52 protein-coding genes (2 of these 52 only partly in view) are annotated in these 56,313 nt (G+C 70.4%); 16 read left to right on the forward strand and 36 right to left on the reverse strand.

Annotated features, from left to right (window positions below; all coding sequences use genetic code 11):
• The 5 genes from selD to L107_RS02100 form a co-directional block, all read right to left on the reverse strand.
• Nucleotides 1–893: the 5' portion of a selenide, water dikinase SelD gene (selD, locus tag L107_RS02080; protein WP_159816228.1), read on the reverse strand. It extends 1,237 nt beyond the left edge of the window; only the first 893 of its 2,130 coding nucleotides appear in the window; its start codon is at nt 891–893; its stop codon lies beyond the left edge, outside the window.
• Nucleotides 890–2,602 (reverse strand): sulfate permease, encoded by a 1,713-nt coding sequence (gene sulP / locus L107_RS02085; protein ID WP_159816229.1) that lies wholly within the window; start codon nt 2,600–2,602, stop codon nt 890–892. Before sulP ends, selD begins: the two co-directional genes overlap by 4 nt.
• A gap of 19 nt (nt 2,603–2,621) precedes the next feature.
• Nucleotides 2,622–2,957, reverse strand: a complete 336-nt coding sequence (locus tag L107_RS02090; RefSeq protein WP_159816230.1) for a hypothetical protein — start codon at nt 2,955–2,957, stop codon at nt 2,622–2,624.
• Nucleotides 2,958–3,035: 78 nt separating this feature from the next.
• Nucleotides 3,036–4,859, reverse strand: coding sequence for a glycoside hydrolase family protein (locus L107_RS02095; RefSeq protein ID WP_159816231.1), 1,824 nt, complete (start codon nt 4,857–4,859; stop codon nt 3,036–3,038).
• Nucleotides 4,859–6,202: a hypothetical protein gene (locus L107_RS02100; RefSeq protein ID WP_159816232.1), complete on the reverse strand. Its 1,344-nt coding sequence runs from the start codon at nt 6,200–6,202 to the stop codon at nt 4,859–4,861. Before L107_RS02100 ends, L107_RS02095 begins: the two co-directional genes overlap by 1 nt.
• Nucleotides 6,203–6,549: 347 nt before the next feature.
• Between L107_RS02100 and katG the strand changes: the two genes are divergently transcribed.
• Entirely contained in the window at nt 6,550–8,772 is a 2,223-nt protein-coding gene (katG, locus tag L107_RS02105; protein ID WP_159816233.1) for a catalase/peroxidase HPI, read from the forward strand.
• A gap of 5 nt (nt 8,773–8,777) precedes the next feature.
• Nucleotides 8,778–9,749, forward strand: a complete 972-nt coding sequence (locus L107_RS02110; RefSeq protein ID WP_159816234.1) for a hypothetical protein — start codon at nt 8,778–8,780, stop codon at nt 9,747–9,749.
• On the opposite strand, the gene L107_RS02115 is transcribed toward L107_RS02110, so the two are convergent.
• Genes L107_RS02115 through L107_RS02125 form a run of 3 tightly spaced genes read right to left on the reverse strand, consistent with a single transcriptional unit; the run spans nt 9,737 to nt 11,619 of the window.
• The gene (locus L107_RS02115) at nt 9,737–10,051 is read right to left on the reverse strand and encodes a DUF1971 domain-containing protein (protein WP_159816235.1); all 315 of its coding nucleotides are present in this window, start codon (nt 10,049–10,051) and stop codon (nt 9,737–9,739) included. The genes L107_RS02110 and L107_RS02115 overlap by 13 nt on opposite strands.
• On the reverse strand, nt 10,041–11,276 hold the full coding sequence (locus L107_RS16865; RefSeq protein ID WP_159816236.1) for an RNA polymerase sigma factor: 1,236 nt from the start codon (nt 11,274–11,276) through the stop codon (nt 10,041–10,043). The genes L107_RS02115 and L107_RS16865 overlap by 11 nt, the downstream gene beginning before the upstream one ends.
• 1 nt (nt 11,277) lies before the next feature.
• The gene (locus L107_RS02125; RefSeq protein WP_159816237.1) at nt 11,278–11,619 is read right to left on the reverse strand and encodes a YciI family protein; all 342 of its coding nucleotides are present in this window, start codon (nt 11,617–11,619) and stop codon (nt 11,278–11,280) included.
• A 126-nt stretch (nt 11,620–11,745) separates the two neighbouring features.
• On the opposite strand from L107_RS02125, the gene grxC reads away from it, so the two are divergent.
• On the forward strand, nt 11,746–12,012 hold the full coding sequence (grxC, locus tag L107_RS02130; RefSeq protein ID WP_015110116.1) for a glutaredoxin 3: 267 nt from the start codon (nt 11,746–11,748) through the stop codon (nt 12,010–12,012).
• Here the strand turns inward: grxC and L107_RS02135 are convergent.
• The gene (locus tag L107_RS02135) at nt 12,009–12,458 is read right to left on the reverse strand and encodes a VOC family protein (protein WP_159816238.1); all 450 of its coding nucleotides are present in this window, start codon (nt 12,456–12,458) and stop codon (nt 12,009–12,011) included. The two genes, grxC and L107_RS02135, sit on opposite strands and share 4 nt — an antisense overlap.
• Before the next feature lie 113 nt (nt 12,459–12,571).
• Between L107_RS02135 and L107_RS02140 the strand changes: the two genes are divergently transcribed.
• The gene (locus L107_RS02140) at nt 12,572–14,839 is read left to right on the forward strand and encodes an FdhF/YdeP family oxidoreductase (protein ID WP_159816239.1); all 2,268 of its coding nucleotides are present in this window, start codon (nt 12,572–12,574) and stop codon (nt 14,837–14,839) included.
• Entirely contained in the window at nt 14,829–17,627 is a 2,799-nt protein-coding gene (locus L107_RS02145; RefSeq protein WP_236550448.1) for a glucosidase, read from the forward strand. The genes L107_RS02140 and L107_RS02145 overlap by 11 nt, the downstream gene beginning before the upstream one ends.
• Here the strand turns inward: L107_RS02145 and L107_RS02150 are convergent.
• From L107_RS02150 to L107_RS02165, 4 genes are read right to left on the reverse strand one after another with little or no spacing between them, the layout of a single operon-like run.
• The gene (locus tag L107_RS02150) at nt 17,612–18,688 is read right to left on the reverse strand and encodes a GTP 3',8-cyclase MoaA (protein ID WP_159816240.1); all 1,077 of its coding nucleotides are present in this window, start codon (nt 18,686–18,688) and stop codon (nt 17,612–17,614) included. The two genes, L107_RS02145 and L107_RS02150, sit on opposite strands and share 16 nt — an antisense overlap.
• Nucleotides 18,689–18,698: 10 nt before the next feature.
• Complete coding sequence (locus L107_RS02155) at nt 18,699–19,292, reverse strand: molybdenum cofactor guanylyltransferase (RefSeq protein ID WP_159816241.1); 594 nt, start codon at nt 19,290–19,292, stop codon at nt 18,699–18,701.
• Nucleotides 19,289–19,777 (reverse strand): nitrate reductase associated protein, encoded by a 489-nt coding sequence (locus L107_RS02160; protein ID WP_159816242.1) that lies wholly within the window; start codon nt 19,775–19,777, stop codon nt 19,289–19,291. The genes L107_RS02155 and L107_RS02160 overlap by 4 nt, the downstream gene beginning before the upstream one ends.
• Nucleotides 19,778–19,834: 57 nt before the next feature.
• Nucleotides 19,835–20,728: a CsgG/HfaB family protein gene (locus tag L107_RS02165; protein WP_159816243.1), complete on the reverse strand. Its 894-nt coding sequence runs from the start codon at nt 20,726–20,728 to the stop codon at nt 19,835–19,837.
• Nucleotides 20,729–21,019: 291 nt separating this feature from the next.
• Between L107_RS02165 and L107_RS02170 the strand changes: the two genes are divergently transcribed.
• Nucleotides 21,020–21,496 (forward strand): hypothetical protein, encoded by a 477-nt coding sequence (locus L107_RS02170; protein ID WP_015110109.1) that lies wholly within the window; start codon nt 21,020–21,022, stop codon nt 21,494–21,496.
• Nucleotides 21,497–21,505: 9 nt separating this feature from the next.
• Here the strand turns inward: L107_RS02170 and L107_RS02175 are convergent, their stop codons facing one another.
• The 6 genes from L107_RS02175 to L107_RS02200 all read right to left on the reverse strand — a co-directional run bounded on the left by L107_RS02175 (nt 21,506) and on the right by L107_RS02200 (nt 31,844).
• On the reverse strand, nt 21,506–23,641 hold the full coding sequence (locus tag L107_RS02175; RefSeq protein ID WP_159816244.1) for a bifunctional diguanylate cyclase/phosphodiesterase: 2,136 nt from the start codon (nt 23,639–23,641) through the stop codon (nt 21,506–21,508).
• 235 nt (nt 23,642–23,876) lie between these two features.
• Nucleotides 23,877–25,970: a transglutaminase family protein gene (locus tag L107_RS02180; protein WP_159816245.1), complete on the reverse strand. Its 2,094-nt coding sequence runs from the start codon at nt 25,968–25,970 to the stop codon at nt 23,877–23,879.
• A gap of 30 nt (nt 25,971–26,000) precedes the next feature.
• The gene (locus L107_RS02185) at nt 26,001–28,427 is read right to left on the reverse strand and encodes a glycogen/starch/alpha-glucan phosphorylase (protein ID WP_159816246.1); all 2,427 of its coding nucleotides are present in this window, start codon (nt 28,425–28,427) and stop codon (nt 26,001–26,003) included.
• 119 nt (nt 28,428–28,546) lie between these two features.
• The gene (locus tag L107_RS02190; RefSeq protein ID WP_159816247.1) at nt 28,547–29,446 is read right to left on the reverse strand and encodes a transglutaminase family protein; all 900 of its coding nucleotides are present in this window, start codon (nt 29,444–29,446) and stop codon (nt 28,547–28,549) included.
• Nucleotides 29,431–30,411: an alpha-E domain-containing protein gene (locus tag L107_RS02195; protein WP_159816248.1), complete on the reverse strand. Its 981-nt coding sequence runs from the start codon at nt 30,409–30,411 to the stop codon at nt 29,431–29,433. The genes L107_RS02190 and L107_RS02195 overlap by 16 nt, the downstream gene beginning before the upstream one ends.
• The gene (locus tag L107_RS02200; RefSeq protein ID WP_159816249.1) at nt 30,405–31,844 is read right to left on the reverse strand and encodes a circularly permuted type 2 ATP-grasp protein; all 1,440 of its coding nucleotides are present in this window, start codon (nt 31,842–31,844) and stop codon (nt 30,405–30,407) included. The genes L107_RS02195 and L107_RS02200 overlap by 7 nt, the downstream gene beginning before the upstream one ends.
• Nucleotides 31,845–32,059: 215 nt before the next feature.
• On the opposite strand from L107_RS02200, the gene L107_RS02205 reads away from it, so the two are divergent.
• Nucleotides 32,060–32,545, forward strand: a complete 486-nt coding sequence (locus L107_RS02205) for a PilZ domain-containing protein (protein WP_159816250.1) — start codon at nt 32,060–32,062, stop codon at nt 32,543–32,545.
• A gap of 58 nt (nt 32,546–32,603) precedes the next feature.
• On the opposite strand, the gene ureC is transcribed toward L107_RS02205, so the two are convergent.
• The 9 genes from ureC to L107_RS02250 form a co-directional block, all read right to left on the reverse strand.
• A complete protein-coding gene (gene ureC / locus L107_RS02210; protein ID WP_159816251.1) occupies nt 32,604–34,328 on the reverse strand; it encodes an urease subunit alpha in 1,725 nt (574 codons plus the stop codon).
• Between the two features lie 6 nt (nt 34,329–34,334).
• On the reverse strand, nt 34,335–34,652 hold the full coding sequence (locus tag L107_RS02215; protein WP_159816252.1) for an urease subunit beta: 318 nt from the start codon (nt 34,650–34,652) through the stop codon (nt 34,335–34,337).
• Nucleotides 34,653–34,661: 9 nt separating this feature from the next.
• A complete protein-coding gene (locus tag L107_RS02220; RefSeq protein ID WP_015110097.1) occupies nt 34,662–34,964 on the reverse strand; it encodes an urease subunit gamma in 303 nt (100 codons plus the stop codon).
• A 78-nt stretch (nt 34,965–35,042) separates the two neighbouring features.
• Complete coding sequence (locus L107_RS02225) at nt 35,043–36,593, reverse strand: serine hydrolase (RefSeq protein ID WP_236550449.1); 1,551 nt, start codon at nt 36,591–36,593, stop codon at nt 35,043–35,045.
• Between the two features lie 86 nt (nt 36,594–36,679).
• Entirely contained in the window at nt 36,680–38,479 is a 1,800-nt protein-coding gene (locus tag L107_RS02230; protein ID WP_159816254.1) for a DUF2207 domain-containing protein, read from the reverse strand.
• A complete protein-coding gene (locus tag L107_RS02235; RefSeq protein WP_159816255.1) occupies nt 38,472–39,023 on the reverse strand; it encodes a LemA family protein in 552 nt (183 codons plus the stop codon). The genes L107_RS02230 and L107_RS02235 overlap by 8 nt, the downstream gene beginning before the upstream one ends.
• Before the next feature lie 85 nt (nt 39,024–39,108).
• A complete protein-coding gene (locus tag L107_RS02240; protein WP_159816256.1) occupies nt 39,109–39,885 on the reverse strand; it encodes a sulfite exporter TauE/SafE family protein in 777 nt (258 codons plus the stop codon).
• Between the two features lie 33 nt (nt 39,886–39,918).
• On the reverse strand, nt 39,919–40,602 hold the full coding sequence (locus L107_RS02245) for a Coq4 family protein (protein WP_159816257.1): 684 nt from the start codon (nt 40,600–40,602) through the stop codon (nt 39,919–39,921).
• 59 nt (nt 40,603–40,661) lie between these two features.
• Complete coding sequence (locus tag L107_RS02250; protein WP_159816258.1) at nt 40,662–41,576, reverse strand: urease accessory protein UreD; 915 nt, start codon at nt 41,574–41,576, stop codon at nt 40,662–40,664.
• Between the two features lie 104 nt (nt 41,577–41,680).
• Between L107_RS02250 and ureE the strand changes: the two genes are divergently transcribed.
• The 3 genes from ureE to L107_RS02265 are packed head-to-tail and all read left to right on the forward strand — an operon-like array spanning nt 41,681 to nt 43,937.
• The gene (gene ureE, locus L107_RS02255; RefSeq protein WP_159816259.1) at nt 41,681–42,244 is read left to right on the forward strand and encodes an urease accessory protein UreE; all 564 of its coding nucleotides are present in this window, start codon (nt 41,681–41,683) and stop codon (nt 42,242–42,244) included.
• Nucleotides 42,241–42,924 carry an urease accessory protein UreF gene (locus tag L107_RS02260; RefSeq protein ID WP_159816260.1) on the forward strand — a complete coding sequence of 228 codons (684 nt, stop codon included), beginning with the start codon at nt 42,241–42,243 and terminating at the stop codon, nt 42,922–42,924. Before ureE ends, L107_RS02260 begins: the two co-directional genes overlap by 4 nt.
• The gene (locus L107_RS02265) at nt 42,924–43,937 is read left to right on the forward strand and encodes an ABC transporter substrate-binding protein (protein WP_159816261.1); all 1,014 of its coding nucleotides are present in this window, start codon (nt 42,924–42,926) and stop codon (nt 43,935–43,937) included. Before L107_RS02260 ends, L107_RS02265 begins: the two co-directional genes overlap by 1 nt.
• Nucleotides 43,938–43,961: 24 nt before the next feature.
• On the opposite strand, the gene L107_RS02270 is transcribed toward L107_RS02265, so the two are convergent.
• A complete protein-coding gene (locus tag L107_RS02270; protein WP_159816262.1) occupies nt 43,962–44,843 on the reverse strand; it encodes an MlaD family protein in 882 nt (293 codons plus the stop codon).
• Nucleotides 44,844–44,845: 2 nt separating this feature from the next.
• Entirely contained in the window at nt 44,846–45,451 is a 606-nt protein-coding gene (locus tag L107_RS02275) for a hypothetical protein (RefSeq protein ID WP_159816263.1), read from the reverse strand.
• A 65-nt stretch (nt 45,452–45,516) separates the two neighbouring features.
• Here L107_RS02275 and ureG point away from each other — a divergent pair, with 65 nt between their 5' ends.
• The 6 genes from ureG to urtE all read left to right on the forward strand — a co-directional run bounded on the left by ureG (nt 45,517) and on the right by urtE (nt 51,690).
• A complete protein-coding gene (gene ureG, locus L107_RS02280; RefSeq protein ID WP_015110084.1) occupies nt 45,517–46,131 on the forward strand; it encodes an urease accessory protein UreG in 615 nt (204 codons plus the stop codon).
• Between the two features lie 222 nt (nt 46,132–46,353).
• On the forward strand, nt 46,354–47,649 hold the full coding sequence (urtA, locus tag L107_RS02285; RefSeq protein WP_159816264.1) for an urea ABC transporter substrate-binding protein: 1,296 nt from the start codon (nt 46,354–46,356) through the stop codon (nt 47,647–47,649).
• A gap of 142 nt (nt 47,650–47,791) precedes the next feature.
• Nucleotides 47,792–48,949 (forward strand): urea ABC transporter permease subunit UrtB, encoded by a 1,158-nt coding sequence (locus L107_RS02290; RefSeq protein ID WP_159816265.1) that lies wholly within the window; start codon nt 47,792–47,794, stop codon nt 48,947–48,949.
• A 60-nt stretch (nt 48,950–49,009) separates the two neighbouring features.
• Complete coding sequence (urtC, locus tag L107_RS02295) at nt 49,010–50,116, forward strand: urea ABC transporter permease subunit UrtC (RefSeq protein WP_159816266.1); 1,107 nt, start codon at nt 49,010–49,012, stop codon at nt 50,114–50,116.
• 70 nt (nt 50,117–50,186) lie between these two features.
• Nucleotides 50,187–50,933 carry an urea ABC transporter ATP-binding protein UrtD gene (gene urtD, locus L107_RS02300; RefSeq protein ID WP_106219600.1) on the forward strand — a complete coding sequence of 249 codons (747 nt, stop codon included), beginning with the start codon at nt 50,187–50,189 and terminating at the stop codon, nt 50,931–50,933.
• A gap of 31 nt (nt 50,934–50,964) precedes the next feature.
• Entirely contained in the window at nt 50,965–51,690 is a 726-nt protein-coding gene (urtE, locus tag L107_RS02305; RefSeq protein WP_106219601.1) for an urea ABC transporter ATP-binding subunit UrtE, read from the forward strand.
• Nucleotides 51,691–51,769: 79 nt separating this feature from the next.
• On the opposite strand, the gene L107_RS02310 is transcribed toward urtE, so the two are convergent.
• The 6 genes from L107_RS02310 to queC form a co-directional block, all read right to left on the reverse strand.
• Entirely contained in the window at nt 51,770–52,042 is a 273-nt protein-coding gene (locus tag L107_RS02310; RefSeq protein ID WP_106219602.1) for an FmdB family zinc ribbon protein, read from the reverse strand.
• Between the two features lie 136 nt (nt 52,043–52,178).
• Nucleotides 52,179–53,384 carry a formamidase gene (gene fmdA / locus L107_RS02315; protein WP_159816267.1) on the reverse strand — a complete coding sequence of 402 codons (1,206 nt, stop codon included), beginning with the start codon at nt 53,382–53,384 and terminating at the stop codon, nt 52,179–52,181.
• 165 nt (nt 53,385–53,549) lie between these two features.
• Nucleotides 53,550–53,999: a hypothetical protein gene (locus tag L107_RS02320; protein WP_236550450.1), complete on the reverse strand. Its 450-nt coding sequence runs from the start codon at nt 53,997–53,999 to the stop codon at nt 53,550–53,552.
• 86 nt (nt 54,000–54,085) lie between these two features.
• Nucleotides 54,086–54,952, reverse strand: a complete 867-nt coding sequence (locus L107_RS02325) for an aminotransferase class IV (RefSeq protein WP_159816268.1) — start codon at nt 54,950–54,952, stop codon at nt 54,086–54,088.
• Entirely contained in the window at nt 54,949–56,265 is a 1,317-nt protein-coding gene (locus L107_RS02330) for an anthranilate synthase component I family protein (protein WP_159816269.1), read from the reverse strand. Before L107_RS02330 ends, L107_RS02325 begins: the two co-directional genes overlap by 4 nt.
• A protein-coding gene (queC, locus tag L107_RS02335; protein WP_159816314.1) for a 7-cyano-7-deazaguanine synthase QueC crosses the window boundary here: on the reverse strand, nt 56,262–56,313 show its end. The gene runs 671 nt beyond the window's last position; the window shows 52 of its 723 coding nt (coding positions 672–723); its start codon lies beyond the right edge, outside the window; its stop codon occupies nt 56,262–56,264. The genes L107_RS02330 and queC overlap by 4 nt, the downstream gene beginning before the upstream one ends.

Here is a 56,313-nt window from a genome sequence, read left to right on the forward strand (position 1 = left end):
CGCCAGGGCCGCAGCGGCCGGGCGGGCTCGGCCAGGCTGCGGCGCAGGTTTTCCGCCAGCACCGGGGCCGCCCGCACCGCCCACACCCCCGAGGGGGGCCGGGGGTCGGCGGCGATCCGGCCGCAATCGCCGCTGGCGAACAGGGCCGGATGGCCGATCACCGCCAGGCTGGATTCGGTCAGCACCCGGCCGCTTTCGGGGTCCACCGGCAGGCCCGCGGTCGCCAGCCAGGCGGGGGCGCGGCTGCCGGTGCAGGCCAGATCGGCGCGGGCATCGTCCGGTGCCCGCCGCTGGATCGGGATGGCGGCCTGGGCCAGCAGCCGTTCCCCGGCCCGGTTCGCCGCCGCCGAGCCCAGACGCAAGCACTCCCCTTGCAGCAGCAGCTCGCAGGCCAGCCCCCGGGCCCGGAAGGCCAGGGCCAGCTCCACGGCCGCGGCCCCGCCGCCCCGGATCCGCAGCGGCTCACCGGCCTGGCGCCGCCCTGCCCAGGCCAGGAAGGGCTCCAGCGGCTTGACGGCCATCGCCTCCCCCACCACCGCGGTGACGGCGCCCAGATCGAGGCTGAGGCGGTCGAAGCGCAGGGGCGGACGGCCCGCCAGCCGCAGCTCCCACGCCGCCGGGTCCAGCCCGGTGATCTCCGCCTGCACGAAGGTCACACCCGCCAGGGTGCAGAGGCGGCGCAGGTCGATGGCGGCGACCTCCGGGGGCTCCAGACCCGCCACCACGGCGGGCAGCAGGCCCGAATAGAGGGCGGTGCCGTGGCGGCTCACCAGGGGGATGCGGGGGTGGGGCGGGCGGAGGCGCGGGCGCATCAGCCAGCGGCGCAGCACCAGCACGTGGCTATGGCCGCCGCCCGCCAGGAGCAGCTGGTGGCGCTCGGGGGCGGCGTTCATGGGCCGGGCAGCGGCGCCCCGCCCGTGCGGGCCTGGAAGGCCGCGATCGCCGTGGGCAGGGTGGGGAAGAACAGCCGCGGGCCGATCCGCTCCACCAGCCCGGCGCGCTCCAGCTGGCCGTAGAGATCCTGCTTGACCCGCACCATGGCGAAGGTGATGCCCCGGGCGGTCAGCTCCCGCTGCAGTTCCTCGAGCACGTCGGCCGCCGTGATGTCGATCTCCACGATGGCCTCGGCGTTGAGCACGAACCAGGCCACCGGCTGGGCCTCGGCGGCGATCGTCTCCAGCACCCGCTGGCGGAAGTGCTCGGCGTTGGCGAAGCACAGCGGGGCATCGAAACGGAACAGCACCAGGCCCGGGATCGTGCGCGCCCCCTCCCAGTCGCGCACGTCATGGAGGCCCGCCAGCCGGGGCACGATCCCCATCACGGCGTCATGGGGGCGCACCAGGCGGGCGAACAGATCGATCACCGACAGCCCCACCGCCAGGGCCACCCCGGTGAGCAGGTCGGTGAGCAGCACCCCCACCAGGGTGATCAGGGCGAGCCGGAATTCGCTGGGGCGGAAGCGCTGCAGCCGCAGGAACTCCGGGATGTCGATCAGGCGCAGGGCGGCATAGATGACGATCGCCCCCAGGGCCGCCGTGGGGAACAGGGCCAGCACCGGCCGCAGCCACAGCAGCACCGCCAGCACCATCGCAAGGGCCACCAGGGAGAACAGCTGGGACCGGCTGCCGAGGGAATCGCCGATGGCGGTGCGGCTGCCGCTGCTGCTCACCGGGAAGCCCTGCATCAGCCCGTTGCCCAGATTGATGGTGCCCAGGGCCAGCAGTTCCTGGTTGGCATCGATGCGGTAGCCGCCCCGGGCGGCGAAGGCGCGGGCCGTGAGCACGTTGTCGGAGTAGCCCACCAGGGCGATGCCCACCGCCGCCGTGAGCAGGGAGCGGAGCTGGGCGCCCGACACCGCGGGCGGCAGGGAGGGGTGGGGCAGACCGGCGGGGATGGCGCCGATCACGGCCACCCCCTGCTGATCGAGATGGCCCACGGCCACCACCGCCATCGCCAGCAGCACCGCCAGCAGGGGGCCCGGGGCCCGGGGGAAGCGCCGCTGCACCAGCAGCAGGAACACCAGCACCCCCAGGGCCAGCAGCAGGGTGGGCCGGTGGATCTCCCCCAGCCGGCCCAGCAGCTCCACCAGCTCGCCGGGGAGGGCGGCCGCCTGCAGCTTGAGGCCGCTGACCCGCCCCAGCTGGCCGCCGATCATGATCAGGGCCACGCCCCCCAGGTAGCCCACCAGGATCGGCTTCGAGAGCAGATCGGCCAGGAAGCCGAGCCGGGCCCAGGCGCCGGCGCAGCAGACCAGCCCCACCAGCAGGGCCAGCAGGCTGGAGAAGCCCGCGTAGATCAGTGGATCCCCCGCCACCAGCGGCCCGACCGCCGCGGCCGTCATCACGGCGGTGGTGGACTCCGGCCCCACCGACAGCTGGGGGGACGAGCCCAGCAGGGCATAGAGGAGCAGGGGCGGCAGGATCGCCCAGAGCCCCGCCACCGGCGCCAGACCGGCCACCTCGGCGTAGGCCATGCACTGGGGCACCAGGTAGGCCGCCACGGTGAGGCCCGCCAGCAGGTCGGGCCGCAGCCAGCTGCGCTCGTAGCCCAGCAGCCGCGCCAGCCCCGGCAGCACCACGGCCAGGCCCCGACGCGGCTCCATCAGCGTCCCCCGCCGCCGCTCATTTCCGGCGGGGCGGCAGCACCTGGCTGGGGCACAGCGATCTGTCCTCCTCGACGCCCTTCATGCCGGCCAGAACTCCCTCCAGATCGTCCTTGGTGGAAGGGTCGCCGCCGATGACGTCGAGCTGTTCCTGGGCCAGCTTGGCGCGGGTGGCCGTCGCGATGTAGCCGTCCTTCTCCAGGTTGCAGAGGGCGCTCATGTAGCCGGAGCCCACCCCCACCATCACCATGAACTCCTCCCGCGGGCTGAGTTCCCCGCTCTGCGGCTGGGCTTCAGCGAGCCGCGGCGAGGCATCCAGCAGCGCCAGGAGCATGAGGGCGAAGGAGGTGGGCATGCCGTAGCCGTGGCGTTCCCGTCAGGGTAGGGGGGGTGCCCGGTTCAGGCCTCCTGCCAGGGAGGCGACGGGGCGGGGTCAGCCGGGAACCGTCCGAGCCAGATCATCACCGGCGATGACCGTGGTGCTGAACAGGAAGCCCGCACTGGCCCGGTAGCGGGGGTCCTGCTTGATGAGTCGCATGAACTCACGGTGGCCCTCCCGGGTGCGCCCCACCAGGCAGCCGGCGCTGGCTTCGCCGATGTCCTGGCGGGGCAGGTCATAGCCCCAGTGCTGGTTGATGCCGAACAACCCGGTGTCCTCCTGATCGCCGGGGCGCTGGAAGTCCCGGTTGGCATCACGGTGGACCGTCAACGGAGCGGCCTGGACCAGGGCCTCATGGGGATTGCTCTGGCCATGCTGGCCGACCTGCCAGGCGCGGTACTGACCGAACCGGATGCGCGCGGCACCACGGGGGTTCATCGGGTTGTTGGTGTAGTGGCTCCCGGGCTCGGTGGTGGCCTCCCATCGGCCGATGATCGTCGGGCGGCCATCGGCGCATTCGATCACCAGGCGCAGGTCGTTGAACTGGTTGGGGGGATCGGCGTTGAGGCTGCCGTCGGGATTCATCCCCTCGACGTAGACGATGTTCCGCTCCCCGGGCCCCGTGAACACCTGGAAGCCCTTCTGGCGCATGTACTGAACGATCCGGGCGGCCAGGTCGCCACCGCTGAGGTCGAGGGACGGCTGGGGCAGCTCATCGAGGGACGTTTCGATCAGCAGCTCCGCCGTGGCACGGCCGAGCACGGTCTCCTCGCCGCTCTTCATCAACCGCTGGAACGTCCTCAGGGCGGCGGTGGAGATGGGTCCGAAGGCGCCGGTGGGTGGATCCAGCAACCGGAGGCTGATCAGCCGCTGCTGGATCTGGGTGGCGAGGGCCGGATGGCTGGGAATGTCCCCATGCTCGATGACCAGATTCCGGGCGATCACGTCCTGGAGTTTCAGCTCAGCGCCGGAGGCCGGCTCGGCGATGGCCCTGGCACTGGCGGTGCCGGGGGACGGGGGAGCGGCGCGCAGCGTCTCCTCCCAGCGCCGGGCGTCCTCGGCGCTGCTGATCTCCCGTTCCGCCTGGCGGATGGCCTCGTTGGGATCGGCCCCCATCCACACCAGGCCCTCGGCCCGCCGACGCCGCCCCAGGCCGACGACCACATGGGCGTCCCTGGGATTGCGATACAGCATCAGCGCACCAGGCACGGCCTCCCAGCGGCGATCACGCAGGCACGCGGTGATCGTGTCGAAATCGGCGCCGCCATAGAAATCGGCGCCGAGGTTATAGGCAAAGCTGCAGAGGGCGGCTCGCTGCCTGTCGTTCATCTCCTCCCAGAAGGGGATCCGGGCCTCCAGCTTCTTCCAAAAGCGGTGATAGCAATTGAATTCATACAAAGCATCGGCCTGCTGCTGGGTGATGCGGTCCCCCAGACGTATCTCGCGGTGATCCTCGTAAAAGGTGCTGCCCCAGCCGATCGTGATCGGCTTGCCGTTGGTTTTCGGATCCGGATAGGCCTCCAGCCGACAGCCCTCGTAATGGTGGGTGAGTGCCGCCACCTCCGGGGGCAGCAGCCCCCTGGTGACCGGCTCCGGCTGCGGGGCGGCGGCTGGACGTCGGCCAACCCCCTGCCAGGCGTCAGCGGGGATCTCAAAGCGTGCCGGGTTGAGATAGCGGATCGTCCCTTTGGCAAGGGGCCTGCCGGCGCCCGGATAGGTGTAGGGACCGGCCAGGCACACCAGCGCCAGCGCACCGTCATCGCTGGGCCGGATCCAGTCGACGGCGAGCTGCTGGCCCGCCGGGACATAGGAGTCGGCGGCGGCGGCGGTTGGGTCCGGGCTCAGGCCCGCATCCACCAGGGCAGTGATGGAGGGCATCAGAGGGCTCCTGCGCGTTGGATCCGCTGCAGGGGAGTGACATCCTCTCCCTCGAACAATTCAGGCAAGGGTCCGTTCAGGAAGGAGACAAAGTCCTCCGGCAGTGTCTTGAGGACGGCATGAACAATGCCACGACTCTTTCGGAGCCATGGCTGCACCTCCGGTTGCTTGATTTCAGCTTCGATCGGAGCGGTGTCGCCGAGCTTGAAGCGGGCCACCATCCGCTGCAGACTGTAGTGCCAGTACATCTGTCTGTCAGCGGCGTTGCGGTCCCTCAGGTCGATCGCCTGCGTGAGACTGTCCTCGGCTTCGCGCCAGTGCTGGCTGGCCTTGCCGGCCAGGCCAGCCAGCCGTTCACTGCCGGCGCCGAGCTGAAGGTGAACGAAGCCCCGGTGAGCGAGATAGCGGTGCAGGAAGGCATCATCCCCTGCTCCGGTGCGCGCCTGCTCCCTGGCGGCATCAATGAGGGCATCGAATCCCGCCAGCAGGCCCTGCTGCAGGGTCATACGGGTCTCGATCTCGGCATCGTCCAGGAGGGCCGCATCCTTGCCGGTGATCTGATGGCCGTCATGGGCCTTCTGGAGCCGATCAAACACCATGTTTCGGATGTTGAGAGGCGCCTTCAGCACATGGCCACGAAGGGCATCATTCTGCGAGTCACTGAGCGGCTGCAGGGAGGGATCAAGCAGTGGGCCCAGCAGAAACTGAATATCGGATTCCTGTCGATCGTTCTTCTGCAGCTCCTGGATCTTGCCGCGATTGAAGATCACATCCGTCTGCGTCTCCTCCAGCTGCCGGCTGATGCGCTTGGCGGCTTCATCAAACAGGCTGATACCTGCAAACCCGCCGATCAACGACAGAGCCAGGATCTTCATGACCTCGCTCACGGCCGACCCAAGGTTGGCTCGCTGGTTCAGCAGGCTCTCGAATAGATCAGAATCCCCGACCTGGGGGACCAGGTTGAAGATGATGATCCCACCGCCAACTCCAACGATGATGTCAGCAAGGGTTCCAAGATCATACTTTGTGTAGGTCGACTTCGTCGTCGTGCTGCCCCTTGGGGCGTGCCGCAGCGCCCCATCGCCGCCTTGCGGCACAAGGCCCGACTGGGCCTCCACTTCATGGGCGACCCAGTGGGGAACGATGAATCCGCGATTCCGGCTGATGCTGTAGATGAACCCTCCCAGGCCCCCACCAATCAACACCGAGAGATAGATGACATATCTCAGGATGTACTGGTCTCGCTCATTCAGAAGAATCCCGGCGTCGCCTTCAGCAGCGACCGCAACGGCAGCCGCCGCATCGACAGCCACGACCAGGGCCATGGCAAGCACCAGCAGCACGCCAGGCTTCCACCATCGCGAGCTGTCGAGGCCCCTGACGCTGCGTCGACGTCGCACACCAGACAACCAAAAGCCCATGGATTACGACGCCTACATTTCAGCGAGCGTAACGATGGCGCCATATTGAGCCTATCCATTGAATGGCATCTTCACATATCTTTTCTTCGCACCTCTTGGCGATTGGCAAGAGTGGAGCTTGTGCAGATTCCGCCGCGGCAGAGAAACCCAGGACCCTGCCCGATCACGTGACGATCGCCCATGTCGCGGGACTCGGTACCTCGGCAGCCGTGCACTGCTGACCCCACGGGATTTCACACCTACATTCGGCACACACGCTGCAGCCGCCGATGGACGGACTGTCCCCGACCACCGGTGCCGACTCCGGCGGGAAATGCCCCTTCCTGCACGGCAGCCTTCGGGGCAGCACGGCCGGGGCCCGCTCCAACCGCGACTGGTGGCCCCGGCAGCTGAACCTGGCGGTGCTGCATCAGCACGCGCCCCAGGCCGATCCGATGGGCAGCGGCTTCGACTACGCCGCGGCGTTCCGCACCATCGACCTGGAGGCCCTGCGCCAGGACCTGTTCGCGCTGATGACCACCTCCCAGGACTGGTGGCCGGCCGACTACGGCCACTACGGGCCGTTCTTCGTGCGCATGGCCTGGCACAGCGCCGGCACCTACCGCATCCACGACGGCCGCGGCGGTGGCGGCTCCGGCACCCAGCGCTTCGCCCCCCTCAACAGCTGGCCGGACAACGGCAACCTCGACAAGGCGCGGCGCCTGCTCTGGCCCATCAAGCAGAAGTACGGCAGCGCCCTCTCCTGGGCCGACCTGATCATCTTCGCGGGCAACTGCGCCATCGAGTCGATGGGCCTGCCCACCCTGGGCTTCGCCGGGGGCCGGCAGGACGTGTGGGAGCCGCCGATCGACATCGACTGGGGCCCGGAGACCGAATGGCTGGGGGACCGGCGCTACAGCGGCGACCGCCAGCTGGAGGACCCGCTCGGTGCCGTCCAGATGGGCCTGATCTACGTGAACCCGGAGGGGCCCAACGGCGAACCCGATCCCCTCGCCGCCGCCCGGGACATCCGTGAGACCTTCGCCCGCATGGCGATGGACGACGAGGAGACCGTGGCCCTGATCGCCGGGGGCCACACCTTCGGCAAGTGCCACGGCGCCGGCGACCCGGACCTGGTGGGACCGGAACCCGAGGCCGCCGGCCTGGAGGAGCAGGGCCTGGGCTGGCGCAACCGCTTCGGCAGCGGCAAGGGGGACGACACGACCACCAGCGGCCTGGAGGGCGCCTGGACCACCAACCCCATCCAGTGGGACGGCGGCTACTTCGACAACCTGTTCGGCTACGAGTGGGCGCTGGAGAAGAGTCCGGCCGGCGCCTGGCAGTGGCGGCCCACCGATCCGGCGGCGGCCGGCACCGTGCCCGACGCCCACGACCCGTCGAAGCGCCACGCGCCGATGATGGCCACCACCGACCTGTCCCTGCGGGTCGATCCGGCCTACCTGGAGATCTCCCGGCGGTTCCATGCCGACCCCGAGCAGCTGGGGGAGGCCTTCCGCCGCGCCTGGTTCAAGCTCGTTCACCGGGACATGGGGCCCCGCTCCCGCTACCTGGGCAGCCTGGTGCCGGAGGAGGTGATGCTCTGGCAGGACCCGATTCCGCCCGTCGACCATCCCCTGGTGGACGCGGACGACATCGCCGCCCTCAAGGGGCGGATCCTGGCGACGGGGCTGCCCATCTCCCAGCTGGTGGCCACCGCCTGGGCCGCGGCCGCCAGCTTCCGCGGCTCCGACAAGCGCGGCGGCGCCAACGGCGGCCGGCTGGCGCTGGTCCCCCAGAAGGACTGGGAGGTGAACCAGCCCGCCAAGCTGGCCCGGGCCCTGGAGGCCTTCGAGGCGATCCGCCAGGAGTTCAACGGCTCCCAGTCCAACGGCAAGCGCATCTCCCTGGCCGATCTGATCGTGCTGGGCGGCTGCGCCGCCGTGGAGGAGGCGGCCCGGCGGGGCGGGCACGCGGTGACGGTGCCCTTCACCCCCGGGCGCGTGGATGCCGCCCAGGAGCAGACGGACGTGGCCTCCTTCGCCGTGCTCGAGCCGAAGGCCGACGGCTTCCGCAACTACCTGCGGCCGGGCCTGCCGGCCGCCGCCGAGGAGCTGCTGATCGACAGGGCCCAGCTGCTCACCCTCACCGCCCCGGAGATGACGGCGCTGGTGGGGGGCCTGCGGGTGCTCGATGCCAACCACGGCAAGTCACGCCACGGGGTCTTCACCCACCGCCCCGAGACCCTCAGCAACGACTTCTTCGTCAACCTGCTCGACATGGGCACCACCTGGACGGCGACCTCCGAGGCCCAGGAGACCTTCGAGGGCCGTGATCGCCACACCGGTGATCTGAAGTGGACCGCCAGCCGCGTCGACCTGATCTTCGGCTCCAACGCCCAGCTGCGGGCGATCGCCGAGGTGTTCGCCGCCGCCGATGGCGCCGCGCGCTTCCTGGCGGCGTTCGTGGCGGCCTGGAGCAAGGTGATGGACCTCGATCGCTTCGAGCTGGCCTGAACGCCATGGGCCCACGTCTTTCCCTGCAACCGCCCCCGGAACGCCGTGAGGCCATCGGCCGGGCCGGCCTGGGCAGCCTGCTGGCGATCGCCTCCGTGGACGGGCCCCCCAGCCCCATCGCCCTGCGCACGATCACGGCCATCCGCGACCACCTGATCCACCTGCCCATCCCCCTCGATGCGCTGGCCCCCCTCACGCCGGAGCAGCTGGCGGCGGCGGTGCCCGAAAGCGAATGGCGCCAGCGGATCCTGCGGGGCATGACCGTGCTGGCCCTGCTGGAGGACTCCCCGGGCGAGGACGTCCTGGCCCGGCTCGAGGCCACCGCCCGGGCGCTGGCGATCGATGACGCCCCGGTGCAGGCCTTCCGCCACGTGCTCGACCACCAGTTCAACCTGGTGCGCCTCGACATCGCCCGCCGCAGCTTCCAGCGGGGGGCCGCCGCGGCCTACCTGCGCGATGAGGGCCCCGCCGGCGCCCTGCAGATCGCCCGCTCGATCCTGAAGCGGGAGGACCCTGCTCTTGCCGGGCGCTACCGGGCCCTGGCGGAATTGCCCCACGGCACCCTGGGCCGGGCCTACCTGGCCTTCATCGACAGCAACGGCTTCAGCGTTCCCGGCGAGCTGGGCGGGCCGCCGCCACCGGTGGTGCGCCACGACTGCTGCCACGTGCTCGGCGGCTACGGCACCACGGCGAGCGAAGAGTGCGGTGTGCTCGGCTTCCAGGCCGGCTTCGGCCGCAACGACCCCTTCTTCACGATCCTGTTCGCCCTGGCCCAGTTCCAGCTGGGCATCGGCTCCACCCCCGTCACAGCCGCCGAGACCGGCCAGGCGGATCCGGAGGTGATCTTCCGCGGCCTGGAGCACGGCCTGGGTGTCACCCGGGACCTGATCAGCGACTGGGATCCCTGGGACGACTTCCCCCTGCCCCTGGAGGAGGTGCGCCTCAAATACGGGATCCGGCCCCGTCAGGCGGTCTGAGGCGACGACGGCGGCGGCGGCTCCGCTCGATGGAACTCCACGTAGAACCGCACCCCGGGGCCGGGCTCGGCCTGGTGCCGCTGGGTGGGCGCCACGATCCCGGGCCGTTCGGGCGTCAGCAGCACCAGTTCCTCGCGGGGCTCCAGGAACCGGAACGGCAGCGAGCCCTCCAGCACCACGACCCGGGCCCACACCCCCGCTCGCGTGCTGTGCTGCGCCCGCAACGCCGCCGGCACGGTGGCGGCATCGAAAGTGGGGGTGCGTTTGTAGGCCGTCAGGCCAACGGGCAGATCAGCCTGCATGGGTGTCCGCCCGTCGCTGCAGGAACGCTCGCACGGCCGGATCATCCGCCAGATCGATGGCGCGCCGGTAGGCCTGGCGGGCCGCGCCGGCCTGGCCGGTCCGCTGCAGCAGATGGGCCCGCAGCGCCCACCAGGGCTGGTGGTCCCCCAGGGCCGGGTCGACGGTGGCCAGCGCCTCCAGCTCGATCAGGGCGCCGGCCGGGCCGGCCAGCTCCGCCAGCACGACGATCCGGCTCACCCGGGCCCCCGCACTCGGGGCCAGGGCCAGCAGGGCGTCGTAGAGCGCCAGCAGGGCGGGCCAGTCCACCGTGCCACTGACGGCGCGGTGGGCATGGAGCGACTGGATCGCCGCCTCCAGCTGGAAGCGCCCGGGCCGCCCCGCCCGGGAGGCATGGGTCAGGGCCGCCTCCGCCTCGGCGATCAGGGCGCCGTTCCACAGGGCCGGATCCTGCTCCAGCAGCGGGACGTAGCGGCCGTCGGCGGCCCGCCGGGCCCCGCGGCGCGCCTCGCCGTGCAGCAGCAGGGCCAGCAGGCCGCGGGCCTCCGGCTCCTCGGGCAGCAGGGCGGCGCACAGCCGCGCCAGAAGCACCGCCTCCTGGGTCAGCCCCCGGGAGCGGCCATCGCCGCCCTCACCATTCCGGCCGGTGGTGTAGGCCGCGTAGATCGCCTGCAGCACCGCCGCCGAGCGGGCGGGCAGGGCCTCGGCGTCCGGCAGCACGAAGGGGATGCGGGCCTCGCGGATCTTGGCCTTGGCGCGCACCAGCCGCTGGCCCATGGTGGCCGGCGCCACCAGGAAGGCGGCGGCGATCCGGGAGGCGTTGAGCCCCAGGACGGTCTGGAGCATCAGCGGCGCCTGGATCCCCGGATCGATCGCCGGGTGGGCGCAGAGGAACAGCAGCCGCAGCCGCTCGTCGGGGAACTCCATGGCGTTCTCTGGCGTATCGGGGTCGGTGACGACGGCGAAGGCGCCCAGCTCCGGCAGCAGCTGCTCCAGGGTCCGGTCGCGGCGGGCCCGGTCGATCAGGCGCCGGCGGGCCACCACCAGCAGCCAGGCCTCGGGGGCCCGGGGCACCCCCTCGACGGGCCAGCGCCGCAGGGCGGCGAGGAAGGCCTCGCCGAGGGCGTCCTCGGCGGCCGCCACATCGCCGCAGCGGGCGGTGAGCCAGGCCACCAGCTTGCCGAAGGACTGCCGTGCCGCCAGTTCCGCCGCCCGCCGGCCCTCCATCTCAGGGGGCTTCCCTGGTGATCACGGGCCGCACCTCCACGGCACAGCGTTCCGCCCCCGGGCAGCGGGCGGCCCAGGTGAGGGCGGCGTCGAGGTCGGGCACATCGATCAGGAAGAAGCCGCCCAGCTGCTCCTTGCTGTCGGGAAAGGGCCCGTCCTGCACCTGACGCTCGCCGTGGCGCAGGCGCACGGTGGTGGCGGTGTGGGGGGACTGCAGGGCCTCGCCACCGGCCATATGGCCAGCCTCGGCCAGGGCCTGGGTGTAGGCGGCATAGGCGGGCATCAGGCCGGGGCGCTCGGCGAAGTCCTGCTCGGTTTCGTAGATCAGAACGGCGTACTGCATGGGGGGATTCGCGGGGTTGGGGGGGGGTGGCGCGCGCTCCCGGAGGGCGGGCGTCATCTCCATGACGGACGATCGGCGCCGATTTCGACAGAATCAACCGGTTCCGCCCCACCCCGTGTGCCCTCCATGCCCAAGGTCGAGATCTACACCTGGCGCTTCTGCCCGTTCTGCATCCGGGCCAAGCAGCTGCTGGACCGCAAGGGCGTCACCTACACCGAGTACGTGATCGACGGCGACGAGGACGCCCGCGACGCGATGGTGGCCCGGGGCCGCGACGGTCGGCGCTCGGTGCCCCAGGTCTTCATCGACGACGCCCATGTGGGCGGCTGCGACGACCTCTACGCCCTGGAGCGCCAGGGTCGGCTGGATGCGCTGCTGGCCGTCGCCAGCTAGGGGGCGGCGGCGCCCTTCCATTCCGCCAGCTCCACGGTGATGCCCTCCGGGCCCCGCAGAAACACCAGCTTGCGGTGGTGAAACTCCATCACCGCGTTGCGCAGCTGGACACCCCCGGCCTGCAGCCGGGCCACCGCGGCCTCCAGGTCGTCGACGGCGAAGCAGATGTGGTTGAACCCCACCCGGGCCAGGTTGTCCATGGCCGGCTCGGGCAGGGGGTCCGGGTGGCGGTAGTGCAGCAGCTGCACCTCCAGCCGCGGCGTGGCGCCGGCCAGCACCAGCGTCACGTGGTCGGCCTCGAGGCCCTCCACGCCCATGTAGGCCGAGAACTGGGGACCGCTGATCAGCACGGCCTTGTCCTCCACGAAGCCCAGCAGGCCGAAGAAGTGCCGGGCCGCCGCCAGGTCGCGCACGACGACGGTGACGTGGTCGAAATGGCGGAGCATGGGGATCGCTGGGAGATCCGATTCTCGCCGGGCCCGGCGCCATCCGGAGGGGGCCCCAGGCCCCCACAGCGAAGCCCCAGCAGCCAGAGTGAGGGGCACCAACGGCCGGCCCCATGAGCGACAACGCCAGCCCCGCCGAACCCGCCACCCCCGGCCAGGGCGGCGGCTGGCCCCTGATCGATGGCTGGGCCAGGGCCACCCTCTCGCCGCAGGGCCCCAAGCTCTGGCAGACCCTCAACCACAAGAGCGCCTGCCTCTCCTGCGCCTGGGGCACCGGCGGCCAGCACGGCGGCTTCGTCGACGAGCTGGGGGAGCCGCTGCAGCGCTGCCTCAAGAGCGTCGAGGCAATCATGGCCGAGCTGCAGCCGGCGGTGAGCGAGGGGGTGTTCGGCCGCCGCAGCCTGGCGGACCTCCAGCAGCTCACCTCGATGGAGGCCGACCGCCTCGGCCGCCTCAGCCACCCCCTGCTGCTGCGGGAAGGCGGCAGCCACTACGAGCGCATCGGCTGGGACGACGTGTTCGCCATCGCCGAAGCGGCCTTCCGGCGCCCGCCGGAGCGGGTGGCCTCCTACAGCTCGGGCCGCTCCTCCAACGAGGCGGCCTACCTGCTGCAGCTGCTGCTGCGGGCCATGGGCTCCAACAACCTGGCCGACTGCTCCGACCTCTGCCACGCCCCCTCCACCGTGGGGCTGAATGCCATCTTCGGCTCCGGCACCTCGATGGTGAGCCTGGAGAGCCTGCAGCAGGCCGACTGCGTGGTGCTGGTGGGCTCCAACGCCCCGGCCAACCACCCGCGGCTGATGAACGAGCTGATCAAGCTGCGCCAGCGGGGCGGCACGGTGCTCGTCATCAACCCGGTGATCGAGGTGGGGCTGCTCAAGTTCGGCTCCCCCGCCTTCCCGATCCGCTCGATGCTGGCGGGCTCGGAGATCGCCTCCCTGTTCCTGCAGCCCGTGCCCGGCAGCGACACGGCCGTGTTCCTGGGGCTGCAGAAGGCCCTGCTGGAGGCCGGCGCCGTGAAGCGCGATTTCCTGGCCGCCCACGCCGAGGGCTGGGAGGCGCTGCTGACACAGCTGGAGAGCACCTCCTGGGAAGCGATCACCGCCAGCTGCGGCCTGAGCCGGCAGGAGCTGGAGCACGCCGCCGCCGTGATCGCCGCGGCCCGGGGGGTGGTGTTCGCCTGGGCGATGGGCATCACCCACCACGCCAACGGCATCGACAACGTGCAGGCGATCGCCAACACCGCCCTGCTCAGCGGCAACGTGGGCCGGCCCGGCGCCGGCACCATGCCGATCCGGGGCCACTCCAACGTCCAGGGTTTCGGCTCGATGGGGGTCAGCGTCAAGCTGCGCTCGGAGATGCAGCAGGCCCTGGAGCAGCTGCTGGGCCGGCCCCTGAGCCGGGTGCCCGGCTACGACACCCGCGCCCTGATCGAAGCCGCCGATGCCGGCCGGGTCGACAGCCTGCTGTGCCTGGGGGGCAACCTCTGGGGCGCCAACCCCGACAGCGGCGAGGCGAAGCGGGCCCTGGGCCGCATCGACACGATCCTGTACCTGGCCACCAAGCCCAACCAGGGCCATTTCCACGGCCTGGCCGCCCGCCAGACCCTGGTGCTGCCGGTGTTCAACCGCTTCGAGACGCCGCACCGCACCACCACCGAATCGGGCAACAACTACGTGCGCCTCAACGAACCGGGCACCACCCACCTGCGCAGCGCCGACCTGATCAGCGAGGTGGCCTTCCTGGCGGAACTGGCCCGGCGGCGGATGGGCAGCGACCCGATCGACTGGGGGCGGCTGCAGGATCCGGCCTACGTGCGGGAACTGATCGGCCGCACCGTGCCCGGCTACGGCCCGATCGCCCGCATCGATGCCACCCGGCAGGAGTTCAGCGTCGAAGGGCGCCTGTTCGATCGCCCCCACTTCCCCACCCCCAGCGGCCGGGCCCGGATGGCGCCCACCCCCCTGCCCGAGCTGTCGCTGCCGGAGCCGGCGCACTTCGGCGGCCTCGGGCCCGGGGAAACGGGTCTGGTGCTGGCCCTGATCACGGCCCGCAGCTACGGCCAGCACAACACCGTCGTCTACAAGGCCGGCGACAGCTACCGGGGCATGCCCCACCGCCACACGATCCTGATGAACCGGGCCGACCTGCGCCGCTGCGGCCTGGCGGCCCACCAGCGGGTGACGGTGCAGGGGGAGGCGGGCGCCCTGGAGGGGGTCGAGATCATCCCCGGCGAGATCCGCGAGGGCGCCGCCCTGATGTTCTACCCGGAGGTGAACGTGCTGATGAAGGCCGTGGTCGACCCCCGCTGCGGCACCCCGGCCTTCAAGCGGGTGCCGGTGCTGGTGCGGGGGGCGCTGACCGCCGGCCATGGCGTCTGACGCCCCGGCAGGGGCGGCGGAAGTGCCGGAGGGGGCGGCGGAGCGGCAACGGCTCGCCGCCGACGATCGCCGCGAAGCCCGCTGGCGCCGCTGGGGGCCCTACCTGAGCGACCGCCAGTGGGGCACGGTGCGGGAGGACTACAGCGCCGACGGCAACGCCTGGGAGCATTTCCCCTTCGAGCAGGCCCGCTCCCGCGCCTACCGCTGGGGGGAGGACGGCCTGCTGGGCCTGTGCGACAACCACCAGCGCCTCTGCTTCGCCCTCGCCCTCTGGAACGGCCGCGACCCCTTCCTCAAGGAACGGCTGTTCGGGCTCAGCGGCCCCCAGGGCAACCATGGCGAGGACGTCAAGGAGATCTACTTCCACCGCGACAGCACCCCCAGCCACAGCTGGATGAGGGCGCTGTACCGCTACCCCCACGGCCGCTTCCCCTACGAGGACCTGATCGCGGAGAACGGCCGCCGCGGCCGCGACGCGCCCGAATACGAACTGCTCGACACCGGCATCTTCACCGGCGACCGCTTCTGCGACATCGAGGTGACCTACGCCAAGGGGGCCCCGGACGACATCCTCATCCGCCTGTGCGTCACCAACCGCGGCCCCGATCCCCACACCCTGCACCTGCTGCCCACCCTCTGGTTCCGCAACACCTGGAGCTGGGGCGGCGAGGAACCGCGCCCCTCGATCCGGCCCGTTGCGCCGGAGCCGGCGGCCGAGCCCGCCGCGCCGCCGGCGCCCGGGTCCCCCCGGCCCGTGCCCTGGCGGACCCTGGCCGCGACCCACCCCGAGATGGGCACCTTCTGGCTCCACGCCGAGCAGCCGGCCGAGCTGCTGGCCACCGACAACGAGACCAACGCCCGCCGGCTGTTCGGCACCGCCAACGCCGGCCCCTACGTGAAGGACGGCATCAACGACCGGGTGGTGGCGGGCGATCGGGGGGCGGTGAATCCCGAGGGCGTCGGCACCAAGGCGTCGCTCCACTACATCCTGCCCCTGGCGGCAGGGGAAACCCGGGTGCTGAAGCTGCGGCTGGTGGATCGCCGGCTCACGGATGATCCCCTCGGTGCCGGGTTCGAGGCCATCAGCCGGCAGCGGCAGCGGGAGGCCGACGCCTTCTACGCAGCCCTGCATCCGCCCGGGCTGCCGCCCGAACGGCGGGAGCTGCAGCGCCAGGCCTTCGCCGGCCTGCTCTGGAGCAAGCAGACCTACCTCTACGGGATCCGCGACTGGCTGGCGGGGGATGCGGCCACCCCGCCGCCGCCTTCCCGCCGCCACGGCCGCAACCACCTATGGCCCCACTTCCATGCCGACGACGTGCTGTCGATGCCCGACGGCTGGGAGTACCCCTGGTTCGCCGCCTGGGATCTGGCCTTCCACTGCGTGCCCCTCGCCCTGGTGGATCCCGGCTTCGCCAAGCACCAGCTCGACCTGCTGACCCGGGAGTGGTTCATGCACCCCAACGGCCAGCTGCCCGCCTACGAGTGGGCCTTCGGCGACGTCAACCCGCCGGTGCACGCCTGGGCCACCTGGCAGGTGTACAGCCTGGAGAAGCGGGCCACGGGCAGGGGCGACCGGCCGTTCCTGGAGCGGGTGTTCCAGAAGCTGCTGCTCAATTTCACCTGGTGGGTGAACCGCAAGGACGCGGAGGGCAACAACATCTTCCAGGGCGGCTTCCTCGGCCTCGACAACATCGGGGTGTTCGATCGCAGCGCCCCGCTGCCCACCGGGGGCTTCATCGAGCAGGCCGATGGCACCAGCTGGATGGGCATGTTCTGCCTCAACATGCTCACGATCTCCCTGGAGCTGGCGCAGGAGAATCCCGTCTACGAGGACATGGCGACGAAGTTCTTCGAGCACTTCCTCTACATCGCCGCGGCCATGAATGCCTCCGGCAGCGACGGTGGCCACCACCTCTGGGACGACGGGGACGGCTTCTTCCATGACGTGCTCCACCTGCCGGACGGCCAGCGGCTGCCGCTGAAGATCCGCTCGATGGTGGGGCTGATCCCCCTGTTCGCCATCGCCATCCTCGAACCGGAGGTGCTCGAGCGGCTGCCGGCCTTCCGGGCGCGGCTGGAGTGGTTCATCCAGCACCGGCCCGATCTCAAGGTCAACGTGGCCTGCATGGAGACCAGGGGGCAGAAGGCCCGCCGCCTGCTGGCCCTCACCTACCTCAGCCCCAACCGCTTCGTGGCGGAGGACCGTTTCCGGCGCATCCTGACGCGCCTCTTCGATCCGGCCGAGTTCCTCGGCGACCACGGCATCCGCTCCCTTTCCCGCCACCATGCCGACCACCCCTACGTGTTTCGCTTCGAAGGCCGGGAGCACCGGGTGGGCTACGAGCCGGCGGAATCGCGCTCCGGCCTGTTCGGCGGCAACTCCAACTGGCGCGGCCCGGTGTGGTTCCCCGTCAACCATCTGCTGATCGAGGCGCTGCAGCAGTTCCACCGCTACGCCGGTGACGGCTTCCAGGTGGAATGCCCCACCGGCTCCGGCCAGTGGCTCAGCCTGCAGCAGGCCGCCGCCCTGATCAGCGAGCGGCTCATCGGCCTGTTCCTGCCCCGCCCCGGCGAGCCGCCGCCGGCCTACGGCGCCGCCGCCGCCTTCCTCACCGATGCCGAAGGCCAGCGGCTGCACCTGTTCCACGAGTACTTCCACGGCGATGACGGCACCGGCCTGGGCGCCAGTCACCAGACGGGCTGGACCGGCCTGGTGGCCCAGCTGATTCACGACCGGGGCCTGCGCATGGCCGGGGAGCCGGCCGACGCCGATCAGCCCCCCAGGTAGGCCATCTCCGCCGGCGCCGGCCGCTGGTCGACCGCCTCCTGCCGCTCCTCGCTCCAGCGGTCGCGGCGGGCGCGCCACAGCCCCTCCAGCGCCTGCCGCAGCCGGCCCGGTTCGGGCCGGGGCCGCAGCCAGGGCCTGAGATCGGTGCCGTCGGCGGCGAACAGGCAGCTGTAGGCCACCCCGTCGGCGGTGATCCGCAGCCGGTTGCAGTCGCCGCAGAAGGGTGCCGTGATCGAAGCCACCACCGCCAGGTGGGCGCCGCCATCGGCTCCGGCAGCAGCCGCGGGGCGGTCGCGGTAGCGCCAGCGGCCGGCGGTGCCGTGGGGCGCCCGTCCCAGCGGCTCCAGCGGCCAGGCCGCCCCGATGCGGGCCACCATCTCGGCCGCCGGCAGCACCTGCGCCGGCGACCAGCCGTTGCGGTTGCCCACGTCCATGAATTCGATCAGGCGCAGCTCCAGCCCCTTCTCCCGGGCCAGCGCCGCCAGGGGCAGCAGCTGGTCGCCATTGCCCGAGCGGGTGATCACCGCGTTCAGCTTCAGGGCGCCCCGGGCCGGGTCGAAGCCAGCCTCCCTGGCATGCCGGATCGCCGCCAGCACCTTCGCCAGCACGGCCTCGCCGGCGGCCGCGCCGGGGAGGCCGGCCATGCGGGCCACGCTGGCCCCATCGGTGCCATCGAGGCTGAGGGTGATCCGGTCAAGCCCCGCCGCCTTCAGCTGCCGCGCCCGCCCGGCACTGAGCAGCACCCCGTTGCTGGTGAGGGCGATCTCCCGCAGGGCGCCGCGGGGATCACCGGGGTCACGCCGCCGCAGCGGCTGCAGGGCGGCGATCAGCTCCTCGAGGCGCCGGTGCAGCAGGGGCTCGCCGCCGGTGAGGCGCAGGGTGTGCACCCCCAGGCCCACGGTCGCCTCCACCAGGGCCACCCGCTCCGCCAGGGTCAGCAGGTCGGGCGGATCCTCGAGATCCGGACAGCAGTAGGGGCAGGCCAGGTTGCAGCGGGCCGTCAACGACAGCCGCAGCACCCCCAGGGGCCGGCCATGCAGATCCAGGGGACGCTCCGCCATGGCAGGAAAGCTAGGGCCAGAGGCCGGTGGCGTCGTCGGGTCGGTTGGCGTTCCGCAGCCCCGCGGCCGGCAGGGGCACCGGCACCACCAGCTCTGCCGCCAGCCAGTCCTGCAGCCGCCGGCCCCCCGCCGCCGTGAAGGCCCGCAGCCGGCGGCACCGGCCCGGATGGGCCGGGTAGACCCCCAGCAGCGGCTGCAGCCGCCGGCCGTCGTGGGCCAGGTGGATGGCGGCGCGACCGGAGGCGGCCGCCAGCAGGGCCTCGAGGGCGGCGGTCTCCAGCCAGGGCATGTCCACCGGGCAGAGGAGCAGGTCCTGGCCGGGGTGGTGCGCCATCAGCCGGTCGAGGGCCAGCAGCGGCCCCTCCCGGGGCGGTGGCTCCTCCAGGACCGTGATCGGCTGGCCCAGCCCGTCCCGCCGGGGCCGCGCCAGGGCGTGGTGGGCCCGGTGGTGGCTGACGAGGGTGATCGGCAGCGGCAGCGCCGCCAGTCGCCCGAGGCTGAACTCCAGCCAGGTGTCCCCGGCGGGATGGGGCAGCAGGGCCTTGTCCGTGCCCATGCGGCGGCTGGCGCCGCCGCTGAGCAGGCAGGCCCGCAGACCGCTCATGGCAGCGGCGAACCGTCGGGATCCGGTGCCACCAGACCGAATTCCGCCAGGGCCCGGGGCAGGTTGCGGTGCTCATGGCCCGGATGGCTGAGCTTCACCAGGGCGAAGCGCTGCAGCTCATCGAGCTCCCCCCAGGCGTGGCGGGGCAGGGTCAGCCCCAGCTGGCGGCAGGAGGCGAGCAGCACCTCCGGGGGCTCGTTGCCCTGTTGCCAGGGGGCGCCGCGGGCGGGCTCCAGCCGGCCGGCGACGCCGGCGTCCATGGCGGCCGTGCGCCGCTCGAGCCAGCGGTCCAGATCCGCCAGGGCCGCGGGGTCGTCGGGCCAGGCCAGCAGCCGCTGCCGTTCCCCCTCGTCGAGGTCGCTCCAGTGCACCAGCTTCAGCTTGACCCCCACCAGATCGAGCTTGCGCCGCACCGCCATGGGGATGCAGCGCAGGTCACCGACGAAGTCGGCCTCGAAGCCGAAGCAGTGGTCGTGGCGGCCCATGGACCCGGCCCCAGGCGGAACCCGAACCCTAGGAAGCCGGCGGGCGGGCCCCTGGGCTCAGTCCAGCTGGAGGACGCCCCTGGTGCGCTGGCGGCGCTGCTGGTCCTGCTCTTCGAAACGGGCCAGGCAGTCCCCCTGGGGCACCAGGACGCAGCTCACGTACTCGGAGGCGTCGACCAGGGCCGCCCGGATGGCCTTGCCGGCGGGCGTGCGCTGGGCCTGGGACTGGTTGCTGCCGAAGTTGAGCGTGCCGGCGGCACCGGTGAGGGCCTGGCCGGTGCGGCCCATGTTCGGTGCCAGCCAGAGGGCCAGACCCGCCGCCGGCAGCAGGCTCACGCCACTGGCGCTGGCGCTGGCCGTGTTGCTGGCACGGCCTTCCACGGTGCGGGATCCGACCACCTCGCCGGTGGAGCTGTCCACGACGCGGATGTCGATCGCCACGTAGTCCTTCGTCTCCACCTGCTGGTTCTGCTTGCCGAAGCCCAGCAGGCCGAAGCTGCTGCCCGACTGCTTCTGCTCCACGTTGGTTTCGTAGGAGGTGACCGTTCCCAGCACGATGTAGCGTGCGCCGCGCATCTGACCCCTGCGGGCGGCGTCGGGGCCCTTCTTGACGATCCCCAGTTCCGCCAGCTCCTGCTCGGAAAGCACGTCCTTGAGCTGGCGCCGCTCCACCACCTGCAGCGTGCCGGTGCCCTGCAGCTCGTTGGCCAGGGCGGCGGCCAGATCATCGGCCACCGGACCCTGCCACCACCACGTGGGCTGGGTGACGGTGTTCTTGAAGGCGGGCACCGAGACGGTGGGGCGGGCCACCGGCGGGCGGCTCTGGGCCAGGGCGGCGGCGGGGACGGCGGCGACGACGGCACCAAGGCCGAGGCCGAGGGCCAGCTGGCGGGGGAGATCCCGGGCGACTCCGCCCAGGGTGCGACTGCGCATGATCTGCGACGTGGCCATGGCGTGCCGTTCTGAAGCTGGTCCCGATACGGCGGGCATTCAAGCAAGTTCCGGCCGCGGCTGGGCGTTCCGCCCCGGTGGGGTCGGAGTGCACTCCAGCGCTGGAACTGGCCCAGGCCCGGCGGGCTTTCGTAGCCGATCTCACCGTGGGACCCCGCCAGGATTAGGTTCACTGAAGAGACCGCAGAGGCTTCTGACGAAGTCGCTCCCATGACCGCCACCGTCCCGTCGAGAGACGAGCTGCAGGACCACAGTCCCTCCGGGGCCAGCCAGGGTCCCCGCCCGGCTCCGATGTTCGAGCTGATCCCCTACGAGAAGTTCCGCGACACCCCCTCGGTGCGCTTCTTCGACATCACCGTGCCCAGCTCGAACAAGCGGGATCTGGTGGTCCACTCGGGCCCGGCGGTGAGCCCGCCGGACTGCCAGGAGACCGGCAGCTGGCAGTTCTATCTCCACCCCCACCAGGAGGACAACCTGCTCGCCATGCATGGCGGCCGCACCTTCTTCCTGGTCAATCTCGGCTGGAACTACCCGTATCACATCGTTCGCCTCGACTGCGGCGGCGACATCCTGCGCATCCCTCCCGGCACGTTCCACCGTTCCGTCTCCGACCCCGACGGCTCCCTGGTGCTCAACCAGGCCGTGCGCGAGGAGGGCGCCAGCGTGGTGCGGGAGTTCCGGGTGTACAACAGCCACCGCATCCCCCGGCTGTTCGCCGTCACCTCCAAGACCGCCCCCCTGCCCAAGCTGCACGGGGTCAGCTGGTAGACGGAGAGATCAGGGCACCGCCGCGCCGCGCAGCAGGGCGCCGAAGTCCCTGGCGGGCATCGGCTTGCCCAGCAGGTGGCCCTGGAACTGGTCGCAGCCGAGGTTGCGCAGCATCCCCAGCTGCTCGGCGGTTTCCACCCCTTCCGCCAGGGTCATCAGCCCCAGCTCCTTGGCCATCACGATGGTGGCCTTGACGATGGCCAGATCGGCGTCGTCGTTGCCCAGCCGTTCCACGAAGAACCGGTCGATCTTGAGCTTGTCGAGGGGCAGGGAGTGGAGCATGGCCAGGGACGAGTAGCCCGTGCCGAAATCGTCGATCGCCAGGCTGAAGCCGCTCTCGGCGAGCTGTCGCAGCTGCTCCCCCGCACGCTCGGGATCGTTCAGCAGGGCCGTTTCGGTGATCTCCAGCTCGAGATTCTCCGGCACCAGGCCGTAGGCGCTCAGCGCCCCGGCCAGCAGCTCGGAGAGGGATGGATGCTCGGCCCCCAGCTGGAGCGGCGAGATGTTGATCGCCAGTTTTCCCAGCCGCAGCCCCTGGCGGTGCCACTCCTGCAGCTGCCGGCAGGCCTCCTCGATCACCCAGAGGCCGATGGTGTGGATCTGGCCGGTCTTCTCCGCCAGCGGGATGAACACGTTGGGGGACACCATCCGGCCGTTCTGATCACGCCAGCGCAGCAGGGCCTCGGCCCCGGCGATCCGGCTGCCGCCCCGGTCGATCTGGGGCTGGTAGAAGAGCCGCAGCTGCTCCCGGTCGATCGCCCGGCCCAGGCTGAGCTCCAGCTCGAGGCGCTCGCGCAGCTGCAGGCTGATCTCCGGGGTGTAGAAGCGCAGCTGGTTCTTGCCGTGCTGCTTGGCCTCCATCAGGGCCGTGTTGGCACAGCGCAGCAGGGTGTCGGGGTCGGAGCCGTGGTCGGGGGCCAGGGCCACCCCGAGCGAGGCGCTGGGCTGGACCGCCAGGCCGGTGCCCATTCCAGGGCTGTTGCCGAGGGTGCGCCGGATCTGCTCCGCCCACTGCAGGGCCTCGAGCCGGTCGGCCATGGCCATGGGCCGCAGCAGGATGAACTCATCACTGCCCACCCGGGCCAGCCAGTCGTCCGGCCGCATCAGGTGGCGCAGGCAGCTGCCGCTGGCCTGGAGCACCTGGTTGCCGATCTCATGGCCCAGGCTGTTGTTGATCGACTGGAAGTTGTCGAGGTCGAGGTTGATCAGGGCGATGCCGCGCTCGGAGCCGGCCATGCGCAGCAGGCGGGCCAGCTGGCGGACGGCGGCGGCCTTGTTGGGCAGCCGGGTGAGGGGATCGACGAAGGCGATGCGCTCGAGCCGCTGCTGGATCTCGTGCTGCTCGCTGATGTCCTGGACGGTGCCCACCGTGGTGAGCGGCTCGCCGTCGGCGGCCAGGGTGGTGCGCCCCCGCTCCAGCACCATCTTCAGCAGACCGTCGCCGAGCAGCAGCCGATGCTCGATCCGGTAGGGCCGCCCCGTCCGGAAGGACTCCTGGAAGGTGGCATCGACCAGGGAACGGTCCTCCGGATGGACCGTCTGGAGAAAGTGGCCATAGGAGGGGGCCGTCAGTTCCGGGGCGGTGTTGAAGATGCTGTAGGTCTCGTTCGACCAGAGCAGTTCCCCCGTGCGGTGGTTCAGCTCCCAGCTGCCCACATGGGTGAGCCGCTCGGCCTCCTGCAGCAGGGACCCCAGCCGGGAGCTTTCCCGCAGGGCCGTATCCAGTTCGGTGCGGTCGCGGTGGCTCACCAGGGCCACCAGCCGGCCGCAGAGGTCGAGCACCTGGTAGCTCACGGACACATCCCGGCTGGCGCCGCAGCGGGCCCGGTGGCGCGTGGCGAAGCTTCCCCTGGGCTGCTGGCGCATCACCCGCAGCTGGTCGTGCATCAGGTCGTCGGCCAGCTCCACATCCGCCTGAATCGCCGCCGGATTGAGGGTGAGGAAGTGCTCCCGGGAGTAGCCGAGCCGCTCATGGGCGGAACGGTTGCAGTCGATGAAATGGCCACTGGCCAGATCAAGGACAACCAGATCGTCGCTGCCCAGGTCGGCAGCAAAACGCAGTGCATCGCCGACGCTGTCGACGCAAGGAATCAGCCCCTGTTCCGCCGGGGTGCTGAACCAGAAGGATTGCACTGACGGTTCCATTCACGCAGGATCTTAGGCAGTGTTTTCATTGCTGACCAGGATGGGGAAGAAAATCCCTTGCCCGGCTGAAGCGCAGCGGGATAACGGCTTCGAACCTGAAGATTCCACTGGAAACATGGGAAGTCCAGGGCCTCAGAAGTGAGGGAAAGAGAAGAATTGAATGCAGCCTGATCCCCGGGCCGACCTCGGTTTTCGGTGCTCGTCCGGCCCAGTGATCCGCATCGCCGCCGGCGGCTCAGTCGATCCTGAGGTCGATGGTGAGATCCGTCGGGCGCTGGCGTCCCCGCCAGGGGGGAGCCTCCGGCAGCGGCCCGGCCTGGGGCGCCGCCACGGGATCGAAGCGGTGACCGTCCGGGTGCAGCTGGAAGGCCCGATCGCCGCCGGGGGTGCGCACGATCAGCTCCAGGGGCATGTGGGGCTCGATCGCCGGATGCAGGCAGGGGTAAAGCCGCTGGAAGCGGAAGCGGACCGCCAGCGGCGGGCCGGCCCCATCCGCTTCGGGCTCCAGCGGCAGGGGCCGGCCGTTGAGGAACAGCCCGCAGTCACGGCGGAAGGCGGCGTTGGCCACCACCTCGAAGCGGCGCAGGGAGCCGTCGATGAACCGGCTGGTGAAGCCTCCCTGCACCGGGGTGTCGCAGATCAGGGGCCAGGGCTCGGGGGCCGGCCGCAGCTCCAGGGCGGGCGCCGTCCCGGTGGCGTCCAGCTCCCCCTGCCAGCGCAGCAGGGGCGGGAAACGCCACTCCCAGATGGCCCGGAACGGCGCCGGATCCAGGGCCAGGTCGTCGGCCGCCAGGTCGGCCAGGATGGCCTCCAGGTCGGCCCACAGCTGGCTGGGCAGCAGCTGGCGGTCGTGCAGGGCCGGGCCCCAGTCGTGCAGGCTCCCGGGCCGGTGGCGCGGCTCCAGCAGGTGGGCGGCCAGGGCGCTCCACAGCAGGGCGATGGTGCTGCTCCACTCCATGCGGGGCAGGCTCTCCAGCGCCCGGAACTCCACCAGGCCCAGGCAGCCGGCCGGGGCCCCGGGGTTCCAGAACTTGTCGAAGCTGATCTCGCTGCGGTGGTTGTTGCCGCTGCGGTCGGCGTGCAGATGGCGCAGCGTCTCGCCGATCAGGCCCCGGACATCGCCGAAGGGTTCCCCCGAGGGCTGGCCCTCCGCCTGTTCGATGGCCCGGTAGGCCAGCTCCAGGTCGAAGCATTCACCGATCGCCTCGTCCGGCCGGGGCGACTGGGAGGCCGGGCCCACCCCGGGGCCGCAGAACAGGTAGGCCAGCGACGGATGCCGCTGCCAGTAGCGCAGGATCCCGGTCAGCCAGGCCGGGCGGGAGAAGAAGGGGTGGTGGGCCAGGTCGGGGCCACCCCAGAGCAGATGGTTGCCGCCGCCGGTGCCCTCCTGGCGGCCGTCCCCCAGGTCCTTCCAGCTGCGCAGCCCCCCCCGCTCGCCGGCCTCCTCCAGCCGCTGCAGCCAGCGGCGGTACTCCATCCAGCTGTGGCAGACGGGCAGGTTGATCTCCAGCACGCCGGGGTCGGCCGTGAGGCCCAGCACCTGCCAGCGCTCTCCGGCATCGAGGGGCAGCACGCCGCTCAGCCGGGGCGCCGCCAGCGGGCCGAGGCTGTCGGCCACCGCCTGCAGCAGCAGCCGCAGGGGTTCCCGCTCCAGGGGGGGCAGGAACAGCTCCCAGCCGTCGGGGTCCACCTCCAGGGTGAGCACCTGGCGGGGCACGTCCTCGGGCAGGTGCTCCAGGGGCAGGCGCAGGCCGGCGGGGCCGGGGGCGCCGGTGAGTTCCCGCAGGCTTTCCTCCAGGGGCCAGGGCGCCACCGCCCAGGCCACCGCCGCCGCCGGGTCGTCCCCATCGGGGGGCGCCACGCTCAGGGGGGCGGCCCAGACCCGGCGCTCGGGTTCGAAGGGATCCCGCAGCACCACGGGCTGGAGGGTGAGGCCCAGCCGCCCACCCAGCTGCTCCAGCCAGGCCGGGGCCGCCTCGGCGGTCAGCGGGGCTCCCTCCAGGCCGGGCTGGCAGAGGCCGGGCCAGCGCACCGGCGCCGTGCCGTCGTCCCCCAGGAACAGACGCAGGGCCCAGCGGGGATTGACCTCGCCGTCGTAACGCTTGCCGGGGCAGTAAAGGAGGGTGCTGCCGGGCCAGACGCGCTGCTGCAGATCCCGGGCCAGGGCCCGGGCGATCGGCAGCTTGGTGGGTCCATCGGCGGTGACGCTCCACTCCGGCCCCTCCGGCTCAAGGGGCACCAGGGTGGGCTCGCCGCCGAGGGTGAGCTGGATGCCGGCGGCCCGGAGACGGGACTCGGCCGCCTCGGCCACCCTGTCCATCCAGCTCATGCGGGCCAGCTCATGTGGGTTGGGGGAGGCTCATGGGGACGGGCTGGGAATCACGCTGCAGGCGTTGACGGGAACCGGCGCCACCTTCCAGATGCGCTCGGCGTACTCCTGAATGGAGCGGTCGCTGCTGAAGAAGCCGCAGCGGGCCGTGTTGAGCACGGACATCATGCTCCACCGTCCCGCATCGCACCAGGCGCTGTCGACCTCGTTCTGGGCGCGGCGGTAGTCGCCCAGGTCGGCCATCACCCGGAAGGGGTCGCTGCTGCAGAGGTTGGCCAGCAGCGGATGGAACAGGTCGCGGTCACCTTCGCTGAAGTGGCCCGAACCGATCAGGTCGATGGCCTCCTTGGCCAGGGCGTCGTTCTCCAGCCAGGGCATCGGGTGGTAGCCGCTGCGGTTGATGGCGGCCAGCTGCTCGGCGGTGTGGCCGAACAGGAAGAAGTTGTCGTCGCCGACCCGCTCGCGGATCTCGATGTTGGCCCCGTCGAGGGTGCCGATCGTGAGGGCGCCGTTGAGGGACATCTTCATGTTGCCCGTGCCGGAGGCCTCCATGCCGGCGGTGGAGATCTGCTCCGAGAGGTCGACGGCCGGGTAGATCTTCTGGCCCAGCTTGACGCTGAAGTTGGGCAGGAAGATCACCCGCAGGCGGCCGTCCATCGCCGGGTCGATGTTGATGATCTCCGCCATGCCCACGATCAGGCGGATGATCAGCTTGGCCATGGCATAGCCGGGGGCCGCCTTGCCGCCGAAGATCACCGTGCGCGGTGGCAGGTCCTCGCCGGCCCGCAGGCGCAGGTAGCGCTCCACCACCTGCAGGGCGGCCATGTGCTGGCGCTTGTACTCGTGGATGCGCTTCACCTGTACGTCGAACAGGGAGGCGGGGTCCACCAGCACGCCGGTGTCCTGGCGGATCGTCGCCGCCAGGCGCTCCTTGGACTGCTCCCGCACCCGCTGCCAGCGCTCCAGGAACGCCACGTCGGTGGCCAGGGGCTCGAGCCGGCGCAGCTGGTCGAGGTGCCGGCACCAGTCGGTGCCGATGGCGTCGTTGAGCAGGGCGGCCAGGGGCGGGTTGGCGACCGCCAGCCAGCGCCGCGGCGTGACGCCGTTGGTGATGTTGGTGAAGCGATCCGGCCACACCCGGGCGAAGTCGGCGAACAGGTTCTCCTTCAGCAGGCGGCTGTGCAGTTCCGCCACCCCATTCACCGTGTGGCTGCCCACCACCGCCAGGTGGGCCATGCGCACCTTGCGGTGCGGCCCCTCCTCGATCAGGGACAGCCGCTCGAGAAGCTCCGGCTGGCCGGGGAAGCGGATGCGCAGGGTGCGCAGGAAGCGGGCATTGATCTCGTAGATGATCTGCAGCTGGCGCGGCAGAAGCTGCTGGAACAGCTCCAGCCCCCAGGCCTCGAGGGCCTCGGGCAGCAGGGTGTGGTTCGTGTAGCTGACCGTGGCGGTGGTGATGCTCCAGGCCGTGTCCCAGTCGACGCCGTGGACGTCGATCAGCAGGCGCATGAGCTCCGCCACGGCGATCGCCGGGTGGGTGTCGTTGAGCTGCACCGCGAACTTGCGGTGGAACTCGGTGACCGGGATCCCCTGGCTGGCCAGGATGCGGAACATGTCCTGCAGGGAGCAGGAGACGAAGAAGATCTGCTGGCTGAGCCGCAGCCGCTTGCCCTGCTCCAGCTCATCGTTGGGATAGAGCACCTTGGAGAGGGTCTCCGACTGCACCTTGTGCAGCACGGCCCGGGTGTAGTCGCCGGCATTGAAGGAGGCGAAGTCGAAGGCGTCCGGCGCCTGGGCCGACCACAGCCGCAGGGTGTTGGCGGTGTGGACGCCGTAGCCCAGGATCGGGGTGTCGTAGGCCACGCCGATCACGGTCTGGCCGCCGATCAGCACCGGATAGCTCCATTCCGGTCGGATCACCTCCCAGGGGTTGCCCCGGGCCAGCCAGGGATCGGTGCTCTCCATCTGGCCGCCGGGGCCGATCTGCTGGCGGAAGATGCCGAACTCGTAGCGGATGCCGTAGCCGATGGCCGGCAGCTCCAGGGTGGCCATCGACTCCTGGAAACAGGCCGCCAGCCGGCCCAGGCCGCCATTGCCGAGGCCCGGCTCCGGCTCCTCCGCCAGCATCTCCTCGAGGGTGAGGCCGAGGGCCTCGCAGGCGGCCGCGGCCTCCTCCCGCAGCCCGAGGCTCACCAGGTTGTTCTCCAGGTGGGGCCCCAGCAGGTACTCCGCCGACATGTAGGTGGCGGTGCGGACATGCTGGCTGGTGTAGGTGTCGGCCGTGTCCACCCAGCTGGTCAGCAGGATGTCCCGGACCGCCAGCGACAGGCAGACGTAGTGGTCGTGGGTGGTGGCGAGGGAAGCGGACTTCGCCTGGCTGGAGAAGAGATGGCGCCGCATCGCCTCCAGGAGGGCCTGGCCCTTGGGCGGGCACGGGGCGGGGGTGGGGCTGGCCATGGGGACGGGCGGCAGTCGGCGGAGTGGACCAGTCCTGGCCTGGGGAGTACCGCCGCCGCTGATGCATCGGCTACCAGCCGGCGCACCTTAAGAGTGGCTTCGCTTCCGCTGGCCTGGCTTCAGCCGTGCAGCACCTCGTGCCAGGCGGAGCCCATGGGGGTGGGCTCCAGCACCTCCGCCTCGATCCTCCATTCCAGCTCGCTGTCCACCCCCGTGGGGCCTGAGAAGCTGCCGTTCACCGCCGCGGTGAGGGTGGGCTTGGAGGAGGTGGCCAGGGTGATGTAGCGGTCGTCGACGCTGCCCATGCCGCTGGGGTCGAACCCCCGCCAGCCCGCCCCGGGCAGGTAGACCTCCGCCCAGGCGTGCAGGTCGTACTGCTTCGGCTGCGGTTCCACCAGGTGATAGCCGCTCACGAACCGGGACGGCAGGCCGACACAGCGGCAGGTCTCGACCATCAGCATCGCCAGGTCGCGGCAGGAACCGACCCGCTCCTTGAGGGTGCGCCCCGCCGGCCAGGCCGGCCCCACGTGCCGCTGGGTGTACTTGACCCGGTCCTTGATGATCTCCACCAGCTGCTCCAGGAACATCAGCCCCCGCTGGTCGCTGCCCATCAGCGCCTCCTGGGCCAGGTCCACCGCGGCGGGGTCGTGCTGGCCGTTGGGCAGCCAGCCCTCCAGGGAGCCCAGCAGATCGCCGTTGAGGTGGCCCACCGGGTACGGCAGCAGGGGTTCGTGGTCCTCCAGGCAGCTGGCCAGGGCCGGGGGCTGCTGGGTCTCCACATCGCTGATCGCCTGCACCCGGAAGTGCTCGGTGCTGCCCGTGAAGCGGGCCCGCAGGATCTCATCACCGCTGGCGGCCAGCAGCGGGTAGAAGCGGGAGGGCTCCGGCGTGACCGCCAGGTGGAAGTGCAGCAGGCGCTGGAAGCCGTGGCCCCGGGGCTTCAGGCAGAAACGGTGCGGACCCAGGAACACCGGCGCGCTGTAGCGGTAGTCGAAGGTGTGGGTTATGCGGGCTCGCATGCCGCCTCCTGACTGGCGGTGGTGCCGGTGGGGGCGATGAAGTAGCGCGCTTCGATCAGCTCATGCAGGCGGTTGAGATCGGACTGGAAGTTGTCGATGGCTTCATGGAGCCCGGTGGCCACCAGCTCGTCGATCCTGGTGAAGCTCCAGTGGGCCAGGGTGAGCCCGATCAGGCACTCCAGATCGTCGGCGGGGCGGGGCACGGAGCTGCCGCGGATGATCCGCAGCGTCTCGTTGATCCGCTCCAGGCAGTAGCGCACGGAGCGGGGGAAGATCGGATCCAGCAGCAGGAACGCCGCCACGGCCTTGGGTTCGATCGCCTGCTGGCTGGACTGGCGGAACATCTGGTAGGCCCCGGCCGAGCGCAGCAGGGAGATCCACTGCAGCTCGTCCAGCACCCCGCCCACCTCCTCGGGGGACGGCAGCAGCAGGAAGTACTTGACGTCGAGGATCCGGGTGGTCTTGTCGGCCCGCTCCAGCAGCCGACCCAGCCGGCTGAACTGCCAGGAGAGGTCACGGCTGAGGGTGGCGTCGGTGATGCCGTAGAAGAGCTGGCAGGCGCGGCGGATCTCCCGCAGCTGCTCCTGGGGCGGCTGCTGCCAGAAGGCGTCCTCCTGCAGCGTCCAGTAGATGTCGTTGATCTGCTCCCACATCTCCGTGGTCATCACCTCACGGATCTGGCGGGCGTTCTCCCGGGCGTTGCCGATGCAGTTGAGAACACTGCTGGGGTTCTCCGCCTCCCGCACCAGGAAATGGATCACCGCCTCGGGGGTGACCACCGGGCAGAGCTCATCGAAGAGCTTGCGGTCGCCGCTGGCATCGATCAGGGGCAGCCAGGGCTCGGCGCTGCCGGGGGGACAGTCGAGGGCCATGGCCTCGCTCACCTCCACGAACCGGGAGATGTTCTCGGCCCGCTCGACGTTGCGGTTGATCCAGTAGAGGGAGTCGGCGACGCGGCTCAGCATGGGGCTTCATCCACGATCCAGGTGTCCTTGCAGCCGCCGCCCTGGGAGGAGTTGACCACCAGGGACCCGCGCCGCAGCGCCACCCGGGTGAGGCCGCCGGGGCTCACCCAGGCGTCCTTGCCGCGCAGCACGTAGGGCCGCAGATCCACGTGGCAGGGGTAGAGCTCCCCTTCGCTCAGGGAGGGCACGGTGGAGAGCTCCAGGGTCGGCTGGGCGATGTAGTTGCGGGGGTTGGCCTGGATCTTGACGGCGAACTCCTCGATCTCCGCCTGGGTGGCATGGGGGCCGATCAGCATCCCGTAGCCGCCCGCCTCCGCCACCGCCTTCACCACCAGCTCGCCGAGATGGGCCAGCACGTAGGCCTGGTCGTCGGGGCGGGAACAGATGTAGGTGGGGACGTTCTCGATGATGGGCTCCTCACCCAGGTAGTAGCGGATCATCTCGCCCACGTAGGCGTAGATCAGCTTGTCATCGGCCACGCCGGTGCCGGGGGCATTGGCGATCGCCACCCGACCGGCGGCATAGGCGCCCATCAGCCCCCGCACCCCCAGCAGCGAATCGCTGCGGAACACGGCCGGGTCGAGGAAGTCGTCATCGATGCGGCGGTAGATCACGTCCACCGCCTCCAGGCCGGCGGTGCTGCGCATCCAGACCCGATCCCCCTCACACACCAGATCGCGCCCCTCCACCAGCTGGATGCCCATCTGCTGGGCCAGGTAGCTGTGCTCGAAGTAGGCGCTGTTGAACACCCCCGGGGTGAGCAGCACCACCTTGGGGGTGTCGGTCCAGGGGGCCAGCTCCCGCAGGGTCTGCAGCAGATGGGAGGGGTAGTCGTCGATCGGCTGCACCGTGCGGCCGGCGAACAGGCTCGGGAACATGCGCTTCATGACGCGCCGGTTCTCGAGGAAGTAGGCCACCCCCGAGGGACAGCGCAGGTTGTCCTCCAGCACCCGCCAGGTGCCGTCGCCGTCGCGCACCAGATCGAGGCCGGAGATGTGGCACCAGCGGCCGAGGGGCGGACGGAAGCCCTGCATCTGGGGCCGCCAGCCCTGGGAGCTTTCGACGTCGGCCCTGGGCACCACCCCGTCGTCGAGGATCTTCTGGTCGCCGTAGACATCGGCCAGGAAGCGGTCGATCGCCTCCAGCCGCTGGAACAGGCCCCGCTCCAGCCGTTCCCAGTCCCGGGCGCCGATCAGGCGGGGGAGGGGATCGAAGGGGAGGATCCGCTCGACGCCCTTGCTGTCGGAATCGTTGAGCCGGAAGGTGGCGCCGAGCCGCTTGAGCAGCATGCCGGCCGCCGCGTGGTTGCGGTTCAGCTGGTCGAGGCCCATCTGGCCCAGGGACGACAGCAGGGGCGTCAGGGTCGCCCGGGGCTGGTCGGTGGAGGTGAAGTACTCGTCGTACCCCTGGTTCGGTTTGTACTGACTGAACATTCCACACCCGTCCGCGCGGTTGGATCCTGCAGTGCCGCCGGGGTGGCCACCCGTTGCCGTTGCTACGAAACCCAGGGTGCCTTGCCGGCCTCCGACCGGTGCCGGCAAGGCACCCCGACCGGGCAGCGCCGACGAATGGCGCTTTGATAAGCAGCGGGCCCTGCGGGTTCCCCAGGGTTGAGGATGAACATAACGGCAGGGAAAGGGCCATGCTGATGAGCCAGAGCGAATCCCAGCCTTCCTCGGCTCCGCGCGCCCCGGGCGTCCAGCTGCGCGAAAAGGAGCGGAGCGGAACCCGCCGAGAGAAGCGCCTCTTTGCCCGCCATTCGATCGAGAGTTGCCGCACCATCGCCGTCCGGCGCCTCGACGGCGAGGGCCAGCCCTGCGGGCGCTGGTTCCTCGCCGACATCGCCGACGTGGCCGAGGGCGGGATGTGCCTGATCGCCAACGAGGACCAGGCCCTGGAACTGGGGCAGTGGCTGCTGCTGGATGTGCGTTCCCATCCCGGCTTCGGCCAGCTGCGCCTGCGGGCCCGGCTGCGCTGGCTCACCCGGGCCCATTTCGCCGTCAGCTTCGGCGTCGCCTTCGCCACCCCCCTCCAGGAGGTGCCTGTGCTTTCGGTGGAGCGGCGCGGCACGCGCCGCGATCCCAACCAGGAGGAATGGGCCCTTCAGGAGGAGCGGGAGCGGGCGGCCCTCTGACCACCGGCCCCCTCCCTCATCGGTCCACAGAGCACCCGTGCACCGGACGGCGCCGCCGTCACAGCAGGAAGTAGCGCTGCGCCATCGGCAGCACCTCCGCCGGCTCGCAGGTGAGCAGCTCCCCGTCGGCGAAGACCTCGTAGGTCTGGGGGTCCACCTCCACCTTGGGCAGGGCCGTGTTGTTGCGCATCTGGGCCTTGCCGATGCCCCGGGTCTGCACCACAGGCACGCAGGGCCGCTTCAGCCCGAGGCGGTGGGGCAGGTCGTCCTCGAGGCAGGCCTGGCTGACGAAGTTGAGGCAGCTGGCCGCCAGGGATCCGCCGTAGGCGGCGAACATGGGCCGGCCGTGGACGGGGCCCGGGGTGGGGATCGAGGCGTTGGCATCCCCCATCTGGGCCCAGACGATCGAGCCCCCCTTGATCACCAGTTCCGGCTTGACGCCGAAGAAGCCCGGCTTCCACAGCACCAGGTCGGCCAGCTTGCCCACCTCCACCGAGCCGATCTGGCTGTCGAGGCCATGGGCGATGGCGGGATTGATGGTGAGCTTGGCGATGTAGCGCTTCAGGCGGGTGTTGTCGTTGCGGCCGCCGCGGGGGCCGGCGGCGTCCTCGGGGAGAAAGCCACGCTGCACCTTCATCTTGTGGGCCGTCTGGAAGGTGCGGGTGATCACCTCCCCCACACGACCCATGGCCTGGGAATCGCTGGCGATGATGCTGAAGGCGCCCAGGTCGTGGAGGATGTCCTCGGCGGCGATCGTCTCGCGGCGGATGCGCGATTCGGCGAAGGCCACGTCCTCCGGGATGCGGGGATCGAGGTGGTGGCACACCATCAGCATGTCGAGGTGCTCCTCGAGGGTGTTGACGGTGTAAGGCTTGGTGGGGTTGGTGGAGCTGGGCAGCACGTTGGGCTCGCCGCAGATCCGGATGATGTCGGGGGCGTGGCCGCCGCCGGCCCCCTCGGTGTGGAAGGTGTGGATGGTGCGGCCGCCGATGGCCCGGATCGTGTCCTCCACGAAGCCGGCTTCGTTGAGGGTGTCGGAATGGATGCAGACCTGCACGTCGTACCTGTCGGCCACCGTCAGGCAGCAGTCGATCGCCGCCGGGGTGGTGCCCCAGTCCTCGTGCAGCTTCAGGCCGCAGGCCCCGGCGCGGATCTGCTCCTCGATCGCCGCCGGGGTGCTGGCGTTGCCCTTGCCGTAGAAGCCCAGGTTGATCGGCAGCCCCTCGGCGGCCTGGAGCATGCGGGCCAGGTGGAAGGCGCCGGGGGTGCAGGTGGTGGCGTTGGTGCCGGTGGCCGGGCCGGTGCCGCCGCCCAGCAGGGTGGTGACCCCGGAGGCGAGGGCGGTTTCGATCTGCTGGGGGCAGATGAAGTGGATGTGGGTGTCGATCGCCCCGGCGGTGAGGATGTGCCCCTCCCCGGCGATGGCCTCGGTGCCGGGGCCCACCACGATCGTCACCCCGTCGGTGATGTCGGGGTTGCCCGCCTTGCCGATGGCGCAGATGCGGCCGTCCTTCAGGCCGATGTCGGCCTTGACGATGCCCCACCAGTCAAGGATCAGGGCATTGGTGATCACCGTGTCCACGGCCCCATCGGAGCGGGGGGTCTGGGCCTGGCCCATGCCGTCGCGGATCACCTTGCCGCCGCCGAACTTCACCTCATCGCCGTAGGTGGTGCAGTCGCTCTCCACCTCCAGGATCAGCTCGGTGTCGGCCAGCCGCAGCCGGTCGCCGGTGGTGGGTCCGTAGGTCTCGGCGTAGGCGCGGCGGTCGATGCGATAAGGCATGGCAGTTCAGTCGAGGGGGCCGTTGACCAGACCGTTGAAGCCGAACACGCGGCGGTCGCCGACGTAGGGCACCAGATGCACGTCCCGCTGGTCGCCGGGCTCGAAGCGGATGGCGGTGCCGGCGGGGATGTCGAGCCGCAGGCCGCGGGCCGCCTCGCGGTCGAACTCCAGGGCGCCGTTGGCTTCATGGAAGTGGAAGTGGGAGCCCACCTGCACGGGCCGGTCGCCCCGGTTGGCCACCGACAGGGTGGTGACCGGGCGGCCGGCGTTGAGCTCGATCGTGCCGGGCTCGGGGATCAGTTCGCCGGGGATCAGGGGGGCCATGGCGGGGGGTCAGCGGATCGGTTCGTGGAGGGTGACGAGCTTGGTGCCATCGGGGAACATCGCCTCGATCTGCACCTCGGGGATCAGCTCGGGCACCCCCTCCATCACCTGATCCCGGCTCAGCCAGGTGGTGCCCTCCCGCATCAGCTCCGCCACGCTGCGGCCGTCGCGGGCCCCTTCGATCACCTGGAAGCTGAGCCAGGCCACCGCCTCGGGATGGTTGAGCTTCAGGCCCCGGCCGAGTCGCCGTTCCGCCAGCAGGGCGGCGGTGACGATCAACAGCTTGTCTTTCTCCTGGGGGGTGAGGTTCATGCAGGCTGCGCTGGCCGGACCCACTCTCGCAGCGCTCCGGCACCCGGTCAGGTTCAGAAGGAACGTTCGCTGCCCCGATCAGCGCCGCTGGAGCACCCCCTGGCCGTTGAGGTTGAGGTTGTCGATCCGCACCGCCGTGGCCCGGCCGTCGGGCCCGACCGTGAAGCTGACGGCGCTGGGGCCGTAGGCGTTCTCACCGGCGGGCTGGTAGCGGAAGACGTCGCCGCTCACCGGGGTGAGGGGGAAGGGGGTGAGCCGGGGCCCCAGCCGCAGCACGAGGCCATCACCACGGCGCACCACGGCGACCGGGCCCACGTAGGCGTTGGCGTAGCTGCCGGTGTACGCATCGGCGGGGCGGGCCGGCTGGGGCCGGGCCGGGGTCACCACGGCGGGATAGTCCTGCTGCTCCAGGCCCCGGAACAGGGGGCGCAGGGCGGCGAGGTAGTCGCGTTTCACCGCTCCGGTGGTGGCCAGGTCGAGGAAGCTGAGGCTGAGGGCCTCCGGCACCCCCAGCGGCTGGCTGTTGGAGAGCACGATGATGCCGAGGGATTCCGCCGGCAGCAGGTAGACGGCCGTGGCGGCGCCGAGGTCGAAGGCGCCCGAGTGGCCCAGCTGCACCGTGCCCCGGTCGGTGTAGCTCACGTTCCAGCCCAGCCCGTAGAAGCCGGCCCGATCCGTGGCCGGATCGCGGGGCTGCTGGCTGACGATCTGGGGCCGGTGGGTTTCGGCCAGGGCGGCGGCGTCCACCACCGCCCGGCCATCGAGGCGGCCGCCGGCCAGCTGCAGCCGCAGCCACTGGCCCAGATCCCGGGCGCTGGAACTGACGCCGCCGGCGGGGGCCTGGGCATCGGCATCCCGCTGGTAGCGGGCCACCCAGCGCCCCCCCTCCGGCACGTGCAGGGAGGCGCGGTTGGCGGCGGCCGCGAAATCGGCGTGGCGGGAGCTGGTGCGGGCCATGCCCAGGGGCCGGTAGAGCCGCTCGCTGGAGAGGGGCTCCCAGGGGCGCCCGACGGCGTTGGCCGCGGCCACGGCGCCGGCGGTGAAGCCGAAGTTGGTGTAGGCGTAGTCGGCGCGGAAGCGGTTGCCGGTGGGCAGCAGCCGCAGCCGCTCCAGGATCGTGGCCCGATCGAAGCCCAGGTCCTCGAGGTGGTCGCCGGCGTGGTCGGGCAGGCCGCTGCGGTGGGAGAGCAGGTCGCGGATGGTCACCAAGGGGGCGATGGCCGGCGGGCCGATCCGGGCCTCCGGCAGGGTGCGCAGCACCGGGTCGTCCCAGCCCACACGTCCGTCGCCCACCAGGCCGGCCACCACCGTGGCGGCGATCGGTTTCGAGAGCGACGCCAGCTGGAAGATCGTGTCGGCATCCACCGCAGCGGGCTCACCCACCCGCCGCACGCCGTAGCCCTTGAGGAACACCACCCGGTCGGCGTGCACCACCACGATCGCCAGGCCCGGGACGCCGGTGCTGCGCAGCATGTCGGTGGCCAGGGCATCGAGCCGGGGCAGGGCCGCCGCCAGGCTTTCCGCCGTCACCTGGCGCGGCGGGGGCGGCGGCCCCGAGGCAGCGTCCCCGCTGCGGGCGGCACCCGCAGGCTGGAGCGCCAGGGCCAGGCCCACAACCAGGGCAGCCACACCGGGACGGCGCAGGACGCTTGGGGCCACGGCAACGCCGGCAACTCGGGGCAAGCTAGGCCTGGCGGTGGCGCCTGCCCCGGTGCTCAGAAGCCGCCGCCGCCGCCACCGCCATCCCCGCCACCGGAGCTGCCCCCGCCCGAGCTGCCGCTGGTGCTGCTGGAACTGCTCGGCGACGACTGCATGGCGCCGGCGGTGGCGCTGAAGCAGTCCTCGAGGCTGGTGCCGAAATCGGTCAGGTCGAAGTCGCCGCTGCCGACATACCAGCTGGGGGAAGTCTCGAGGATCCCCTGGAAGGCCGCCGTCCACTGGCGCGTCAGGCCCGCCACCATCGCGTAGGGCAGGAAGCGCTCGAACAGCTCCGGCGTCAGCACCACCCGCTCCAGCCGCGGCGCCTCCACCCGGCGCAGGAACTCCTGGAAGCCGAGGGTCTGGCGCAGCACCGCCGTGCCCCGGGGGGTGCGGCTGGGCATGATCCAGGCGAACACGGCCACCAGCATCACCGTCAGCGCCAGGGAGGAGAAGGTCAGCCACGGGTGCGCCTCCCCCTGCAGCCGCACGATGTCGTTGGGCAGCAGCACCAGGGCCAGCGCCACCGCCGCGCCGGCCAGCCCCAGGCCGCCGAAGAAGGTGAGGCCCCGCACGGTGCCGGGCCAGCGCCGGAAGAATCGTTCCGCCAGCACCGCCTGCTTCACCAGCCGCTCGAAGCCGGGCACATGGACGTAGTAATGGTCGCGGAGCTGATCGGTGCTCACCGTCGCCCCCGGCTCCGCCGAGGGGAACAGCGTCTCGATCAGGTAGGCCTCATGGGGCAGCAGCGCCGACCGCTGGTCCGCCTCGCCCAGCAGGGTGAACACGTAGCGCTTGCCCAGATTCAGGAACAGCAGCTTCCGCTGGTCCTGTTCGATGCGCAGCTGGCCCTTCACCGCCAGGGCCACCAGGGTGGACGAAAGGGCGGATCCGCTCACCTGCTCCGCCACCAGGCTGCCCAGCACCGCCGGCGGCAACCCCTCGGGGGGTTCGTAGGCCACCGGCACGGCGCCGACGGCCGGATCCCGTCCGATCCCCCACCAGAGCGGGCCCAGCACGCCGGCGCTCAGCAGGGGCAGCAGCAGGGCCAGCCGCCCCTGCCACCAGTTGATCAGTTGCGCCAGGGCCGAGGGCGGCGGCACCAGCCCCTTGGCGAAGCCCACCGCCAGGGTGAAGCCCTCGCCGGGCTCCAGCCGCCGGGTGGTGCGGCTCGCCACCGTGTCGGCGCCGATCGTCAGGGTGGCGTTCCGGTCCCGGGCGCCGCGGGGCCCGGTGTAGATCGAAGCGTGGAGTCCGGACACAGCTGGCGGCAGTCGCACCAGGGCCGAGGCCCGCTCGATCGGCACCTCCCAGGCGTTGCCAGTGACGTTCCAGTTGAACTCGTCGTGGTCCGGGTAGAAGCGCAGACCGTGCTTCAGCCGGTAGGTGATCACGGCCGTGCGGCTGGTGTTCTCGGCGCCGGGGATCCAGATCTTCAGCTTCAGGTCGGCGCCGGGGTGGCTGCTCTCGTAGCGGTAGGGCCGCCCCTCGGGGTCGGTGACCGCCAGCACCCGCAGCCCGAGGGGTTCGAGCCCCCCGGGCCGCCGGGCCAGCAGGGGGATCTGGCGCACCAGGCCGTTCCAGGAGCCGTCGAAGCGGGCGGTGAGGGTTTCGCGCACCTGCACGGCACCGGTGGGCTCCACCACCGCCTGCATCTGGAAATCGGTGAGCGTGAGCTGGCGCTCGGCGGCCCTGAGGGCGGCGCCCGCCCCCCACGGGGCCAGCAGCAGCAGCGACAGGGCCAGGCCGAGCAGCCCCCCCAGCCCCCAGCGCCAGCGCCGCCACAGCCGCCGGGCGGCCGGAGTGGCCTCAGCCATCGAAGCGGACGGCGGGGACCGCCGCTTCGGCCGGGTTCTCCAGCTCGAAGTAGGTGCGCGGGCGGATGGTGAAGCTGCCGGCCACCAGGTTGGAGGGGAACTGCACGATCGCCGTGTTGAGGTCCCGCACCACGGCGTTGTAATAGCGCCGGGCGCTCTGGAGCGTCTCCTCGATCTGGCTGAGGTTGGCCTGCAGGGTCTGGAAGCTCTCCACCGCCCGCAGGGCCGGGTAGGCCTCCGCCAGGGCGAACAGCTGGCCGAGCGACGCCCCCAGGGCCTGCTCCGCCTGCTGCTGCTCCCGGGGGCCCCGGGCGGCCACGGCGGCGTTGCGGGCCTCGATCACGGTCCGGAAGCTTTCCTTTTCGTGGCTGGCGTAGCCCCGCACCGTCTCCACCAGGTTGGGGATCAGGTCGTGGCGCCGCTTGAGCTGGACGTCGATGTCGGCCCAGGCGTTGTCCGCCAGCACCTGCAGCTGGGCCAGGCGGTTGTAGATCAGGATCAACCCGACGGCGGCGACCGCCACCAGGATCAGCAGCAGCGGCATCGGCCCAGGGGTGGGATGGCCTTCAAGCCTAGGGGCGGTGTCCGGCTGGGCCCTCCGTCGGCCAGCGCTCACGGCTTGCGGCGGCTCAGGTCCTGAGGAAGTAGATCAGCGCCACCACCACACCCACCACCACCACGAGGGTGCGCAGGTGCGCGGGCTGGATGCGGGACGCCAGCCGGCCCCCCAGCGCCCCGCCGAGGATGGCGCCGATTGCCATCACCGCCGCCAGGCCCCAGGCCACCTGGCCGGAGAAGAGGAAGAAGGCGGCGGCGGTCAGGTTGGTGGCGAACGCCACCGCCTGCTTGAGACCGTTGAGGCGGGTGAGGCTGTCCTCGAGGGTCAGGGCCAGCACCGCCAGCACGATCACGCTCAGGCCGCCGCCGAAGAAGCCCCCATAGATGGCCGCCAGGAACACCGGCAGCACGGCCCAGAGTTCCGAGGGGGGGCGACCGTGGCACTCGGAGCGGCGCTGCACCCAGCGGCGCACGGGTTCCTGCACCGCCAGCAGCGCCGAGGCGAACAGGATCAGGAACGGCACCAGCTGGGTGAACAGCCGCTCGCCGGTGTGCAGCAGCAGCAGGCCGCCCACCAGGCCCCCGGCGGCCCCCGCCGGCAGCAGCAGCCAGAGGCGTCGCTGCTGGCCCTGCAGATCCTGGCGCTGGGCCACGGTGGCGCCCAAATAGCCGGGGGCCAGGGCCACGGTGTTGGTGATGTTGGCCATCACCGCCGGCAGACCGATGGCCGTGAGGGCAGGGAAACTGATCAGTGACCCGCCGCCGGCCAGGGCGTTGATCAGGCCGGCGGCGATCGCCGCCAGGGCCGCCACCAGTGCCTGGATCCCGAAGGGCAGGGGGTCGGTCATCGCGGCTGGGAGGGTGGTCGGCCCCGCGGCCGCTCAGGGCTGGTCGATCCCATAGGGCTCCCCGTCTGCCGGCAGGGTCACCCCCAGCCGCTGGCGCCACTCCGCCACCGGCAGCTCCCAGCCCTCCTCCCAGCGGACCGTGGCGAAGGGATGGGCGGTGAAGCCGATGGTAGTGCCGTGGCTGATGGCCCGGCTCAGGGTCGCGTAGCCGTCGAGCCTGAAGCGGAACCCGGCGATCTGGGCGGCGTGGGTGAGGCTCACGTAGGCGGGGAAGCCGATCTGCACGGCGGTGATGGCCAGCACGCCGTTCTCCCCCACCGGCGTCGTGCCGAAACCGCTGACCAAGTGGTGGATGTCGTGGGTGGTGGCGATCCGCTGGGTGAGCCAGCGGCCCTCGGTGTCGACGGGACGGGGGCGGAAGAATTCGGGGTCGTAGTTGAAGCGGCGGATCAGGGCGGCATAGCGGTGGCCCAGGCTCCCCTCCGGCAGCGCCTCGAGCCGCTCCAGGTCCGGCTGCAGCGGCGGATAACGCTCGTCCATCATCGCCGCCCCGCCCGGCAGGGCCCGGAAACGGGCGATGCAGGCGTCCATCTGGGGGGTGTCCAGGAAGCTGTCCACCAGGTCGGCGATCCGGGCGAGATCCCCCTGGCTGCGCCCCACGGCGATCAGCTGGCGCGCCTGGCCCAGGGCCTGCAGGGAAAGCTGGAAGCGATGCATCGGGGGACGGCGCCTGGGGCGAACCTAGGGCCGGTGTTGCGTTGCGTCAGGCCGGGGGGTCACCAGCTGCGGGCCGTGGACACCGGCAGGGGCTCCTGGTTCAGGGGCTGCTCCTGGAACGGCCAGACCCGGGGCAGCACCGGAGCCGCCAGGCCCCGCTCGGCCCGGATCCGGGCCCAGATGCGCGTGAACCAGAAGCGGGCCGCCTGGGTGGAGCGCCCCCGGTAGCGGGCCACCAGGCCCCGCTCCAGCCGGCCACAGGCCATCGCCCCCTCCAGCCCGTGGCGCTCGGCGCGGCAGGCCTCCAGCAGGGGCTCGCCCACCGGCCCGGGGGCGGCCCACACCAGGCTGGCGAACACCGGCTGCCCCCCCAGCCCGTGGGGGCTCTCCAGGCTGGCGCCGCCCAGCTCGAGCCGGTCCACCAGTTCCCACTGCCCCTGCCGCCGGATCTCCAGCAGCGAGCGCCAGCGGCCGGAGCCGAGCGTCTCGCCGTCGGCGCTGCGCCCCAGCCGCACCACCTCCGCCCCCAGCCAGCTGGCCCCTTCGGCCAGCTCCACCCGGCAGGTCTGCTGGAACAGGCCATCCCGGAAGACCACCAGCTCCTGGGGCAGCCACTCCAGATCGGCCCCGGTCGCCAGAGTGAAATCGAGCGTCTGATGGGTCCAGCTGCCGGCGGGGACCCGGCGGGAGCGGCCCACGGTTCCGTAGACCTTCTGGGCCGCCACGCTGGTGATCAGGGCGCGGCTGCCGGCGGCGAGATCGGCCTCGATGGCCAGCTCATCGCCGCCCACCAGGCCGCCGCCGGTGTGCAGCAGGGGCAGTTCGCAGCGGCCATCGGCGGCGGCGAAGGCCCGCTGGATCTTCAGCGGCGCCGTCGCCCCGCCCTGGTGCCGGGTGGCAACGTCCAAGCCGATGCCGGTCTCGAAACGAAGCCGGGCCTGGGCTCTCCAGGGGGCAGGGGCGGTGAGCTGCATGGCGCCGATGGTGGGTCCCCGGGGGGCTGGATTCGGTAGCACCCGACACATGGCCGGCGGCCGATGGCTGGCCAGGGTGGATGGCCCTCTCCCTGGCCTGCCCCATGCCCGGACCCCCGGTCTCCGACGGCACGGCTTCCAGTGCAACGGTTGCCGATGGCACCGGGCCCCTGGTGCTGGTGCGGTGCCTGGGCCGGCACCAGGGGCCGGAGCCGGAGCCGTGGCCGGAGCCTCCGTTGCGGTTGCCGCTCCGGGCCGACGAGCGCACCAGCCTGCGGGGCCATCGCCGCAGCGCCTGTGGACGGGACCTGCTGCTGCAGCTGCCCCGCGGCGCCGCCCTGGAGCCCGGCGACCGCCTGGCCCCCGAGGGCGGCGGCCCCCTGGTGGTGGTGGAGGCGGCCCCGGAGCCGCTGCTGGTGGCGCGGGCCTCCGATCCCCTGGCCCTGCTGCAGGCGGCCTATCACCTGGGCAACCGCCATGTGGCCCTGGAGCTGCGCCGCGACGAGCTGCGGCTGGGCATCGACAGCGTGCTCGAGGATCTGCTGCGGCATCGGGGACTGACGGTGGAGCGGATCACCGGGCCGTTTCTGCCCGAAGCCGGGGCCTACGCACCGTCCGGCCACGACCACCACCACGCCCATGACCACCATGGCCATCCCCACCCATGAGCCTCACCCGGCTGCGGCTGTTCCAGCTCGTCAGTCCCGCCCTGCCGGTGGGGGCCTTCAGCTACTCCGAGGGGCTGGAGGTGCTTGTGCAGGCCGGCGAGCTGGCCGACGCCGAGGCGGTGGCCCACTGGCTGGAGGCGGAGCTGGCCCGGGGCGCGCTGGCGATCGAGGCCGCCAGCCTGGGCCGGCTGATGCAGGCGCTCACCCGCTGGCGTGAGTCCCCGGAGGGGCCGGCCCGTGGGGAAGTGCTGGACCTGGACGGCTGGCTGCTGGCCCAGCGGGAGGCGGCCGAGGTGCGGGCCCAGCAGCGCCAGATGGGCCGCTCGCTGCTGCAGCTGCTGGCCGACCTGGACCGGCCCCTGCCCGGGGAGCGGCCCGCCCGGCTGGCCTGGCCGGCGGCCTGGGCCTGGGCCGGGGTGGCCCTGGAGATCGGGCCCGAGGAGGTGGTCGAGGCCTACCTCTACGGCTGGATCGCCACCCAGCTCAGCGCCGCCGTGCGACTCGTGCCCCTGGGACCCACCGAAGCCCAGCGGCTGCAGCTGGCCCTGGCGCCCGCCGTCGCCGCCCGGGCGGCGGAGCTGGTGGCGGCCGATCCCGAAGCCCTCTGGAACGGGGGGGTGGGGGCGGGTCTGGCCCAGCTGGGTCATGGTGAGCTGTATTCCCGTTTGTTCCGCAGCTGATGGCCACGACGGCAGGGGCCAGCCGGCGCCAGGCGCTGGGCCTGCTGGCCGGGGCCGCCGCCACCGGAACCCTCCTGGCCGCCGGCTGCCACGCCCGCCGCCGGCCGCCGGGTCCGCCACGGCTGGGCATCGTCCAGTACGTGCGGGGGGCCGGCCCCGATGCCGCCCGCCGCGGCTTCGTGCGGGGCCTGGCCGGGGGCGGCTTCCGGGCACCGGCCGGCGTGACCCTGCTGGAGCGCTTCGCCGCGGGCAGCATGGCCACCTGCCGTGCCCAGGTGGCGGAGCTGCTGGAGGCCGGGGTCGACCTGCTCGTGGCCATCGGCACCCCGCCCCTGGCGGCGATCCTGGCCATCGCCCCGGCGCGGGTGCCCGTGGTGTTCTGCTACTGCTCCAACCCCTGGGGGGCCGGGGCCGGCACCAGCTACACCCGCCACCGGCCCCATGTGGTGGGCACGGTCAGCACCAATCCCCTGGCCGAGCAGCTCGATCTCGCCCGTCGGATCACGCCCGGCCTGGCCAGTGTGGGTCTCGTCTACAACCCCTCCGAGGCCAACGCCAGCTTCGAAGCCGAGCTGCTGCGCCGGGAAGCGGCGCCGCGCTCCCTGGTGGTGATGGTCGAGCCGGTGGCCGGGCCGGCGGAGGTGACCCGGGCCGCCGACACCCTGGCCAGCCACCGGGTGGGGGCTTTGGTGCGGGTGGGCGACTACGCCACCAGCGTGGGCTTCCCGGCCCTGGCGGCGGCCGGCCTGCGCCATCGCCTGCCGGTCTATTCCGTCGACCCGTCCGACATCGCCACGCCGGGGTGCCTGGCGGTGGTGGGCTGGGATCCGGAGGCCGACGGGGCCCAGGCCGGAGCCCTGGCGGTGCAGGTGCTGCGTGGCCGATCCCCCGCCACGATGGCCTTCGAGCCGGTGACCGAGAAGCTGCTGCTGCTGAATCGCCGCACGGCCCGGGCCATCGGAGTGACGTTCCCGCCCGAGCTGCTGCGCCAGGCCGACCGGGTGGAGGGGTGACGCCGCCGGCGGCCGTCGTGGTGATCAGCGGCCCGGCTCGGTTCGGGGTTCCCCGGTCCGCTCGATCAGTTCGATCACCCAGCTCTCGTTGAGCGTCTTCACCAGGCGGTTGGTGGCGGCGGCCATGGTGGAGAGCTCGCGCAGGGTCTGGAGCAGGAGCGGCCGCGTCTGGGATTCGGTGCTCTCGAGGCGCTTGATCAGGGCCGACAGGTCGGCGGCAGTGCCATCGGCGCGCCCTTCGAGGCGCTCCGCCAGCTGCCGGGTGGCCCCCAGGGTGCGGTTGAGCTCGCTGCTGCTGCGCCGGGTGTCCGCCTCCAGGCGTGTCGCCAGGCGGCGGCTGGCGACCAGGGTGCGGTCGAGCTCATCAAGGCTGCGGGGCAGGCGGGTCTCCGCCAGCGTCAGGCCGCTGCTGACGGCCCGCTGCAGGGGGATGCGGCTGCTGGCCACCTCGGCGATCAGGTCGTCGATGTCGGGGCGGCTGGTGAACACCAGCGTCTCGCCATCACCGATCGGGGGCTGGCCGATCGCCGCCGGGTCGGGCGTGATGGCGATGTAGCTGTCGCCCAGGAGCCCCAGCTGGGCCAGTTCGGCCCGGCTGCGGCGACCCACCATGGAGCGGTAGGGGTCCCGCAGCTCCAGCTCCACCAGCACCTGGGCGTCGGGCTGCAGCACGATCCGGCGCACCTGGCCGACCGCGAATCCCGAGATGCGCACCGCCATGCCCGTCTGCAGGCCGGCGGCGTCGAGGGTGCGGAACTGCAGGCGGACGCTGGGGGCGAGCCAGTTGCCGGAGCGGGCGATCCCGAACACGAACACCCCCAGCAGGGCCACCGCGCCGGCCAGGAAGACCAGGCTCTGGGGCCCAGGGCGCCGCGGCGGGGCGGGGGCGGGAGCGGCGGTGGTCACGGTCAGGTCCCTCCCATGCGCAGGGGATCGACGACGATCGACCAGAGCACATCGAGGCAGACCATCACCCCGATGCCCAGCCGCAGCGACCGGGCCATGCCGGAGGCCATCGCCGCGGCGCCGGCGGAGCTGCGCCCGGCCTGGTGCAGGCAGATGGCGGCACAGATCCCGCCATAGGCGGCCGCCCTGGCCAGCGCGGAGGCGAAGCGGGCCGGCTCCAGCTGGCCGATCAGGAAGCCCACCTCCCCCACCCCATCCCCCTGGTTGAGCAACAGGCTGGCGGTGATGACCACCGCCGCCATGAAATAAAGCAGCAGCACGACGCTCATCAGGCCGCTGGCCAGCAGGTCGGGCCCCCAGGAGGCGGGGGGGCGACGGCGGCCCAGCAGCAGCGGGCCATCCCGCAGCAGCAGCAGCAGGCTGACCAGCAGTGGGGCCAGAAACAGCAGGGCCCGCACCGCCAGCAGTTCGATCGTCACCCTGGAGAGCTGCTGCAGGGGGCTGCGCAGCAGCTCGATGAACCCCAGGCAGACCACAACCCCCATGCCCGTGACGGAGGCGACGAGTCGGGCATCCAGGCGCTCGAAGCGACGGATCAGCGTCGGCATCGGTCCGTCCCCCACCGCAGCCCTCGGCGCTGGCGTCAGGATGGCACCGATCCTGGACCGGGGCGATGGGCAGCAAACTGAGGGTGGGCGTGGCCGGTCCGGTGGGATCGGGCAAGACGGCCCTGGTGGACGCCCTCTGCCGGAGGCTGCGGGAACGGCTGCAGCTGGCGGTGGTCACCAACGACATCTACACCCAGGAGGACGCCCAGTTCCTCACCCGCGCCGGCTCCCTGGCCCCGGAGCGTATCCGGGGCGTGGAGACCGGCGGCTGCCCCCACACCGCCATCCGGGAGGACTGCTCGATCAACCGGGCGGCTGTGCAGGAGCTGGAGGAGGCCTTCCCGGACCTCGACCTGGTGCTGGTGGAGAGCGGCGGCGACAACCTGGCGGCCAGCTTCAGCCCGGAGCTGGTGGATCTGTGCATCTACGTGATCGACGTGGCCGCCGGGGACAAGATCCCCCGCAAGGGGGGGCCCGGCATCACCCGTTCCGACCTGCTGGTGATCAACAAGATCGACCTGGCCCCCATGGTCGGGGCCAGCCTGGCCGTGATGGAGAGCGACACCGAACGCATGCGCGGCGGTCGCCCCTGGTGCTTCACGAATCTGCGCAGTGGCGAGGGACTGGACCGGGTCGAAAGCTTCCTGCTGCGGCAGCTGCCCGACCCTGCGGCGGCCTGAGCCGCCAGAGCGGACCAAAAATCCGGTATTCGTCTTTCAGGCGTTGATCACCTAAACCGTAGGTAATGCAACATATCGACAGCTTGGTGACGTGCAAATCCTCACCCCGGCAGGCCCTGGGGCTCTTTCTGTCTCATCGGATACCGGGGGTAGCCACGTCCTTCCGTACCTTTCCCTTTGCCGTCGGTTACGGCGACTACAATTCATCTTGAACAGGCATCAATGTCTCTGCATCTTTCAAGGCGACTGGCAGCTGCAATCGCCGCAACTGCCGTGAGCGTAACCCTCGTCTCCTGCGGGGGCGAGTCCGGGTCCGGCGGCAATTTTGACGGTGAAGTGAAGGTCGGCATCCTTCACTCCCTCAGCGGCACCATGGCCATCTCCGAAACGACTTTGAAAGAAGTCGAAGAGATGGCGATCAAGGAAATCAATGACGCCGGCGGCGTCAAGGTCGGCGGCAAGTCCTACAAGATCGTTGCCGTTTCCGAAGATGGCGCCTCCGACTGGCCCACCTTCGCCGAGAAGGCCCAGAAACTGATCGACTCCGACAAGGTTGCCGTCGTTTTCGGCGGCTGGACCTCCGCCAGCCGCAAGGCGATGCTGCCGGTCTTCGAGTCGAAGAACCACATCCTCTTCTACCCGATCCAGTACGAGGGTCAGGAGTGTTCGAGGAACATCTTCTACACCGGCGCTGTTCCCAACCAGCAGGCTGAGCCCGCGGTTCAGTGGCTGATGGACAAGTTCGGCGACAAACTCGGCAAGAAGGTTTACCTGGTCGGTTCCGACTACGTCTATCCGCGCACGGCCAACACCATCATCAAGGAGCAGATGAAGGCCCTTGGCGGTGAGACCGTCGGCGAGGACTACATCCCCCTCGGCAACACCGAGGTGGCTCCGATCATCGCCAAGATCAAGAAGGCCTTCCCGGATGGCGGGATCATCATCAACACCCTGAACGGTGACTCCAACGTCGCCCTCTTCAAGCAGTTCAAGGCTTCGGGCATCGATCCGGCCAAGTACCCGATCATGTCCTTCTCCATCGCCGAGGAGGAGATCCGTCAGATCGGTCCCGAGTACACCACCGGCACCTACGCCGCGTGGAACTACTTCATGAGCCTGGACACCCCGGCCTCCAAGAAGTTCACCGCCGACTTCCAGGCGATGTACGGGGCCGACCGCGTTGTGGGTGACCCGGCCGAATCCGCCTACAACATGGTGTACCTCTGGAAGAATGCCGTGGAGAAGGCGGGCACCTTCGAGGATCTCGAAGCGGTGCGCAAAAACATGATCGGGATCACCTTCGCCGCTCCCCAGGGCGAAATCAAGATGTTCCCCAACCACCACACCTCCGAGCGGGTGCTCATCGGCGAAGCGGAACCCACCGGCCAGTTCAAGATCCTCTACGACAGCGTCAAGGCCATCCCCCCGATTCCCTGGAACCAGTTCGTTCCCGAGACCAAGGGCTTCACCTGCGACTGGACCCAGGATCGGCCTGACGCCGGCAAGTTCAAGATGTGATCACGGAGCCATCCGTGAGGGAATGAAAGTCGGGTGGTTCCTGCGGGAACCGCCCCTTTCCAGTCCACCACACCACCACCACGTTCGACCCGATCCAGCGTCGCCTCAGCAGCGCTGGATCTAACGTTCAACCTTCATTCCGTTGGAACTTTTCTTTTCTCAGATCCTCGATGGCCTCAGCATCGGGTCCGTGCTGCTGCTGGCAGCAACGGGCCTGGCCATCGTCTTCGGATTGATGGGTGTCATCAACCTCGCCCATGGCGAATTCATGATGCTCGGGGCCTATGTCACCTACGTGGTGCAATCGGCTTTCAAGCCCATGGGTGGTGTGATCTTCGAATTGTATTTTCCGGTCTCACTGGTGTTGTCCTTCATTGTGACAGCACTGATTGGAGTGCTGCTGGAGAGAACATTGATCCGGCAGCTCTATGGCCGCCCGCTTGAAACGCTCCTGGCCACATGGGGGGTCAGCCTGATTCTGATCCAGCTGATCCGAAGCGTGTCGACGGCCATGATGCTGGGCATCCTCGTAGGTGTCGGCGTTGGTTTCATTATCTCGAAGTTGCTGGCCGCCAAGTTCTCCGCCAAGCCCTTCTTCACCTATCTCAATGGACTGGGCTGGGCGATCGCCATCGGCATCGGCCTGGTGGCCGTCAACCTCTTCGACCAGGTCCGCCCGCTCGCCAAGCCCTGGTTCGGCCCGCGGAATATTGATGTCACCGCCCCGAAATGGCTGCAGGGAAGCTGGGGAATGATCGGCACGATTGAACTGCCGGGCCTCCGCATCTTCATCATTCTGCTGTCCGCCCTGTTGCTGCTGGCCACCTACTGGTTCCTCAACAAGAGCGTCTGGGGCCTCCGCATCCGTTCGGTCACCCAGAACCGTCAGATGAGCAACTGCCTGGGTATTCCCACTGACCGCGTCGACAGCATCACCTTCGGCATCGGCTCCGGCCTGGCGGGGGTGGCCGGCTGCGCCATCACCCTGCTTGGCTCGGTGGGTCCCAACCTCGGGGCCGCCTACATCGTCTCCTGCTTCATGGTGATCGTCCTCGGGGGCGTCGGCAATCTGCTGGGCACCGTGCTGGCCTCCCTGCTGCTGGGCATCATCCAGTCGGTGATCGGCTCGGGCACCCTGCTGACGATTTTCCCTGACATGCCGCTGGCGGCGAAAGGGGTGATTGAGTTCTTCGCCACCACCAGCATGTCGCTGGTGCTGGTGTTCATCTTCATCATCGTCTTCCTGCAGTTCCGCCCCAACGGCATGTTCCCCCAGAAGGGTCGCTCGGTCGATGCCTGACCCGGTCCGTCCCCCCCTCTGCAGCTTCCCGTTCCATCTCCCCACCAGGAGGCCCTACCTGTGAAAATCTTCCAACGACTCGTCCCCTGGATTCTGCTGGCGATCGCCCTGTTCATCCTGCCGGCAGCGCTGGATGATTTCCGTCTCAACCTCTTCGGCCGCTACTTCTCACTGGCGATCACGGCCCTGGCCATCGATCTGATCTGGGGATACACCGGTCTGTTGAGTCTGGGCCAGGGCATCTTCTTTGCCCTTGGGGGCTATGCGGCGGCCATGTACCTGATGCTCAACACCAAGAGCCTGGCGGGTGGCAACGGGATTCCCAAATTCTTTGAGAACTACGGTGTCGACCAGTTGCCATTCTTCTGGCAGCCTTTCTGGTCGCCGGTGTTCACGCTGATCGCCCTCTGGGTGATTCCGGCGGTGGTGGCGGGCCTGGTGGGCTGGCTGATCTTCCGGAACCGCATCAAGGGGGTGTACTTCTCGATCATCACCCAGGCGGCTCTGATGGTCTTCTTTCACTTCTTCAACGGCCAGCAGAAACTCTTTGACGGCACCAACGGCCTCAAGACCAGCACCAGCGAACTCTTCGGCCAGCTGGTGGGCTCCCCCGACATGCAGGTCTGGTTCTACCGCCTCACGGTGGTGCTGCTGCCCCTGGCCTTTCTGGTCTGCCGCTACTTCACCAGCGGTCGCTTCGGGGATGCCCTGATCGCCATCCGTGACGACGAGAGCCGCCTGCGCTTCGCCGGTTTCAACCCCGTCCCCTTCAAGACCATTGTCTTCCTGGTGGCTGGAGCCCTCTGCGGCATCTCCGGAGCCCTCTACACCGTCCAGTCCGGCATCGTCTCGCCCCAGTACATGTCGATCTCCTTCTCGATCGAGATGGTGATCTGGGTCGCCGTGGGCGGCAGGGGCACCCTGGTGGGTCCGATCATCGGTGCCACCCTGGTGAACTACCTGCGCAGCCTGGTGAGTGAGGCCCTGCCGGAGGCCTGGCTGTTCGTGCAGGGGGCCCTGTTCATCTTCGTGGTGGTGCTGATGCCCGATGGCATCTACGGCTGGATCACCAAGGGTGGCTTCCGCACTTTCCTGGCTGCCTTCGGCATCGCCCAGAAGGCCAAGACCTACCCCCAGATCGACAAGGAGGCCGTTCCTGTGGATTAGTCCCCCAGGAAAACGCTTCCTGGCCCATCTGCCGTGACCGCTCCTTTGATTCCGCACCCTTCCGAAGTCCATGTCAGAACCTCTACTCGAGCTCAATGACGTCAGCGTGAGTTTCGATGGCTTCTATGCCCTCACCGACCTCAGCCTGAAGCTCTACAAGGGTGAGCTGAAGTCCATCATCGGCCCCAACGGAGCCGGCAAGACCACCTTCCTGGATGTCATCACAGGCAAGGTGCGTCCCACCAAAGGCACGGTGAGTTTCAAGGGCAAGTCGCTGCTTGGCGTCTCCGAGCAGCAGATCTCGCGCAGCGGCATCGGTCGCAAATTCCAGACGCCGCGGGTGTTCGAGAACCTCACCGTGCTCCGCAACCTGGAGCTCTCCGCCTCACCGGTCAAGAACGCCTTCAGCCTGCTCGGTTCCGGCCTGCCCCAGTCCTCCAAGGACGAGGTGCACCGGATCATGAACTACGTGGGCCTGACGCCCTTCGCCACCGTCAAGGCCGGCTCCCTGTCCCACGGCCAGAAGCAATGGCTCGCCATTGCCTCCCTGGTGGCCCAGGCCCCGGAGGTTCTCCTGCTGGACGAACCGGTGGCCGGCCTCACCGATGAGGAAACCCTGCGCACGGCCGAGCTGATCAAGTCCCTCGCCGGCGACCACACCGTGGTGGTGATCGAGCACGACATGGAGTTCATCCGCGACCTGGGCTTCGACGTCACCGTGCTGCACCAGGGACAGGTGCTGACCGAGGGACCGCTGGAGAAGGTCAAAGCCGATCCGCGGGTGATCGAGGTCTACCTGGGGCCGCCCGAACACTGATCGTTTCCCGACCATCACCCACCGCGAGCCCATGTCCACCACCAGCGCCCAGCCCCTGCTCCAGGTCTCCGACCTCAATGTGTATTACGGGGAGAGCCACATTCTCCGCAACGTGGATCTGACCATCCACGAAGGCAAGATGGTCTGCCTGATCGGCCGCAACGGCGTCGGCAAGACCACCTTCCTCAAGACCGTCATCGGACTGCTGCAGCAGCGATCCGGGACGATCACCTATCAGGACGGCCAGCTCACCAACCAGCCCCCCTACAAACGGGCCCGGTCCGGCATCGGCTACGTGTCCCAGGGCCGGGACATCATTCCCCAGGTGACCGTCAAGGAGAACCTGCTGCTGGGCATGGAGGCCCTCCCCGGCGGCCTGGAAAAGAACCGCCACATCGATCCGCTGATCTTTGATCTCTTCCCGATCCTCGAGAAGTTTCTCAAGCGCAAGGGCGGTGATCTCAGCGGCGGCCAGCAGCAGCAGCTCGCCATCGCCCGTGCCCTGCTGGGCAAGCCCAAGCTGCTGCTCCTCGATGAACCCACCGAGGGCATCCAGCCCTCCATCATCCTCGACATCGAAAATGCGGTGCAGCGGATCATGAAGGAGACCGGCATCAGCGTGCTGCTGGTGGAGCAGCACCTGCACTTCGTGCGCCAGTCCGACTTCTATTACGCCATGCAGCGCGGCGGCATCGTCTCCAGCGGCCAGACCGACCAGCTCTCCGACGACGTGATCAAGGAGTTCCTCACGGTCTGAGGACTGTGGAGCCACAGGACGTCCCGGGCCGAGGCCACCAGTGGTGGCCCGACCCGGGACTTTTGCTTTGGTGTCGCGCTCAGCAGCCGCGGTTGAGCATCCAGGGACGGGTGCCGCTCTCCTTGAGCCGGGGCTTGCCGGTGGCTTCCCTGGTTTCCTTGCGAACCAGACGCGGTTCGGATTGCTCCTGCTTCAGTCGGAAGGGGCCGCTGAGGGACATGACCGGTGTGAACACCCTGAGGCCTTCGGCGCTGCAGCTCGGGCAGTTGGTTTCCTTGTGGCGCTCATCGATGCTGCGCCAGACCTCATAGTTGTCGCAGCCGTTGCTGCAGCTGTATTCGTAGACAGGCATCGCCAGACCAGGGGAACGACAGGGGAAAGGGAAAGGGCCGCCCAGAACGCAGGCAGGCCCGAACAGTTACAGACAGGAACAGTGGCAGACAAGAAAAAGGGGCCTGGTGTCCAGGCCCCTCCCACCAGCCTGCTGATCAGCAGGGAAGGATGTCCTTGTCGAAGATCCCCGTGGGGATGGCCAGGGTGCAGCAGGCGTTGGGGATGTCGACGATGCCACTGATCCTGCCTTCCACCGGCGCACAGCTCAGCAGCAGGTAGGCCTGCTCACCGGTGTAGCCGAACTTCTTGAGGTACTCGATGGCGTTGAGGCAGGCACGCCGGTAGGCGATGTGGACGTCCATGTAGTACTGCTTGCCCTCGAACTCATCCACGGAGATGCCTTCGAACACCAGGTAGTCGGTGTAGTGGGGCTCCACGGGGCTGGTCTTGAACATGGGGTTGACCATGCCGTACTTCGCCATGCCGCCCTTGATGATCTCGACGTGGAGGTCGAGATAGCCGGACATCTCGATGGCGCCGCAGAAGGAGATCTCCCCATCCCCCTGGGAAAAGTGGATGTCGCCCATCGACAGCTTGGCCCCTTCGACGTAGACCGGGAAATAGATCCGGGTGCCCTTGGTGAGGTTCTTGATGTCGCAGTTGCCACCGTGCTCGCGGGGGGGCACCGTGCGGGCCGCCTCGTTGGCCACCCGCTCGAACTCGCTGCCGGGGAGGGTGCCGAGGATGGCGCTGTTGGGGTTGGGCAGGGCTGCCAGCACCGGCTCGCTGCCTGAGAGGCCGGCGCCGTAGGTGCGGCGGTCGGGGGCGGTCTTCACCAGCTCCGTTTCACGACGGTTCCACTCGTTGAGCAGCTCGTGGGAGGGGGCGCAGCCGATCAGGCCCGGGTGGGTGATGCCGGCGAAACGAACGCCGGGAATGTGGCGGGAGGAGGTGTAGATGCCTTCGAGATCCCAGATGGCCTTGGCGGCCTTGGGGGAGTGATCGGTGAGGAAACCGCCGCCATTCTCCTTGGCGAAGATGCCCGTGAAGCCCCACTCATCCCCCTGCAGGGCACCGACATCGAGAATGTCGACCACCAGGATGTCGCCGGGCTGGGCACCGTTGACCCAGATCGGGCCGCTGAGCACGTGAACGACCTCGAGATTCACATCCTCGATGTCCTTGGGGTCGTCATTGTTCTTGATCTGACCGTCGGTCCAGTCCTTGCATTCGATCCGGAACACGTCGCCGGGATTCACCGAGGCCACAGCAGGGATTTCCGGATGCCAGCGGTTGTGCCCCGGCATGTCCTGTTGATCCATCGGCTTGGTGAGATCAACGGAGAAGAGTGTTTTGGGCATCGAGGAGCCGAGGCGCAATTTCCCATCCATCCAAAAGGATGGCCTGCGGCTCGAAAGTGTCGATTGCTACAAGAAACTGGCCGCCAATGCCCCCTTCAATGAATGGAATCAGGAATCATTCTCAACTCCAGGGCAGCACATCCCGGCCCACCGGCCGCCAAGTGCTCAGGTGTCGTCGAAATCCCCTTTGCGGCAGAGATTATCCTTCAATCGCGCCACCCAGACGCTGGGATCCAGCTTGCCGACCTGCTCGGTGCGGCCATCGAAATGGAACAGGAACTGCCAGCGATCCTTGACCGGAAATGTTCTCTTGGCGTTGAGATCGCTGATCGGATCTCCATAGATATTGTCATACGATTGCCAGCCCGGCTCTCCCTTGACGCTGCAGATCGCCGTTGTTTCGTACAGCTGGCCCTTGGCATCGCCGCCATCTGAGGTGACCTTCACCACACCCTTGTGCAGCCCGTTGGCAATGCCGGGCTGGAAAGGCCGCACCAGCTCCACCCGGCTGCCGTCCACCTGCACCAGCAGGTCGCCCGGCTTGGCGTCCTGAACGGCCACCTCCTTCGGGGTGGCGCCGCAACCGGCCAGGGCGAGTCCCGTGCCCGCGAGCAAGCCGGCCAGCAGTCCTGCCAGGTGCTTCCGGGACCCCAGGCCCCCCACAGCGTCGAACAACGTGATGGATCGATTCTGGGGCCAACCTATGACGACAGCAGCAGCCGTCTCCAGAGGTCCAAGGCCCCGGCGGGCACGGGCAGATCGATGGCCCCGCAGCGCCGGATCGGGCGACCGCCCAGGCTGTTGACCAGCAGGGCCGCCTCGCTCTCCAGCAGGTCCGCCACGGACAGCCGCTCCTCCCGCACCAGCCCCAGGGCCAGGCCGCGGCCCCGCATCACCCCCGGCAGGCAGCCGCTCTCCAGGGGCGGGGTGACCCACGCACCCCCGCGCCGCACCAGCAGGTTGGCGCTGGTGCCGCAGCACAGGTCGCCGCCGCTGCCGAGCAGCAGGGCGTCATCGGCCCCGGCGGCCCGGGCCTCCCGCAGGGCCTGGATGGCGCCGGCGTAGGCGAAGGTCTTGCAGCGGCTGATGAGGCTGGCGGCGTTGCGCCGCTCCACCCCACTGACGACCACCGCCACCGGCGTGGAGGCGGGCCTCCAGGGGCTCAGCTGCAGCCAGAAGCGGGGGCGGCCCTGGGGTTCGTCCGGCCCCGGCAGCGCCAGGCCCCGGCCGGCGCCGCTGCCCCGGCTCCAGTTGAGCCGCAGGGCCCCGCTGCCGGTCAGGCCACTGCGGGCCATGGCCTCGGCCAGCAGCGGCCGCACCCGGTCGGCGCCGGGGGGTGGCGCCATGCCAAGGCAGGCGGCCGAGCCGCGCCAGCGCTCCAGGTGCTCCGCCAGCAGCCGGGGCTCCCCCCCCTCGACCAGCAGCGTCTCGAACAGGCCATCGGCCAGCAGCAGGCCCCGGTCGCTCAGGGGCAGGCAGAGCCGGTCCGGATCGCCCCAGGTGCCCTCCGGTGTCGGCCCGTCGATCCAGGCGATGGCCCTGCCGGCCGGAGCTGGGCCGCCGCTCATGCCAGGGCCTCCAGCAGCGGCTCGATCTTCCAGCCCATCTCCCGGGCCTCCCCGGCCGGGTCGGAGTCGGCCACGATGCCGCCGCCGGCATGCAGCCGCAGGCGCCGATCCTTCTGCAGCAGGGTGCGGATCAGGATGCTGCTGTCGAAGCCGCCATCGGCCCCCAGGTGAAACAGGGAGCCGCAGTAGGGCCCCCGCGGCACCGGCTCCAGCTGGCTGAGACGCCGGCAGGCCCGCACCTTGGGGGCGCCGGTGATCGAGCCCCCCGGCCAGCAGGCCCGCAGCAGGTCGACCAGGCCGCGGCCGGCGACGAGCTGTCCCATCACCACCGAGGTGAGGTGGTGCACGTGGGCGTAGCTCTCCAGCCCCAGCAGCTGGGGGACATGCACCGAGCCGGGGACGCAGACCCGGCCCAGGTCGTTGCGCAGCAGGTCGACGATCATCACGTTCTCGGCCCGGTCCTTGGGGTCGCAGATCAGCTCGGCGGCGCGGGCGGCATCGGCGTCGGGATCGGCGTGGCGGGGCCGGGTGCCCTTGATCGGGCGCGTCTCCACCCGGCCGTCGGGGTGCAGGCGCAGGAAGCGCTCCGGCGAGGCCGAGATCACCGCCTCCCCACCGGCGACGGCCAGGCCAGCGAAGGGGGCCGGGCCGTGGCCCACCAGCCGGAGGAACAGCGCCAGCGGATCGGGCGGCTCCTCCCGCAGGCTCTCGCAGCAGGCGGTGAGGTTGGCCTGGAAGAGGTCGCCGGCGGCGATCCACTCCCGCAGGATCCCCACCTGGGCGGCATAGGTGTCCGGATCGGTGTGCCAGTGCCAGGCGCCGCGGTTGATGCCGGGCCCCTCGGCCGGGCGCTCGCCGGCCCCGGCCACCGCCGCCGCCGTGGCGGGATCCGCCAGCAACCCCGCCATGGCCGCGAACCGGGCCGGGTCCCGGCCCTCCAGCCACAGCCGGCCCTCCCCCCGGTCGAAGTGGATCAGGGGATCGTGGCGGGCCGCCCAGAGGGTGGCCATGTCGGAGGCCTGCCAGTGCCCGGCCGGCTCCACCCAGGCCCCGGCCTCGTAGCCGAGCCAGCCCAGCCAGGGTCCCCCCTGGCCCTCCAGATCGGCGAAGACGTCAAAGGGATCGGACGCCCCCGGACTGCCCGGCAGCCCCCGGCAGGTGACGCTCGCCACCGGATCCACCCCGAGCACGCCGCGGCAGCCGAGGGGGCTGCCGTCACCGTCGAGCAGCACCAGCCCGTCCCGGCCGAAGCGCTCCGCCAGGACTCTCGCCAGGGCCCGGGGCTCCAGCCAGGGAAGCGGATCGCTCCTCAACGGTCGGCTCCGGCACGCACGGCGGCGCTGGTCAGGTCGGCCCGGCCG

This window comes from Cyanobium sp. Copco_Reservoir_LC18 (genome assembly GCF_009834675.1).
GTDB lineage: Bacteria > Cyanobacteriota > Cyanobacteriia > PCC-6307 > Cyanobiaceae > Cyanobium > Cyanobium minutissimum.

Bases quoted from the DNA above. Each gene is read 5' to 3' on its own strand.
- L107_RS02190 (WP_159816247.1), bottom strand. From the start codon at position 29,446: ATGCGAGCCCGCATAACCCACACCTTCGACTACCGCTACAGCGCGCCG.
- L107_RS02140 (WP_159816239.1), top strand. From the start codon at position 12,572: ATGAGCGACAACGCCAGCCCCGCCGAACCCGCCACCCCCGGCCAGGGC.
- L107_RS02230 (WP_159816254.1), bottom strand. From the start codon at position 38,479: ATGGCTGAGGCCACTCCGGCCGCCCGGCGGCTGTGGCGGCGCTGGCGC.
- L107_RS02220 (WP_015110097.1), bottom strand. From the start codon at position 34,964: ATGAACCTCACCCCCCAGGAGAAAGACAAGCTGTTGATCGTCACCGCC.
- L107_RS02125 (WP_159816237.1), bottom strand. From the start codon at position 11,619: ATGCAGTACGCCGTTCTGATCTACGAAACCGAGCAGGACTTCGCCGAG.
- L107_RS02180 (WP_159816245.1), bottom strand. From the start codon at position 25,970: ATGAGCTGGATGGACAGGGTGGCCGAGGCGGCCGAGTCCCGTCTCCGG.
- L107_RS02275 (WP_159816263.1), bottom strand. From the start codon at position 45,451: ATGCCGACGCTGATCCGTCGCTTCGAGCGCCTGGATGCCCGACTCGTC.
- L107_RS02195 (WP_159816248.1), bottom strand. From the start codon at position 30,411: ATGCTGAGCCGCGTCGCCGACTCCCTCTACTGGATCAACCGCAACGTC.
- fmdA (WP_159816267.1), bottom strand. From the start codon at position 53,384: ATGCCCAAAACACTCTTCTCCGTTGATCTCACCAAGCCGATGGATCAA.
- L107_RS02310 (WP_106219602.1), bottom strand. From the start codon at position 52,042: ATGCCTGTCTACGAATACAGCTGCAGCAACGGCTGCGACAACTATGAG.
- L107_RS02145 (WP_236550448.1), top strand. From the start codon at position 14,829: ATGGCGTCTGACGCCCCGGCAGGGGCGGCGGAAGTGCCGGAGGGGGCG.
- grxC (WP_015110116.1), top strand. From the start codon at position 11,746: ATGCCCAAGGTCGAGATCTACACCTGGCGCTTCTGCCCGTTCTGCATC.
- L107_RS02245 (WP_159816257.1), bottom strand. From the start codon at position 40,602: ATGCATCGCTTCCAGCTTTCCCTGCAGGCCCTGGGCCAGGCGCGCCAG.
- L107_RS02135 (WP_159816238.1), bottom strand. From the start codon at position 12,458: ATGCTCCGCCATTTCGACCACGTCACCGTCGTCGTGCGCGACCTGGCG.
- ureE (WP_159816259.1), top strand. From the start codon at position 41,681: ATGCCCGGACCCCCGGTCTCCGACGGCACGGCTTCCAGTGCAACGGTT.
- L107_RS02250 (WP_159816258.1), bottom strand. From the start codon at position 41,576: ATGCAGCTCACCGCCCCTGCCCCCTGGAGAGCCCAGGCCCGGCTTCGT.
- katG (WP_159816233.1), top strand. From the start codon at position 6,550: ATGGACGGACTGTCCCCGACCACCGGTGCCGACTCCGGCGGGAAATGC.
- urtA (WP_159816264.1), top strand. From the start codon at position 46,354: ATGTCTCTGCATCTTTCAAGGCGACTGGCAGCTGCAATCGCCGCAACT.
- L107_RS02150 (WP_159816240.1), bottom strand. From the start codon at position 18,688: ATGGCGGAGCGTCCCCTGGATCTGCATGGCCGGCCCCTGGGGGTGCTG.
- L107_RS02200 (WP_159816249.1), bottom strand. From the start codon at position 31,844: ATGTTCAGTCAGTACAAACCGAACCAGGGGTACGACGAGTACTTCACC.
- urtD (WP_106219600.1), top strand. From the start codon at position 50,187: ATGTCAGAACCTCTACTCGAGCTCAATGACGTCAGCGTGAGTTTCGAT.
- L107_RS02090 (WP_159816230.1), bottom strand. From the start codon at position 2,957: ATGCCCACCTCCTTCGCCCTCATGCTCCTGGCGCTGCTGGATGCCTCG.
- L107_RS02240 (WP_159816256.1), bottom strand. From the start codon at position 39,885: ATGACCGACCCCCTGCCCTTCGGGATCCAGGCACTGGTGGCGGCCCTG.
- L107_RS02260 (WP_159816260.1), top strand. From the start codon at position 42,241: ATGAGCCTCACCCGGCTGCGGCTGTTCCAGCTCGTCAGTCCCGCCCTG.
- urtE (WP_106219601.1), top strand. From the start codon at position 50,965: ATGTCCACCACCAGCGCCCAGCCCCTGCTCCAGGTCTCCGACCTCAAT.
- L107_RS02325 (WP_159816268.1), bottom strand. From the start codon at position 54,952: ATGAGCGGCGGCCCAGCTCCGGCCGGCAGGGCCATCGCCTGGATCGAC.
- L107_RS02205 (WP_159816250.1), top strand. From the start codon at position 32,060: ATGAGCCAGAGCGAATCCCAGCCTTCCTCGGCTCCGCGCGCCCCGGGC.
- L107_RS16865 (WP_159816236.1), bottom strand. From the start codon at position 11,276: ATGGAGGGCCGGCGGGCGGCGGAACTGGCGGCACGGCAGTCCTTCGGC.
- L107_RS02115 (WP_159816235.1), bottom strand. From the start codon at position 10,051: ATGCAGGCTGATCTGCCCGTTGGCCTGACGGCCTACAAACGCACCCCC.
- L107_RS02215 (WP_159816252.1), bottom strand. From the start codon at position 34,652: ATGGCCCCCCTGATCCCCGGCGAACTGATCCCCGAGCCCGGCACGATC.
- L107_RS02165 (WP_159816243.1), bottom strand. From the start codon at position 20,728: ATGGCCACGTCGCAGATCATGCGCAGTCGCACCCTGGGCGGAGTCGCC.
- L107_RS02110 (WP_159816234.1), top strand. From the start codon at position 8,778: ATGGGCCCACGTCTTTCCCTGCAACCGCCCCCGGAACGCCGTGAGGCC.
- L107_RS02185 (WP_159816246.1), bottom strand. From the start codon at position 28,427: ATGGCCAGCCCCACCCCCGCCCCGTGCCCGCCCAAGGGCCAGGCCCTC.
- L107_RS02095 (WP_159816231.1), bottom strand. From the start codon at position 4,859: ATGCCCTCCATCACTGCCCTGGTGGATGCGGGCCTGAGCCCGGACCCA.
- L107_RS02235 (WP_159816255.1), bottom strand. From the start codon at position 39,023: ATGCCGCTGCTGCTGATCCTGGTGGCGGTCGCCGCCGTCGGGTTGATC.
- L107_RS02265 (WP_159816261.1), top strand. From the start codon at position 42,924: ATGGCCACGACGGCAGGGGCCAGCCGGCGCCAGGCGCTGGGCCTGCTG.
- L107_RS02170 (WP_015110109.1), top strand. From the start codon at position 21,020: ATGTTCGAGCTGATCCCCTACGAGAAGTTCCGCGACACCCCCTCGGTG.
- L107_RS02175 (WP_159816244.1), bottom strand. From the start codon at position 23,641: ATGGAACCGTCAGTGCAATCCTTCTGGTTCAGCACCCCGGCGGAACAG.
- ureG (WP_015110084.1), top strand. From the start codon at position 45,517: ATGGGCAGCAAACTGAGGGTGGGCGTGGCCGGTCCGGTGGGATCGGGC.
- sulP (WP_159816229.1), bottom strand. From the start codon at position 2,602: ATGGAGCCGCGTCGGGGCCTGGCCGTGGTGCTGCCGGGGCTGGCGCGG.
- L107_RS02160 (WP_159816242.1), bottom strand. From the start codon at position 19,777: ATGGGCCGCCACGACCACTGCTTCGGCTTCGAGGCCGACTTCGTCGGT.
- ureC (WP_159816251.1), bottom strand. From the start codon at position 34,328: ATGCCTTATCGCATCGACCGCCGCGCCTACGCCGAGACCTACGGACCC.
- L107_RS02155 (WP_159816241.1), bottom strand. From the start codon at position 19,292: ATGAGCGGTCTGCGGGCCTGCCTGCTCAGCGGCGGCGCCAGCCGCCGC.